The 56,046-nt window shown below is 59.8% G+C and carries 56 protein-coding genes, 1 tRNA gene and 1 pseudogene (2 of these 58 running past the window's edge); 39 read left to right on the top strand and 19 right to left on the bottom strand.

Translation table 11 applies throughout. The annotated features are described in order from the left end of the window. Positions 1 to 777: the 5' portion of a LysR family transcriptional regulator gene (locus tag ACR3EN_RS06805; RefSeq protein WP_480870824.1), read on the bottom strand. 111 nt of this gene lie to the left of the window's left edge; the window shows 777 of its 888 coding nt (coding positions 1-777); it begins with the start codon at positions 775 to 777; the stop codon falls past the left edge of the window. A gap of 112 nt (positions 778 to 889) precedes the next feature. On the opposite strand from ACR3EN_RS06805, the gene ACR3EN_RS06810 reads away from it, so the two are divergent. Further along, positions 890 to 1,594, top strand: a complete 705-nt coding sequence (locus ACR3EN_RS06810) for a pirin family protein (RefSeq protein ID WP_480918405.1) — start codon at positions 890 to 892, stop codon at positions 1,592 to 1,594. Positions 1,595 to 1,697: 103 nt separating this feature from the next. Here the strand turns inward: ACR3EN_RS06810 and ACR3EN_RS06815 are convergent, their stop codons facing one another. Next, positions 1,698 to 2,603: a helix-turn-helix domain-containing protein gene (locus ACR3EN_RS06815; RefSeq protein ID WP_480870820.1), complete on the bottom strand. Its 906-nt coding sequence runs from the start codon at positions 2,601 to 2,603 to the stop codon at positions 1,698 to 1,700. A gap of 197 nt (positions 2,604 to 2,800) precedes the next feature. Here ACR3EN_RS06815 and ACR3EN_RS06820 point away from each other — a divergent pair, with 197 nt between their 5' ends. Beyond that, entirely contained in the window at positions 2,801 to 3,535 is a 735-nt protein-coding gene (locus ACR3EN_RS06820) for a pirin family protein (protein WP_480870818.1), read from the top strand. Between the two features lies 1 nt (position 3,536). On the opposite strand, the gene ACR3EN_RS06825 is transcribed toward ACR3EN_RS06820, so the two are convergent. Then, on the bottom strand, positions 3,537 to 4,478 hold the full coding sequence (locus ACR3EN_RS06825; RefSeq protein ID WP_480870816.1) for a LysR substrate-binding domain-containing protein: 942 nt from the start codon (positions 4,476 to 4,478) through the stop codon (positions 3,537 to 3,539). A gap of 127 nt (positions 4,479 to 4,605) precedes the next feature. Between ACR3EN_RS06825 and ACR3EN_RS06830 the strand changes: the two genes are divergently transcribed. The 7 genes and pseudogenes from ACR3EN_RS06830 to ACR3EN_RS06860 all read left to right on the top strand — a co-directional run bounded on the left by ACR3EN_RS06830 (position 4,606) and on the right by ACR3EN_RS06860 (position 12,076). Then, positions 4,606 to 5,301 carry a hydrolase gene (locus ACR3EN_RS06830; RefSeq protein WP_480870814.1) on the top strand — a complete coding sequence of 232 codons (696 nt, stop codon included), beginning with the start codon at positions 4,606 to 4,608 and terminating at the stop codon, positions 5,299 to 5,301. A 244-nt stretch (positions 5,302 to 5,545) separates the two neighbouring features. Further along, positions 5,546 to 7,215, top strand: a pseudogene (locus ACR3EN_RS06835) (amidohydrolase). Between the two features lie 29 nt (positions 7,216 to 7,244). Beyond that, positions 7,245 to 9,095 (top strand): amidohydrolase, encoded by a 1,851-nt coding sequence (locus tag ACR3EN_RS06840; protein WP_480870810.1) that lies wholly within the window; start codon positions 7,245 to 7,247, stop codon positions 9,093 to 9,095. Between the two features lie 18 nt (positions 9,096 to 9,113). Beyond that, positions 9,114 to 9,371 (top strand): DUF1427 family protein, encoded by a 258-nt coding sequence (locus ACR3EN_RS06845; protein ID WP_480870808.1) that lies wholly within the window; start codon positions 9,114 to 9,116, stop codon positions 9,369 to 9,371. 56 nt (positions 9,372 to 9,427) lie between these two features. Further along, complete coding sequence (locus tag ACR3EN_RS06850; RefSeq protein WP_480918406.1) at positions 9,428 to 10,189, top strand: efflux RND transporter periplasmic adaptor subunit; 762 nt, start codon at positions 9,428 to 9,430, stop codon at positions 10,187 to 10,189. Further along, positions 10,186 to 10,488 carry a GNAT family N-acetyltransferase gene (locus ACR3EN_RS06855; protein WP_480870804.1) on the top strand — a complete coding sequence of 101 codons (303 nt, stop codon included), beginning with the start codon at positions 10,186 to 10,188 and terminating at the stop codon, positions 10,486 to 10,488. Before ACR3EN_RS06850 ends, ACR3EN_RS06855 begins: the two co-directional genes overlap by 4 nt. Next, positions 10,472 to 12,076, top strand: a complete 1,605-nt coding sequence (locus ACR3EN_RS06860; protein ID WP_480870802.1) for an MFS transporter — start codon at positions 10,472 to 10,474, stop codon at positions 12,074 to 12,076. Before ACR3EN_RS06855 ends, ACR3EN_RS06860 begins: the two co-directional genes overlap by 17 nt. Positions 12,077 to 12,841: 765 nt before the next feature. Here ACR3EN_RS06860 and ACR3EN_RS06865 read toward each other — a convergent pair. Beyond that, positions 12,842 to 12,931 (bottom strand) — tRNA-Ser (locus tag ACR3EN_RS06865). Between the two features lie 387 nt (positions 12,932 to 13,318). Between ACR3EN_RS06865 and ACR3EN_RS06870 the strand changes: the two genes are divergently transcribed. Next, on the top strand, positions 13,319 to 14,182 hold the full coding sequence (locus ACR3EN_RS06870) for a FecR family protein (protein ID WP_480823367.1): 864 nt from the start codon (positions 13,319 to 13,321) through the stop codon (positions 14,180 to 14,182). A 40-nt stretch (positions 14,183 to 14,222) separates the two neighbouring features. Continuing rightward, the gene (locus ACR3EN_RS06875) at positions 14,223 to 16,457 is read left to right on the top strand and encodes a CHASE2 domain-containing protein (RefSeq protein ID WP_480843518.1); all 2,235 of its coding nucleotides are present in this window, start codon (positions 14,223 to 14,225) and stop codon (positions 16,455 to 16,457) included. Positions 16,458 to 16,668: 211 nt separating this feature from the next. Here ACR3EN_RS06875 and hemC read toward each other — a convergent pair whose 3' ends face one another. Further along, positions 16,669 to 17,625, bottom strand: coding sequence for a hydroxymethylbilane synthase (gene hemC / locus ACR3EN_RS06880; RefSeq protein WP_480823371.1), 957 nt, complete (start codon positions 17,623 to 17,625; stop codon positions 16,669 to 16,671). A 107-nt stretch (positions 17,626 to 17,732) separates the two neighbouring features. Between hemC and hemE the strand changes: the two genes are divergently transcribed. Continuing rightward, complete coding sequence (gene hemE / locus ACR3EN_RS06885) at positions 17,733 to 18,767, top strand: uroporphyrinogen decarboxylase (RefSeq protein WP_480823373.1); 1,035 nt, start codon at positions 17,733 to 17,735, stop codon at positions 18,765 to 18,767. Positions 18,768 to 18,825: 58 nt separating this feature from the next. On the opposite strand, the gene ACR3EN_RS06890 is transcribed toward hemE, so the two are convergent. Further along, a complete protein-coding gene (locus ACR3EN_RS06890; RefSeq protein WP_480823375.1) occupies positions 18,826 to 19,920 on the bottom strand; it encodes a CaiB/BaiF CoA transferase family protein in 1,095 nt (364 codons plus the stop codon). A 154-nt stretch (positions 19,921 to 20,074) separates the two neighbouring features. Between ACR3EN_RS06890 and ACR3EN_RS06895 the strand changes: the two genes are divergently transcribed. The 7 genes from ACR3EN_RS06895 (at position 20,075) to uvrC (ending at position 26,761) form a co-directional block, all read left to right on the top strand. Next, entirely contained in the window at positions 20,075 to 21,004 is a 930-nt protein-coding gene (locus tag ACR3EN_RS06895) for an ABC transporter ATP-binding protein (RefSeq protein ID WP_480531736.1), read from the top strand. Continuing rightward, a complete protein-coding gene (locus ACR3EN_RS06900) occupies positions 21,001 to 21,762 on the top strand; it encodes an ABC transporter permease (protein ID WP_480531738.1) in 762 nt (253 codons plus the stop codon). Before ACR3EN_RS06895 ends, ACR3EN_RS06900 begins: the two co-directional genes overlap by 4 nt. A 104-nt stretch (positions 21,763 to 21,866) precedes the next feature. After that, positions 21,867 to 22,664 (top strand): S49 family peptidase, encoded by a 798-nt coding sequence (locus ACR3EN_RS06905; protein ID WP_480823380.1) that lies wholly within the window; start codon positions 21,867 to 21,869, stop codon positions 22,662 to 22,664. A gap of 1 nt (position 22,665) precedes the next feature. Next, on the top strand, positions 22,666 to 22,836 hold the full coding sequence (locus ACR3EN_RS06910) for a hypothetical protein (RefSeq protein ID WP_480823382.1): 171 nt from the start codon (positions 22,666 to 22,668) through the stop codon (positions 22,834 to 22,836). Next, entirely contained in the window at positions 22,833 to 23,795 is a 963-nt protein-coding gene (locus tag ACR3EN_RS06915; protein ID WP_480823384.1) for a calcium/sodium antiporter, read from the top strand. The genes ACR3EN_RS06910 and ACR3EN_RS06915 overlap by 4 nt, the downstream gene beginning before the upstream one ends. 21 nt (positions 23,796 to 23,816) lie before the next feature. Beyond that, positions 23,817 to 24,596, top strand: coding sequence for an SDR family oxidoreductase (locus ACR3EN_RS06920; RefSeq protein ID WP_480823386.1), 780 nt, complete (start codon positions 23,817 to 23,819; stop codon positions 24,594 to 24,596). A 290-nt stretch (positions 24,597 to 24,886) separates the two neighbouring features. Beyond that, a complete protein-coding gene (gene uvrC / locus ACR3EN_RS06925) occupies positions 24,887 to 26,761 on the top strand; it encodes an excinuclease ABC subunit UvrC (protein ID WP_480823388.1) in 1,875 nt (624 codons plus the stop codon). On the opposite strand, the gene ACR3EN_RS06930 is transcribed toward uvrC, so the two are convergent. Beyond that, positions 26,758 to 27,642: a DMT family transporter gene (locus ACR3EN_RS06930; RefSeq protein WP_480823390.1), complete on the bottom strand. Its 885-nt coding sequence runs from the start codon at positions 27,640 to 27,642 to the stop codon at positions 26,758 to 26,760. The genes uvrC and ACR3EN_RS06930 overlap by 4 nt on opposite strands. 146 nt (positions 27,643 to 27,788) lie before the next feature. Here ACR3EN_RS06930 and pgsA point away from each other — a divergent pair, with 146 nt between their 5' ends. The 3 genes from pgsA to ACR3EN_RS06945 are packed head-to-tail and all read left to right on the top strand — an operon-like array spanning position 27,789 to position 29,151. Next, complete coding sequence (pgsA, locus tag ACR3EN_RS06935) at positions 27,789 to 28,457, top strand: CDP-diacylglycerol--glycerol-3-phosphate 3-phosphatidyltransferase (protein WP_480823392.1); 669 nt, start codon at positions 27,789 to 27,791, stop codon at positions 28,455 to 28,457. Positions 28,458 to 28,460: 3 nt separating this feature from the next. Then, complete coding sequence (moaD, locus tag ACR3EN_RS06940) at positions 28,461 to 28,706, top strand: molybdopterin converting factor subunit 1 (RefSeq protein ID WP_480823394.1); 246 nt, start codon at positions 28,461 to 28,463, stop codon at positions 28,704 to 28,706. Position 28,707: 1 nt separating this feature from the next. Beyond that, the gene (locus ACR3EN_RS06945; protein ID WP_480823396.1) at positions 28,708 to 29,151 is read left to right on the top strand and encodes a molybdenum cofactor biosynthesis protein MoaE; all 444 of its coding nucleotides are present in this window, start codon (positions 28,708 to 28,710) and stop codon (positions 29,149 to 29,151) included. Positions 29,152 to 29,164: 13 nt separating this feature from the next. Here the strand turns inward: ACR3EN_RS06945 and ACR3EN_RS06950 are convergent, their stop codons facing one another. The 3 genes from ACR3EN_RS06950 to ubiA form a co-directional block, all read right to left on the bottom strand. Next, entirely contained in the window at positions 29,165 to 29,485 is a 321-nt protein-coding gene (locus ACR3EN_RS06950) for a hypothetical protein (protein WP_480531758.1), read from the bottom strand. Between the two features lies 1 nt (position 29,486). Beyond that, positions 29,487 to 31,391, bottom strand: coding sequence for an OmpA family protein (locus ACR3EN_RS06955; RefSeq protein ID WP_480823678.1), 1,905 nt, complete (start codon positions 31,389 to 31,391; stop codon positions 29,487 to 29,489). A 66-nt stretch (positions 31,392 to 31,457) separates the two neighbouring features. After that, complete coding sequence (gene ubiA, locus ACR3EN_RS06960) at positions 31,458 to 32,420, bottom strand: 4-hydroxybenzoate octaprenyltransferase (protein WP_480823398.1); 963 nt, start codon at positions 32,418 to 32,420, stop codon at positions 31,458 to 31,460. 12 nt (positions 32,421 to 32,432) lie between these two features. Here ubiA and ACR3EN_RS06965 point away from each other — a divergent pair, with 12 nt between their 5' ends. The 11 genes from ACR3EN_RS06965 (at position 32,433) to ACR3EN_RS07015 (ending at position 42,943) form a co-directional block, all read left to right on the top strand. Next, a complete protein-coding gene (locus ACR3EN_RS06965; protein WP_480823400.1) occupies positions 32,433 to 33,158 on the top strand; it encodes a 16S rRNA (uracil(1498)-N(3))-methyltransferase in 726 nt (241 codons plus the stop codon). Further along, positions 33,155 to 34,003 (top strand): GNAT family N-acetyltransferase, encoded by an 849-nt coding sequence (locus tag ACR3EN_RS06970; RefSeq protein ID WP_480870799.1) that lies wholly within the window; start codon positions 33,155 to 33,157, stop codon positions 34,001 to 34,003. The genes ACR3EN_RS06965 and ACR3EN_RS06970 overlap by 4 nt, the downstream gene beginning before the upstream one ends. Further along, on the top strand, positions 34,000 to 34,527 hold the full coding sequence (locus ACR3EN_RS06975; RefSeq protein ID WP_480823404.1) for a hypothetical protein: 528 nt from the start codon (positions 34,000 to 34,002) through the stop codon (positions 34,525 to 34,527). Before ACR3EN_RS06970 ends, ACR3EN_RS06975 begins: the two co-directional genes overlap by 4 nt. 64 nt (positions 34,528 to 34,591) lie before the next feature. After that, positions 34,592 to 35,962 (top strand): glutamate--cysteine ligase, encoded by a 1,371-nt coding sequence (locus ACR3EN_RS06980; protein WP_480823406.1) that lies wholly within the window; start codon positions 34,592 to 34,594, stop codon positions 35,960 to 35,962. Positions 35,963 to 36,088: 126 nt separating this feature from the next. Further along, on the top strand, positions 36,089 to 36,676 hold the full coding sequence (locus tag ACR3EN_RS06985) for a PTS sugar transporter subunit IIA (RefSeq protein WP_480918407.1): 588 nt from the start codon (positions 36,089 to 36,091) through the stop codon (positions 36,674 to 36,676). Further along, a complete protein-coding gene (locus ACR3EN_RS06990; RefSeq protein ID WP_480918408.1) occupies positions 36,619 to 37,155 on the top strand; it encodes a Hint domain-containing protein in 537 nt (178 codons plus the stop codon). The genes ACR3EN_RS06985 and ACR3EN_RS06990 overlap by 58 nt, the downstream gene beginning before the upstream one ends. 84 nt (positions 37,156 to 37,239) lie before the next feature. After that, positions 37,240 to 38,313, top strand: coding sequence for a phenylalanine--tRNA ligase subunit alpha (pheS, locus tag ACR3EN_RS06995; RefSeq protein WP_480823410.1), 1,074 nt, complete (start codon positions 37,240 to 37,242; stop codon positions 38,311 to 38,313). Next, positions 38,314 to 38,892 (top strand): hypothetical protein, encoded by a 579-nt coding sequence (locus ACR3EN_RS07000; RefSeq protein WP_480823412.1) that lies wholly within the window; start codon positions 38,314 to 38,316, stop codon positions 38,890 to 38,892. It begins immediately after the preceding gene. Between the two features lie 244 nt (positions 38,893 to 39,136). Beyond that, complete coding sequence (locus ACR3EN_RS07005; RefSeq protein WP_480823414.1) at positions 39,137 to 39,940, top strand: CE1 family esterase; 804 nt, start codon at positions 39,137 to 39,139, stop codon at positions 39,938 to 39,940. Positions 39,941 to 40,018: 78 nt separating this feature from the next. Beyond that, positions 40,019 to 42,415, top strand: a complete 2,397-nt coding sequence (pheT, locus tag ACR3EN_RS07010; RefSeq protein WP_480823416.1) for a phenylalanine--tRNA ligase subunit beta — start codon at positions 40,019 to 40,021, stop codon at positions 42,413 to 42,415. Positions 42,416 to 42,496: 81 nt separating this feature from the next. Then, positions 42,497 to 42,943: a YtoQ family protein gene (locus ACR3EN_RS07015; RefSeq protein ID WP_480823418.1), complete on the top strand. Its 447-nt coding sequence runs from the start codon at positions 42,497 to 42,499 to the stop codon at positions 42,941 to 42,943. Positions 42,944 to 42,988: 45 nt separating this feature from the next. On the opposite strand, the gene ACR3EN_RS07020 is transcribed toward ACR3EN_RS07015, so the two are convergent. Then, the gene (locus ACR3EN_RS07020; protein ID WP_480823420.1) at positions 42,989 to 43,687 is read right to left on the bottom strand and encodes a glutathione S-transferase family protein; all 699 of its coding nucleotides are present in this window, start codon (positions 43,685 to 43,687) and stop codon (positions 42,989 to 42,991) included. A 267-nt stretch (positions 43,688 to 43,954) separates the two neighbouring features. Between ACR3EN_RS07020 and ACR3EN_RS07025 the strand changes: the two genes are divergently transcribed. Beyond that, positions 43,955 to 44,716 (top strand): mechanosensitive ion channel family protein, encoded by a 762-nt coding sequence (locus ACR3EN_RS07025; RefSeq protein ID WP_480823680.1) that lies wholly within the window; start codon positions 43,955 to 43,957, stop codon positions 44,714 to 44,716. Positions 44,717 to 44,905: 189 nt separating this feature from the next. Here ACR3EN_RS07025 and ald read toward each other — a convergent pair whose 3' ends face one another. Further along, entirely contained in the window at positions 44,906 to 46,024 is a 1,119-nt protein-coding gene (gene ald / locus ACR3EN_RS07030; protein ID WP_480823422.1) for an alanine dehydrogenase, read from the bottom strand. Between the two features lie 137 nt (positions 46,025 to 46,161). On the opposite strand from ald, the gene ACR3EN_RS07035 reads away from it, so the two are divergent. Further along, entirely contained in the window at positions 46,162 to 46,620 is a 459-nt protein-coding gene (locus ACR3EN_RS07035) for an Lrp/AsnC family transcriptional regulator (protein ID WP_480531788.1), read from the top strand. 454 nt (positions 46,621 to 47,074) lie between these two features. Then, positions 47,075 to 47,992 carry a polyphosphate kinase 2 gene (ppk2, locus tag ACR3EN_RS07040; RefSeq protein WP_480823424.1) on the top strand — a complete coding sequence of 306 codons (918 nt, stop codon included), beginning with the start codon at positions 47,075 to 47,077 and terminating at the stop codon, positions 47,990 to 47,992. 53 nt (positions 47,993 to 48,045) lie between these two features. On the opposite strand, the gene ACR3EN_RS07045 is transcribed toward ppk2, so the two are convergent. Continuing rightward, the gene (locus tag ACR3EN_RS07045; RefSeq protein WP_480823426.1) at positions 48,046 to 49,275 is read right to left on the bottom strand and encodes a CAP domain-containing protein; all 1,230 of its coding nucleotides are present in this window, start codon (positions 49,273 to 49,275) and stop codon (positions 48,046 to 48,048) included. Between the two features lie 290 nt (positions 49,276 to 49,565). Further along, complete coding sequence (gene rpsU, locus ACR3EN_RS07050; RefSeq protein WP_005614280.1) at positions 49,566 to 49,772, bottom strand: 30S ribosomal protein S21; 207 nt, start codon at positions 49,770 to 49,772, stop codon at positions 49,566 to 49,568. Positions 49,773 to 49,883: 111 nt separating this feature from the next. Here rpsU and ACR3EN_RS07055 point away from each other — a divergent pair, with 111 nt between their 5' ends. Further along, positions 49,884 to 50,576, top strand: coding sequence for a COQ9 family protein (locus ACR3EN_RS07055; RefSeq protein WP_480823428.1), 693 nt, complete (start codon positions 49,884 to 49,886; stop codon positions 50,574 to 50,576). Between the two features lie 72 nt (positions 50,577 to 50,648). Then, a complete protein-coding gene (locus tag ACR3EN_RS07060) occupies positions 50,649 to 51,635 on the top strand; it encodes an NAD(P)H-quinone oxidoreductase (protein WP_480823430.1) in 987 nt (328 codons plus the stop codon). 16 nt (positions 51,636 to 51,651) lie between these two features. On the opposite strand, the gene ACR3EN_RS07065 is transcribed toward ACR3EN_RS07060, so the two are convergent. After that, the gene (locus ACR3EN_RS07065; RefSeq protein WP_480823682.1) at positions 51,652 to 52,509 is read right to left on the bottom strand and encodes a DUF2189 domain-containing protein; all 858 of its coding nucleotides are present in this window, start codon (positions 52,507 to 52,509) and stop codon (positions 51,652 to 51,654) included. Positions 52,510 to 52,704: 195 nt separating this feature from the next. Here ACR3EN_RS07065 and ACR3EN_RS07070 point away from each other — a divergent pair, with 195 nt between their 5' ends. Then, the gene (locus ACR3EN_RS07070) at positions 52,705 to 53,688 is read left to right on the top strand and encodes a quinone oxidoreductase family protein (protein WP_480870797.1); all 984 of its coding nucleotides are present in this window, start codon (positions 52,705 to 52,707) and stop codon (positions 53,686 to 53,688) included. Positions 53,689 to 53,727: 39 nt separating this feature from the next. On the opposite strand, the gene ACR3EN_RS07075 is transcribed toward ACR3EN_RS07070, so the two are convergent. From ACR3EN_RS07075 to plsY, 4 genes are all read right to left on the bottom strand, one after another. Next, positions 53,728 to 54,261 (bottom strand): outer membrane protein, encoded by a 534-nt coding sequence (locus tag ACR3EN_RS07075; protein ID WP_480823434.1) that lies wholly within the window; start codon positions 54,259 to 54,261, stop codon positions 53,728 to 53,730. A 259-nt stretch (positions 54,262 to 54,520) separates the two neighbouring features. Next, complete coding sequence (locus ACR3EN_RS07080; protein WP_480823436.1) at positions 54,521 to 54,997, bottom strand: YHS domain-containing (seleno)protein; 477 nt, start codon at positions 54,995 to 54,997, stop codon at positions 54,521 to 54,523. 172 nt (positions 54,998 to 55,169) lie between these two features. Beyond that, on the bottom strand, positions 55,170 to 55,445 hold the full coding sequence (locus ACR3EN_RS07085) for a hypothetical protein (protein ID WP_480823438.1): 276 nt from the start codon (positions 55,443 to 55,445) through the stop codon (positions 55,170 to 55,172). Beyond that, positions 55,442 to 56,046, bottom strand: partial view of a glycerol-3-phosphate 1-O-acyltransferase PlsY gene (gene plsY, locus ACR3EN_RS07090; RefSeq protein WP_480823440.1) — the 3' portion only. Its footprint extends 1 nt past the window's final position; the window shows 605 of its 606 coding nt (coding positions 2-606); its start codon straddles the right edge of the window (only 2 of its three bases are visible, at positions 56,045 to 56,046); its stop codon occupies positions 55,442 to 55,444. Before plsY ends, ACR3EN_RS07085 begins: the two co-directional genes overlap by 4 nt.

A 56,046-nucleotide genomic window follows, 5' to 3' on the forward strand; every position in this document is an offset into this window, starting at 1 on the left:
TGAAAGAATTTGCCTCAAGGCACCGGATTCGAGTTCTGTTCGGATCGCATATCCTGGCAAGATGGCTAGGCCCACTCCATAGCATGTGGCAGTAAGCAAGGCGTCAAGGCTGTTCGCGCTTAGCACAGGCTTAATTGGAACATTGACATGCCCCGCTGGTCCGGCAAGTACCCATCGATCACTATGGCCAGATTGGCTTAGAGCCAGAACTTGGTGAGCTGCTATATCTCTCGGTGTTTCGGGCTCGCCGAAGTTCTCGAGGTAGTCTGGAGAAGCACAAATCAGGTATTCAAGTTCAACGATCCTATGGTCCACAAGGTCGGTTTGCTCGTCCGGTTCTGCAACCCGGATTACAAGATCATAGCCTTCTGACACGGGGTCGACAAAACGGTTTTCGAAGGTCAGATCAATTTCAACCTTTGTATAGGTTCTCAAAAACGCGGCGACGATTTCTGAGAAGTCGAGTTCTCCAAACGAATGCGGTGCACTAACGCGCAGCCTTCCCATCGGCTCAGCACGCGTCGAGCTGACGGCCATTTCGATTTCTTCAAGGTCATCCAGCAATTGTTTGGCACGGTCATACAGCGCGCGGCCGTTGCTGTTGGCAGATACGGATCTTGTTGTCCTGTGAAGTAGCTGGACGCCAAGACGTTCTTCAAGGGCGATAACAAGCCTGTTCACTGACGACCGGGACTGCCCGGTTGCCCGGCCTGCCGCCGAAAAGCTTCCAGCCTCAACGACATCCACGAAGGCTTTGAGTTCGGAAAATCTATCCATTCTACACCTGTTCGTTTTGTAGGACAGTGTGTCAAATATTCATCTGATTGTCTCAATAGAAAAGGTAACCAAATTTCGGAGCAGCAGTAGTCAACATTAGATGGAGGCAGAGATGCTTCGGACGAGACCGTCTTCTGAAAGGGGTAAGGCAAACTTTGGGTGGCTGGATTCCCGGCATTCTTTCTCATTTGGGCAGTATTTGGACCCAAACCATATGGGATTTGGACCTTTGCGCGTCATCAACGAAGACCGGGTTGCACCCGGGGCCGGGTTCGGCACCCACGGGCATGCGGACATGGAGATCCTGTCCATAGTTTTGGATGGCGCGCTTGAGCACAAGGACTCGATGGGCGAAGCCGCGACCATCCGACCGGGCGATGTGCAGCGCATGTCCGCAGGAACCGGGGTGCGGCATTCGGAATACAACGCCTCAAGCTCCGAGCCGGTGCACTTTCTGCAGATTTGGATTGTGCCAGAGCGGGAAGGACTGAACCCAAGTTACGAGCAAAAAGAGTTTCCAGTTGAAAATCGGCAAAACAGACTGGCCTTGCTTGGGTCTCGTGAAGGGCGCGAGGGGTCAGTGGTGATCCACCGGGATGTCGATCTGTATGGCTCTAGCCTGCAGAAAAACCGGTCACTGGAACACAGCATCGGATTTGGTCGAGGTGCGTGGGTGCAAATAATCCGCGGATCGATTTCGATAAACGGATCAACCTTGGAGGCAGGCGACGGTGCTGCCATAAAAGATGAAGACTCGATCCAGATAAGCGCACTGGACGATGCCGAATTTCTGTTATTCGACATGGCATTGTCTTGAACTTGGTCGCAGTGTCGTTAAAGCAAGTCTTAACGGTACTGCGGCATGCTTTTCTAATCATTGGGATGGATTGGCGCCATCCGAGGTAAGCTTTTCGCTTTGATCACATGCGTATTTGGGCGCGGTATTTTCCGGGTGTTACCCCGACTTTGCTTTTGAACACATCCGTCATGTGGCTCTGCGATGAAAACCCACACTGATAGGCTATTGCCGCCAGGTTTGAATCACTACGCTCCAGCAGATCGCAGGCTTTATCGATCCTCAGTTGCAAGATGTACTGATAGGGACTCTGACCCGAGGACGTCCGAAATTCTCGCGCGAACTGACCCGCAGGCAGTCCTATAACCTTTGCCAGATCGGCAACGTTCAAGCCGCCTGCAAGGTTTTCAACGGTAAAGTCTGCAACTCGTCCCAGCTGGCGTTTGGTCAAACCATAGGTTTTTGCGTGAACTTTCGTTCGACCAAGTTGCAAAAGGCGCGCAACGAGGCATTGCCACAAACCGTCCAACAACAAAGCAGACTCGTTTGGTCGGCGGCCGCTTTCGCGCCAAATTCCGACCATCAGCCTGCGGACCTGTTCATCATGCAGATTTGACCGATTTGCCAATTGATTAAACACTTCAGTGTCCTGAATACCATAGGCCTCAAGCAGGTCGTTCAGCCGCGATGCGGTTGTATTCACTACCAGAAGGTCATGAGGTGAAAAGGTTTCGATATCCAGGCCCGTTTCGACAGGATTGATGATCAGCGAGCCCGGCCGGGCAGATTCAGTGTTTTTCCAGCCATCGCCGATATTCCATCTGGCAGATACCTTTGGGCTCAAACTTACGCCAAGTCCGAAACCGGGTCCGGGGGGAATGTAGGTTCTGTACGCGTCCATCTTGAATCGAAAACTGGATACCTGGAACGAACCGCCGGTGCGAATACCCAAAAGCTTGTCACCATACGCTTCGTTCGAGCGAAAAAACTGCTCCGAGACAGATGTGGGATTTGCGTGCGACTGCGCCATGCGGAAATAGCCCGTGCAAATGGGTTTGCATACTAAACAGGAAAACATCTGTGGAAATCAATATCGGAGCGTGTTTCGTGAAGGCGCAACCCTAACCCGGTTTTCCTCTGATCCAGCGACGCAAAACTCGCCGACGGCGCGGGAATCTGGAATCCCGTCAAATCCGGAAGACCGTCAAATCTGAACATCTTACTTCCATGCCCGATGAAACAGACGGCTGGATAGAGATGAGGGTGATAAGACGTTCTGAGGAAAGAGGGAAAACGCAATCAGAGTGGTTGAACTCAAGGCACACATTCTCATTTGGGCAGTATCTGGATCCCAACCACATGGGTTTTGGCCCCCTGCGCGTCATCAATGAAGATCGCATCGCACCCGGTGCCGGATTTGATACGCACGGGCATGCGGACATGGAAATCCTCTCCATCGTTCTGGACGGTGCGCTTATGCATACGGATTCAATGGGTGAAACCACACTTATCCGTCCGGATGATGTTCAAAGAATGAGTGCCGGAACTGGCTTAAAACACTCAGAAATTAATGCCTCGCAAACCAACCCTGTTCATTTTATCCAAATTTGGATTGTGCCTGAACAGGAAGGGCTCATCCCAAGCTACGAACTGCGAAACTTTCCTAGAGAGGAACGCCTCAACACGCTGCGTTTGATGGGGTCAAGGGACGGGCGGACAGGATCAGTTATGATCCATCGTGATGTGGACCTATATGGCTCAATACTTGATCGGGATGAAAGCATCACCCATAGAACAAGACCCAATCGCGGAGTATGGGTGCAGGTGATCCGCGGCCCTGTCGCGGTCGATGGTGCAACTTTGAAAACCGGAGACGGCATTGCGATGACTGATGCTGAGAAGGTCGTATTGAACGCGGAACAAGATTGTGAATTTCTGCTGCTCGACCTCGCCTTGACCTGATTCAGCTAACAGTGCTGCTGAATCCAGCGTTGTTTTCCAGTACAGCAGCTTCTTCGCGCGACCAGTTGATGAAACTTGCGATTTCCGGTCTTGTCTCATCCCCTTTCTGGCAAACGACAAAATAACTCACATGCATCGGGATCACCGGGCCAAAAGGCATCACGAGACGACCATCCAGCATCTCTTTTCGGGCTAAAAAGCGCCTTGCAAGCACCACGCCCGCTCCGTTGACCGCTGCGTCAATAGCGTGATCTGCAGCTTGTCGTTCAAATCTCATTCCTCGCTGGGCGCCCGCTGTATCCAGACCCGCACGCGAAAACCATCCGGACCAGTTCAGGTTCTTGGCAAAAGGTGCAGTGCTGGTGTCGTGCAGCAAGGGGGCACGGACGATATCGGATGCTTGGTGCAGATCAAGTTGAGCCACAAGATCGGGGCTTGCCAATGGCAACAGAAAGTCTTCGCACAGCTTGACCGCGAAAAGCCCTTCGCCCGGTGCCCTTGTAAATCGGATCACCACGTCAGGCCCGTCTTTTCCGAAAGCGGAAATCTCACTACTGGTTTCAAAGCTAACCGGCAGTTCCGGATTTCGCTCGGCGAACCTATGCAGTCGCGGCAACAACCATTTGCGTATGATTGGTCCACTGGATTCCACGCGCAACGGGCGAACCGCTTTTGGCCGCACCTGATCCACCGCATCGCGCAGTTGCAAGAACGCAGATGAAACCGCAGGCTGCAAGGATTGCCCGGCTTCGGTCAGCGTCACTGAACGTACCGCTCGGGTAAAAAGTTTCACACCCAAATCGTCTTCGAGTGCCCGTATTTGCTGACTAACGGCACCGGGCGTCACCGCCAGTTCCGCGGCTGCGTCCTTGAAGGACGATAGGCGCGCGGCAGCTTCGAAAGCGCGCAGCGAGGACAAAGCTGGAAGGCGGCGAAATGGCATAAGCATACGTTAGCAGAACTAAACTATAGGGCAAGAATCCATCGTTTGTCGGTCTCAGAGATCGACCCCATTTCACTGCGTATCTGACACAGCAGCCAGATGGCCAAACCCACGAAGGAGCCCAGATATGAGCACAGAAAAACTGCAAGTTCTCACCCCTCAGAACAGCCAGCTGATCTTTATCGACCACCAGCCCCAAATGGCGTTTGGTGTCCAGTCCATCGATCGGCAAGCTCTGAAAAACAATACGGTTGGTCTGGCCAAGGCAGCCAAGATTTTCGACATTCCAACCACGATCACCACCGTCGAAACCGAAAGCTTTTCAGGCCACACATATCCCGAATTACTGAGTGTCTTCCCTGAGCATCCGCTGCTGGAGCGCACCTCGATGAATTCGTGGGATGATCAGAAGGTCCGCGATGCGCTGGCACAGAACGGCCGCAAGAAAGTGATCGTTTCAGGGCTTTGGACCGAGGTTTGCAACACCACCTTTGCCCTAAGCGCAATGCTCGAGGGTGGGTACGAAATCTACATGGTCGCAGATGCCTCGGGTGGCACTTCGGCAGATGCGCATAACTACGCGATGGATCGCATGGTTCAGGCGGGCGTTGTTCCGGTGACCTGGCAGCAGGTCTTGTTGGAATGGCAGCGCGATTGGGCGCACCGCGATACCTACGACGCGGTTATCGGCCTCGTTCAGGAACATTCGGGTGCCTATGGCATGGGTGTCGATTACGCCTACACCATGGTTCACAAGGCGCCCGAGCGGGTCACCCACGGTCCGACCATCGATCCGGTACCAGCCCCCATCGCCGCTGAATAAGCCGGCGCATCCTGTCCAAGGCCCCTCCTCTCCTTGGACAGGATTTCCACGCACAAAACGCTGACCGGCCTGTCTGGCCGGGCCGATCCCCTTTTGTCCAGAAACAAGGTGACCGACCATGCCACTCCAGATTGACCGCCGCCAGCTTTTGGCGGGAACCGCCACGCTGATTGCTGCCCCTTTATCTGCGGCCGCACAGACACGAACTGCTGACTTGGTGCTGGTGAACGGGAAAATCACGACCATGGATCCGGCCCAGCCCGAAGCCTCGGCTTTGGCCGTCAAAGACGGACGGTTCATCGCTGTAGGTAGTGACGCCGAGATCCGGCCTTTGATCGGCCCGTTCACGCAAGTGATCGATGCGCGCAAGCAACGCGTCATCCCCGGCCTCAATGACAGCCACACACATGCGATCCGCGGCGCGGTGAACTATAATCTTGAGGTGCGCTGGGACGGTGTCGACAGTCTGGAAGAGGCCTTGCACCTGCTGCGCATGCAAGCCGAACGCACCCCCGAAGGCCAGTTCATTCGCGTGGCCGGTGGATTTAGCGAGTTCCAATTCAAGGAAAAGCGCTTGCCGACCGTGGCTGAACTGGATGCGGTCGCGCCCAATCACCCCGTGTTGATCCATCACCTTTACAAGCTGACGCTGCTGAACACCAAGGCCGTCGAATGGTATGGTTACGACAAACCCGGTCACCCCGAATATCCCGGGGGATTATCGAAAAGGATGTTGAGGGGACCGCGACGGGCCGCTTGCTTGCAGCGCCGTCCGGGCTGGTCATGTACCGTACCCTTGCTGCCGCGCCGAAGCTTTCGATCCGGGATCAGATCAACAGCTCACAACAGTATTTCGATGCGTTGAACGGCCTTGGCATAACCTCGGTTTCGGACGCTGGTGGCGGCGGCATGGAATTCCCCGACGCCGATCCCTATCGCGTCATTGGCTGGATGCATGATGCGGGGCTGCAGACCGTCCGCATCGGGTATCATTCCTTCCCGCAGCATAAAGGGCAGGAATTGTCGGACTACCAGAAATGGACAGCCAGCACACGGGCGGGTTCAGGCGACGATCTGCTGAAATTCGTAGGTGCAGGCGAAAACCTTGCTTGGGCTTCCTATGACTATGAGATCTTTGCAGATGCCCGCCCTGATATTGACGCGGATGCCGAGGATTATCAGCGCCAGATCATGACCGTTCTGGGCGAAGAGGGCTGGCCGTTCCGCCAGCATATCACCTATGATGAAACCGGGGATCGTCTGCTACCGGTTTACGAGGATGTCGCCAAAGGTGCGGGCCTGACACCCGGATGGTTCATCGATCATGTCGAAACGTTCAGCCAGCGCAATTTAGAGCGTATCGCGGCCTTGGGTGGTGGTATTGCCCTACAAAACCGTATCCAGTTTCAGGCCGAGGATTTCGTTGCCAACTACGGCGTTGAAAAGCTCAAAACCACGCCGAATTTCCGCGCAATTCTGGATCTTGGCGTGCCTGTGGGCGGGGGCACGGATGCGACACGCGTCACCTCGTTCAATCCTTGGTTTTCAATCCAGTGGATGAGCACCGGCCTGTCGCGCGGTGGCATGCCGATGTACGACGATGCCAACCTGTTGAGCCGCGAAGAAGCCCTGCGTGTCTGGACCACAGGCTCTGCCTGGTTCACAGGCGATGCAGGTCGCAAAGGGGCAATCACACCGGGTCAACTGGCGGATTTCGCCGTGCTTGACCGGGACTATTTCACCGTGACCGACGCCGAGATCGCCAAGCTGCAATCGGAACTCACCGTTATGGGCGGAGAGGTTGTGTATGGCGCCGGGCCCTTTGCACATCAGGACTTGCGTCACATCCCACCCATCAGCCCCGACTGGTCCCCCGTGATATTGCAGCAAACGCAACCGTTGACGGTGTTCTGAGACATACACCCTTTTTTTGGAGACGCAGAATGGCGGATCTTATTCTTCGCAACGGGCGCATCACGACGCTCGACCCCGACCGGCCCGAGGTCGAGGCAATCGCCATTTCCGATGGTCTTGTGGCGGCGACCGGATCACAGGACGAGATCATGCGCCTCGCCGACCCGAATACCCAGATCATTGATCTTCAGGGCCGGCGCGTCATCCCGGGCCTCAATGACAGCCACACCCACCTGATCCGCGGCGGGCTGAACTTCAATATGGAATTGCGTTGGGAAAACGTACCCTCGCTGTCGGATGCCTTGCGGATGCTCAAAGAGCAGGCCGATCGCACCCCGGCGCCACAATGGGTGCGCGTCGTCGGCGGCTGGTCCGAGTTCCAATTTGCTGAGCGTCGGATGCCGACGCTGGACGAAATCAATGCCGCTGCGCCCGAAACACCGGTATTCATCCTGCACCTTTATGGTCAGGCACTGATCAATCGCGCTGCAATCAAGGTGTTGGGGTTTGACAAAAACACCCCCAACCCGCCCGGTGGGGAAATCCAGCGCGATGCGCACGGAAACCCGACCGGACTGCTGATCGCCAAACCTTCGGCGCTGATCCTGTATTCAACACTGGCGCGCGGTCCCAGCCTGCCTTTGGAAGATCAAATCAACTCAACCCGTCACTATATGCGTGAGATGAACCGCCTTGGTATCACATCGGTCATCGATGCAGGCGGCGGCGGGCAGAACTATCCCGAAGATTACGACGTCATCCAGCGCCTACACGACGATCAGCAACTGACAGTGCGCGTGGCCTATAACCTGTTTGCGCAGGGCGCGGGATCTGAGCTGGACGACTATGAACGCTGGGTCTCGATCACTGAGCCAGGTGCGGGTTCTGATATGTTGCGCATGAACGGTGCAGGCGAGAACCTGACGTGGTCGGCGGCAGATTTCGAAAACTTTCTCGAGCCGCGCCCCGACTTGTCGCCCATCATGGAAAGCGAGTTGGAGCCGATTGTCGAATTACTGGCGACGAACGAGTGGCCCTTTCGCATCCATGCCACCTATGACGAAAGCATCGACCGGTTTCTGAACGTCTTTGAACGCGTGAATGGCCGTCAGCCCTTCAAGACCCGATTTATCATAGACCACGCCGAAACCATAAGCGCGCGTAACATCGACCGGATCAATGCGTTGGGCGGCGGAATCGCAATTCAGCATCGGATGGCGTTTCAAGGCGAGTATTTCGTGCAACGCTACGGTGAAGAGGCCGCGATGATGACGCCGCCGGTTCGCCGGATGATTGACAGCGGTGTACCTGTCGGAGGCGGAACGGATGCGACACGGGTGGCCAGTTATGACCCCTGGGTCGGGCTGCACTGGTTGACAACTGGCAAGACGCTGGGTGGCCTGCCGCTTTACGAAGACGATAATCTGCTGTCACGGGAAGAGGCATTGCGCCTATGGACCAACGGCTCGGCTTGGTTCTCGGGTGAGGCCGACGTCAAGGGCACTCTGGCCCCAGGTATGTATGCCGATCTTGCGGTGCTGACTGATGACTACATGACTGTCCCGGACACAGAGATCAGAGGTATCCGCAGTGTCCTGACGCTCGTCGGAGGTCGGGTTGTGCACGGAACGGGGGACTATGCTCCGTTGGCACCGGAGATGCCCCCGGCCGCGCCCTCATGGTCGCCCGTTCTGACCCAGCCTACCCCCGCCGAACGCCCCGGTCTGGACATTCGCACGCAGGTATCCTGCCACGATGGCTGCGCGAACAGTTGCAACATGCATGGCCATTCACATGGGATCGCGTGGTCCACGCCTTTGCCTGTTTCCAATTTGTCCAAGTTCTGGGGCGTTTTGGGCTGTTCCTGTTTTGCAGTTTAATGCCGAGGAGGCCCAGACATGAGTTTGCAACCCTACCTTATCTCTCTGGCAATCGGTGTTGGGGTCGGCGTGGTCTACGGCTTGCTGGACACGCGATCACCCGCGCCTCCAATCATCGCGCTACTTGGCCTGCTGGGGATGCTGGCGGGTGAAAGCCTGACGGGCTGGGCAAAGAAACATCTGACCGCAGAGGAAGCCGCCGCACAGTGTCTGCACAATAAAAGTTTCGCTCACAACCAAAGCAACACGGCAGCGTCAAAGAGTGAAAAGACATGAGGTGGGTCTATGCTGCCGTCGCGGCGTCAACTTTTGCAACGGCAGTCGTCGGAGACGTGCTGCAGTTTGAAGGCCGCGTTCTACCATCGGAGCGTGGCATTATTACCAGCAAGATCGATGGCGTTGTCGAAGCCGTTTTTTATGAGAACGGCGCACATGTAAAGGAAGGCGACCCGCTCATCCAACTGGATGACACAGATGCCGCTCTTGCCCTGGAAATGGCAATGGCGCGACTTCAACAAGCCGAGGCGACATTGGCGGCATCAGCGGCACAGGCCAATCGACAGCGGGAATTGCTCAGCCGTGGTCTCACTTCACAGGCATCAGCGGACCCCATTCTTGCAAATCAAAAAATCGCCCAGGCCAATGTTAAACTGGCCCGCGCCGAGGTTACGGCTGCCCAGATCGGCCTGGAACGTACCTTTATTCGTTCACCGATAACCGGCTTGGTATCAAACGCGACTGCCGAAAAAGGTATGTTTGTTGAAGCTGAAGCAAATCAGGGGCTGGGGCAGGTCATCGTTATCGAACCTGTTCTGGTGGCATATGAGGTCAACTACGAAACCCGCCTGAACACCATGGCCCAAGCAGGTGCAGCCTCGCTTGATACCCTATTTGAACGCCTGAGTGTTGCGATCTCACTAACAAACGGGATCGTTGTCCAAGACAGGCTGGCACCAGAACGCGCCAGTCTTGAGCTTAACGACAACGGAACGCTGACCGTATTTTTGCGCGTCCCAAACCCGGACCAACTGTTGCGCCCAGGACTGACTGTGCGTGTCTCCTCCACCCTTTTACCTTCAGGAGTGCAGAATTGACCCTTGAGGCTACAATCACCCGCCAAGATTCTTCGGGAAAAGCTGTCTACTTGGGCACTTTGCCCGGTTTGGAAGGAATTGCGCAGCTGACGTTGTCAAAAACAAGCGACACGCTGGTCATTGCTGACGGTACCCTCGTACCAGACAGTTTGCGCGGTATGGGTGTCGGTCAACAGTTGGTGGAGCGTTTGGTTGTTGACGCCCGAGCCGCAGGCCAGCGCGTCGTACCGTTATGTCCATTCGTTCGGGCGCAAGCGATGCGGCACAAAAAGGACTGGGCCGATGTCATCCAGTTCTGAAACTATCGCACCCGTATCAGCCTGGTCGCCGTTCCGCTATCGGGCCTTTACTCTGTTATGGTGCGCCACCCTGATCTCGAATGTCGGCACCTGGATGCACGAGGTCGGAGCTGGATGGCTGATGACCGAACTCAGCCCGTCACCGGCTGTTGTGTCATTGGTTCAGGCTGCAACCACTCTGCCGGTTTTTTTGTTTGCTTTGTTCGCCGGCACGCTGGCTGATCGCCTCGACAAGCGGCGGATGTTGATCACGATTAACATTTTGATGGTGGCTGTTGTCGGGGTTCTTGCTGTTCTTGTTCAACTGCAGGCGATGACGCCCGCAATCCTGATCTTGTTCACGCTGGCTGTCGGCACAGGCGCCGCCTTCATGGCGCCCGCGTGGCAGGCGGTGGTGCCCTCACTGATACCCCGCGACAACTTACAGCCCGCGATTGCGTTGAATTCGATGGGCATCAATATCAGCCGTGCGATCGGTCCCGCCCTGGCCGGGGTTCTGATCGTAAGCGTGGGTCTGTCCACCCCGTTTGTTGTCAATGCAGTCAGCCATCTGGTGATTATCGCTGCATTGTTGGCCTGGAAACCCGAAACACCGCTGCAAAAGCAAAGGCATCAGCCGATACTGTCCGAAATGGCAACAGGGTTGCGCCACGCGCGTTACAACCACGCCTTGCTGGCAACGCTCATCAGGGCGGCTGCATTCTTCCTGTTCGCATCCGCATATTGGGCGATGCTACCTTTGATAGCGCGCAGCATTCCTGACGGAGGAGCCGAGCTATACGGCCTGCTACTGACCCTTGTCGGCGCTGGCGCAGTCACAGGGGCACTCGCGCTGCCACGACTTCGCGGAGATGCATCCGCCGACAAAGTGGTCGCCGCCGGTACAATTGGAACCTCTGCCGCTTTGGTTTTGTTGGCTCTGGCTAGTGTGCCCGTCGTGGCAATGTTGGCAGCTTTCTTGGGCGGTTTCGCCTGGATTGGTGTCCTGACAACATTTCACGTGTCTGCCCAACTGGCTTTGCCAAATTGGGTTCGGGCCCGCGGCATGGCCATCTTCCTGATGGTCTTTTTTGGATCAATGGCGCTTGGGGCCACGGTTTGGGGTCAGGTCGCGCAAGCCTTTGGCTTGCCTGTGGCCTTGATCTTGGCAGCGACCGGGTTGGTTCTTGCCTTGTTTGTCACGAGGAAATCGCAACTCGGACAAGGTGAGCAGTTAGACCTGAGCCCTGCGATGATGTGGCCTGCGGCACCAGACCTTGATTTGGAAACAGGGCAATCCGCGGATCGCGCCGCACGGGTGCAGATCGAGTATCGTATTCGACCGGAGGATCGAGAGGATTTTGTGCGCGAATTGACACTGTGGTCTGCCCAGAGATACCGGGACGGGGCGTTCGAGTGGTCTCTTGTCCAAAGTGTTGAAGAACCCGAAACATGGGTCGAAAGCTTCGAGGTAGCCAGTTGGAACGAGCATCTGGCTCAACATGAACGGCTCACTGTTTCAGACAGCCACCGTCAAGCAAATATCAAGAGGTTCGACACCCGCAGCACAGGACCAGTCGTCAGGCATTTTCTGCATTACGCCGTGTAGAGCTGTTTTCTAAACACTCCGGATTTGGTGCGCAAACGTTCAAAGGCAATAATGTTCAAGTTTTTCTCAGATGAGGAATGCTGCCTAAATTCACCGTAATGTGGCGGATCTGTATGCTGCGTCCACAGCTCGCTGCATAGGCATGCGCTGCGGTTGTTGATCACTTAGGTTACGCCTGCACAGCCCGTGGGCGCAACGGCAGCATTGACGGGGGCGGATCAATGACAGCATCTTGCCGTGCTGCCGATGCCAATTTCAGCTTCCTGCGGTTCTCGATCTTTTGTGCCTAGTGCAACATTTTGCATCTTGGTCTCCCTGCCGTCTATAGGTCGACCGCAGTATCTCGTAATCACTGCTGGACTCCCTTGGCGAAGACGGCTCGGCGCCACAACGCGCCATATTTCAGTAGTAATGGACTGCTGACTTTACAAATGTAACGTCAGATGAAGCCGCGCCAACGGCTGCATTCGGCTGAGCAAAGTGAGGCCGCACGGTTTTCGCTGTCGACGAATAGGTAAGAGTTTCACGCTGCTCTTTACATTGAGCACAAATGGGTCGTGAGCAGCACAATCACGCTGTTCTAGGGCTTTCACAATTCGGACTTCAGCGATTTAGATAAGATGCTTGAAGCGGCCAATGGATTGCAGTTGGACATAACTGATTCATCCGTCGCATGGGGTGGCAACCAAGCGCATCTGGGATGGCGGGTTTTTCGGCGGGTATCGCCATTAGAGTCTAAAAATATCATTTATATTCAATGGCGTATGGCGGAGACGAAGGGATTCGAACCCTCGAGACGGTTTCCCGCCTACTCCCTTAGCAGGGGAGCGCCTTCGACCACTCGGCCACGTCTCCGTTGGCGGGTATATCCTTGCCGGTCGGCGGGATACAAGGCGATTTTCGATGCAAGGTGAAATTTTATGGCGACCGGTTCGTAAATTCAGCACGCGCGCTTCGCCGTTGTCGCGGCTTGAAAGGCTCGGCGCAGTCGGCGGTGATCTTCAAAAAAGGGAATGCTTGCAAAACACCCCTGTTTCAGCGCATATTTGTGCAGATTTAATACATTGCAAGACTATTCAGATTTAGCATTCTGAGGCGACAGATATCGGGCGCGGGGGAAGTTTAGACCCTCGATGGGAACCTTTGGGGGAAGGGGACTTGGTTTTGGCCTGGTTGAAGTTGTTTATTGTTTTCATATCCTTGTCCGTGCTGCCAGCGTCGGCTTTTGCATCGATCGGAAAAGTGTTGAGCGCCAAACCCGGCGCCGATGTGGTGCGGGACGGCAAGAAGATTCGTCTGCGCGAAGGAATGGACGTGGTCTCGGGCGATATGATCACGACAAACCGGACAGGTGTCGTTCAGCTGTTGTTTGTCGATGAGACCAAAATTGCCGTTGGACCGAACGCGCAGATGGTTTTGGATGTGTCCATGTTACGGGGCAACCGAAAGGCCAAGAGCTTTACGGTACAGGCGCTGGGCGGCAGTTTTCGGTTCATCTCGGGCAAAAGCCGCAAGCGGGCCTATTCGATCAAAACACCGTCTGCCACGATGGCGGTGCGGGGCACCACTTTTGATATGTGGATCACATCGCAGCGACAAAGCGCGATGCTGGTTCTTGAAGGCACGGTCCAGATGTGCGGTCGGCGCGGATCGTGTCGGTCCGCAAGCCGTCAGTGCAGCATGTTTGCAACCAACGCCGGAGGGCAGGTCGGGCGACCTGCCGATCAGGCCCAGTATGACAAGGCGCTGGAAGGGGGCTTTCCGTTTGTCCTGTCTCAGAATGCTTTGCTGCCCCCGCTTCGGTTCAATGCGGGGGGATGCTCGGAACGTGCGGCCAGTGCGCCTTCGACCGAATCTGAACGACCTGACCGCAGCTCGGGTACATCCCGGGATGTGGCGCGGGCCGAGACGCGGTCCGGATCGGAAGGACCATCTGGTGAAAGGGCTGATAACCCAGGTGCGCGGTCGGAAGCTGGAAACTCTTCCTCAAGGTCGGGCGTTCGCTCTGGAGGCGGCCTGAATGTGTCGGCCAGCCCGTCCGGCGGTGGCTCTGGCGCCCGGGCGACAGCGACGGCAGGCAATGTGACCGCAACGGCAGGACGATAAGCCCAGAGCATCGACTGTTCCCAACGCCGGAGAGGCGACCGTGGTTGGCAGGATAAAAGAGAGAATTGGGCGAAGACTGATTTTCCGGCTGGTAGGTCTGGGATTGATTCTGCTGGGTTGTTTTGTCCGGGTGGCCGACCCGTACCCCATCCAGATGTCGCGTCTGATCTATTTCGATGCTCTGCAGCGCCTATCCCCACGCGCCTACGACCCGGATTTGCCCGTGCGTGTGGTCGATATCGATGAACGGTCTCTGACTGAGTGGGGTCAATGGCCGTGGCCGCGGACTCAGCTGGCGCAGATGGTCGAACGTTTGGGGCAGTATGGCGCGGCGGCGATTGCATTTGATGTGCTGTTCGCCGAACCCGACCGATATTCGCCATCCCGGTTGCTGAAGGATCCTCAGTTGTCGGGAATCCTTCGGGTGGACCGGTCAGCAACGAATCTGGACAACGATGTGGTGTTTGGCAACGAGATCGCCAATTGGCCGGTGGTTCTGGGGGTGGCTGCCCGGCAAACCGCCAGCGGCGCCACGGTCGTTCCCAAAGCGGGACTGGTCGAGATTGGAGAGAACCCGGCAGCCGGACTTGTGCATGTAGGTCACTGGACAGGGCTGGCCCCGCCTCTGGCCGAGGATGCCGCCGGGATTGGTGGAGTAAATGTCTCACCCTTTGGCGGTTTGGGTGTGGTGCGGCGCGTGCCGATACTGTGGGCCGGGCCGGATGGTGTTCTACCGGCACTCGGGATCGAAGCCCTGAGGGTTGCAATGGGCGCACCCGTTCTTTTCGCCGAAGGCGCGCAGGATGAGGCGGGCATCATGCTGGGTGTCGGCATCGGTGATCTGCTGTTGCCTACCACGGAAAACGGTGAGATCTGGGTGCGCTACAGGCGCGACGATCCCCGGCTTTACCTGTCTGCCGATGATGTGATGCAACGTGGCGATGATCCGGCATTGCGGGCTGAGATCGAGGGGAGGATCATTCTGGTAGGCACCTCTGCCGCCGGTCTGTTCGATATGCGAGAGACCGCTTTGGGCGAATCCGTTCCCGGTGTCTCGATCCACGCCCAGATCATCGAACAGGTCATCCTTGGCGATATGCTCAGCCGTTCGGATGTGACCGCCGCTTTGGAGCTGCTGGCCTTTGTCATCCTCGGAGTCGTTGTCACGGTGGTTATGTCCAGCTTTGGCGCGGTGGCTTCATTCGTTGCGGGCGGTGCTGCCGCTGGCGTCGTGATCGCGATCAGCTGGCTGGCGTTTCAGAACCAGTCGGTGCTGTTCGATGCCACCTTCCCGCTGGCCGGGGGCATGGCCAATTTCGGATTGCTTGCAGGCTACCTGTTCGTCTCGACCGAACGCGAAAAGCGGGTGATCCGGCAGACCTTCTCGCATTACGTTGCGCCCGAGATACTGGACGAGATGGAGGCCAACGGCCACCAGCTGCAACTGGGCGGGGAATCGCAGGAAATCACCGTGATGTTCTCGGATATCCGGGGCTTTACGCCTCTGTCCGAGTCGGTCTCGGCCACGGATCTGGTGGCCCTTCTGAACGAGCTGTTCTCGGAAATCGGCGATCAGATTCTGATCGAGAGGGGAACGATCGACAAATTTATCGGCGATGCGGTCATGGCGTTCTGGAACGCGCCGCTGCCGGTCGAGGATCATCCCTGTCGCGCCGCCTGGGCTGCGCTGAAGATGCGCGATGCGCTGCGGGCCTTCAACGCCTCGCCGATCATGCGGGGGCATCCTCAGATCGCGCTGGCGACCGGCTGTGCGACCGGGTCGGCTTGTGTGGGCAATATCGGATCGCGTAGCCGGTTCAACTATACGGTGATCGGTGACGTGGTGAATGTGGCGGCGAGAATCGAGCAGAATTGCCGCCATGTGGATTACGATATCCTTGTCTCGCAGGGGGTGCGGCAGGCCGCAGGGGCGGACCTGGCGTTGCTTGAGGCCGGGTTTGTCGATCTGAAGGGCAAAAGTGAACCCGAGCCGGTATTCATTCTGGTTGGCGACCGAGCGCTGGCCGAGACGGCCGCGTTCCGGGCCCTGAAGGCCACGCACGAGCTGCTGCTGCAGACCATTCGCGACCGGTCTCCGCAGCACGTGGTCACGGCCTTGTGCAACGAATGTCTGACCCAGGCGCCGCAGGTCGAGCACGGCCTTGCCAGCTTTTATCAGGCGCTTCACGGGCGCACCGTGGATTTCCGGTCCGAGGCGCGATCCGGTCCCGTGATCTTCAGCCATCACAATGGCGTCGAAAAGGCTGCAGAGTAAAAAAGAGAGCGGGACGCGATCGTTAAACCGCGCCCCGCCTCAATCGGACAGAAAGATCAATCTCGCCCCCTCGAATACTATCTAAAACAAAACGGGCTAAAACTTTCGATATATTCGAGACTGATCTCTATCCTCATCGGAATAAAGCCATACTGCACCATCATCTGATGGGCGACAGTGAAGCAGTTCACATTAACGAGAAATTAGTAAATTAACGCCAGTCGAAGAAACCCGGACCGGCCTGTTTCAACAGGGATTCGGCCATGGCGTGGCCCAGTTCGCGCCCGTCTTCGGCGGGGCCTGTCGCTTCTTCGCTGATCGCCTCGGACCCATCGGGGCGCAGAACCTCGCCGCGCAAATGCAACTGTCCGTCGCGAATCTCGGCCAGCCCGGCAATCGGGGTTTCGCAGGACCCGTCGAGCCCGGCCAGAAGGCTGCGTTCGGCCGCAAGGCGCTGGCTGGTTTCCACATGATGAATCGCCGCAAGCATATCGGCGGCGCGGCTGTCATCGCTGCGCCGTTCGATCCCGATGGTGCCTTGCGCGATGGCGGGCAGCATATCTTCGGGTGCTATGGCAGTGGCGGGGACGTCTTTCATATCCAGCCTGCGCAGCCCGGCCATGGCCAGAAAGGTGCAATCGGCCACGCCATCGGCCAGTTTTTTCAGGCGGGTTTGCACGTTGCCGCGAAATTCGACCACGTTCAGATCGGGCCTGCGGTTCAGCAATTGCGCCCGACGCCGCAGCGACGAGGTGCCGACCACAGCGCCCTGCTGCAGATCGTGAATGGAGTTCAGGCTGGGAGAGATAAACGCATCGCGCACATCCTCGCGCGGCAGGAACGTGTCCAGCACCAGCCCCTCGGGCTGTTCCACCGGCATGTCCTTGGTCGAATGTACGGCGATGTCGATCTCGCCCTTCAGCATTGCCTCTTCAATTTCCTTGGTAAACAGGCCCTTGTTGCCGATCTCTTTCAGCGGGCGATCCGCATCGATCATGGCGCGGTTGTCGCCGGTGGTCTTGATCACCACGATCTCGAACGCGTCTTCGGGCAGGCCGAACGCCTTGCCCAGACGCGCGCGGGTTTCATGTGCCTGTGCCAGCGCCAGCGGCGATCCACGGGTACCGATTTTGAGAGGCGAGGCGGGGGTGGGCAATGTGAGACTCATGCGCACAGCTTTAGTCGCGTCACATTGCCCTGACAATGGGGGCAGAGCTTGACAAATTGCCACTGAAGGCCGACGCGTGACGCCAGACCGGAAGATTGGGGGCAGGTATGGCCGAAACAAAGACATTGCTGCGGGCGCTGGCGGGCGAGGTTCAGGACGTTCCGCCGATCTGGATGATGCGTCAAGCAGGGCGCTATCTGCCCGAATATCGCGCCACCCGTGCGCAGGCGGGGGATTTCCTGTCGCTGTGTTACAACCCCGAGCTGGCGGCCGAGGTCACCTTGCAGCCCATTCGCCGCTATGGCTTTGATGCGGCGATCCTGTTTGCCGACATCCTGTTGGTGCCGCAAGCGCTGGGCGCTGATCTATGGTTTGTCACCGGTGAAGGACCCCGTCTTTCGACGATCACGCAGCAATCGGATTTCGATGCGCTGAAACCGGTTGAGCATATCCACGAGACGCTCTCGCCCGTCTATGAGACCGTGCGCATCCTGTCGCGAGAATTACCGTCTGAGACCACTCTGATCGGTTTCGCGGGTGCCCCGTGGACAGTGGCCACCTATATGATCGCTGGGCGTGGTACGCCGGATCAGGGGGCAGCCCATGCGTTGCGGGAAGAGAACACCGCCTTGTTCGAGGCTCTGCTGGATCGGATTACTCTGGCAACGATCGAATATCTGTCTGCGCAGATCGAGGCCGGGGCTGAGGTGGTTAAGATTTTCGACAGTTGGGCTGGATCTTTGAAGGGCGAGGCGTTCCAGAAATACGCTGTTGAGCCCTGCCGGGTGATCACACAAGCGATCAAGGCGCGGCATCCGGGTATTCCGGTGATCGGCTTCCCGCGCGAGGCGGGTGAGGGATATGTCGGCTTTGCCAAGGCCACGGGTGTCGATTGCGTGGCGCTGGACAATTCCGTGTCGCCGGACTGGGCGGCTGCGAATGTGCAGGTGGATGGTTGTGTGCAAGGCAATCTGGCCTCGTCTCATATGGTGACCGGTGGGCAGGCGCTGGTGGATGAGACGCGCGCGATTGTCGAGGCGTTCTCGAAGGGGCCGCATATCTTCAATCTGGGGCATGGGATCACGCCGGATGCAGACCCTGAGAATGTTCAGTTGATGATCGATACGGTGCGCGGGCGGTGAGCCAGGTGAGGGGGCCAGCCCCCTCTTGGCCTGTGGCCAATTCACCCCCGGGATATTTTTAGCCAGATGAAGCGGGCGGGAGTTCGTTCAGGATTTCGTACGTGTGCTCTCCGCGTTTGGGGCTGGGTTTGGGGTGCCAATCGTGGGTTGAGAAGCGCGGGGCGGCTGCCGCTTGTCTGGTGCGGTTGGAGTCGATCCATGTTTGGCGGGCGGTATTCATCGGATGCGCTTGCGCTTCGTTCGGGGACAGGACAGGGGCGACGCAAGCGTCGGTGCCGTGGAAGAGGGCTGTCCAGTGGTCGCGGGGCTGTCTGGCGAACAGGGACTTGAGTCGGTCTGTCAGCCGGGGCCAGTAAGCGGGGTCGTATTGTTGGGCGAAGTCGGGGTCTTCTGAGAGGCCCAGCAGGTCCAGAAAGCAGGCGTAGAACTTGGGTTCCAGGCACTGAACCGAGATATGGCCGCCATCGGCGCAGGTGTAGGTGCGGCTCCAATGCGGGCCGTCCAGCAGGCTTTGGCCTCGGGTGTCTGACAGATTGCCGGTTTGGCGCAGGCTCATCAGCAGGTTCATCATATGGGCCGAACCGTCATAGATCGCGGCGTCGACCACCGTGCCTGTACCGGTGCGTTGCGCGTTGAGGAGCCCGGCCAGAAGACCGGCGACCAGATACATCGCGCCGCCGCCGATATCGCCGACCAGTGTGGCCGGTGTCTGCGGTGGCTGATCCGGTTGCGAGGCGTACCATAGGGCGCCCGACAGGGCGATATAGTTGAGATCATGGCCAGCGGTTTCCGACAGAGGGCTGTGCTGCCCCCAGCCGGTCATGCGGCCATAGACCAGTCTGGGGTTGATCTGGTGGCAGGGCTTGGGGCCGAGGCCCAGCTTCTCCATCACGCCGGGGCGGAAGCCTTCGATCAGCGCGTCGGCGGTGGAGATCAGGCGTTTGGCGATGCTCAGATCTTCGTGATCTTTCAGGTCCAGCGCGATCGAGCGTTTGCCGCGATCCAGCAGCGAGCGTTCGGGCATACCGGGCGTGATCGCGCCGCCTTTGCGGTGGATGGTAATGACGTCGGCCCCCATATCGGCCAGCATCATCGCGGCAAACGGGGCGGGGCCGAGGCCTTCGAATTCGATGATACGCAAACCTGCCAGCATGGGATCCTCCTGATATGTAGGGTTTCGCGATGAACGTTTGAATGCAAGTGCAGACTGGTCGGATCCCTGCGTCAGCGCGTAGCGTGCTGTGCGCAAAAGGGCTGTTCCCGGCCTGCCCGGCGCGATAGGTTGCGAGGTCAGAACGAGGGGCCACATGACAACCATTCTATCGATCCGGGATTTGCGCAAATCTTATGCCGATGGCTTTGAGGCGCTCAAAGGCGTGACTCTGGACATTGAAGAAGGTGAGATTCTGGCGCTGCTGGGGCCGAATGGCGCGGGCAAGACGACGCTGATCTCGACCGTATGCGGGATTACCACGCCGACCTCGGGGTCGGTGACTGTGGGTGGACATGATATCCAGACCGAGTTCCGCGCCGCCCGCAAGATGATCGGGCTGGTGCCGCAGGAAATCGCGCTGGAGCCGTTCGAGAAGGTCTGGAACACCGTCCGTTTCTCGCGCGGTCTATTTGGCCACGGGCGCGACAATGCCCGGATCGAGGAAATCCTGCGCAAGCTGTCGCTGTGGGACAAGCGGCGCAATGCGATCAAGGAACTGTCGGGTGGGATGAAACGCCGGGTGCTGATCGCCAAGGCGCTGGCGCATGAGCCGCGCGTGCTGTTTCTGGACGAACCCACCGCCGGGGTCGATGTCGAGCTGCGCAAGGATATGTGGGAGATCGTGGCCGAGCTGAAACAGGCGGGCGTGACCATCATCCTGACCACCCACTACATCGAAGAGGCCGAGGCCATCGCCGACCGCGTTGGCGTCATCGACAAGGGTGAGCTGCTGCTGGTGCAGGACAAGGACACCCTGATGGCGCAGATGGGCAAGAAGCAGATCGAGGTGATGCTGACCGACCCGATCCCAGCCATTCCCGACAGCCTTTCGGAACACCAGCTGACACTGAATGGCGAGGGGGACGTGCTGATCTATACCTACGACACCAATGCCGAACGCACGGGTATCACCACGCTGCTGAACGATGTCGCGCAGGCCGGGTTGGTGCTGCGCGATGTACAGACACGGCAGTCGAGCCTTGAAGAGATCTTCGTCAATCTTGTCTCGGGAGAGCCTGCATGAACTGGTCCGCCATCGCCGCCATCTACCGGTTCGAAATGGCCCGGTTCTTCCGCACTCTGGCGCAGAGCTTTCTGTCGCCGGTCCTGTCCACGTCGCTCTATTTCGTGGTCTTCGGCACCGCCATTGGCAGCCGGATTCAAGAGGTCGAGGGTGTGTCTTACGGGGCGTTCATCGTGCCGGGGCTGATCATGTTGTCGGTGGTGATGCTGGCGATCTCGAACGCGTCGTTCGGCATCTATTTCCCCAAGTTTCTGGGTACGATCTATGAGCTGCTCTCGGCCCCGGTCAATTTCATTGAGATCGTGATCGGCTATGTCGGGGCAGCGGCGACCAAGGCCCTGTTCGTAGGGGTGGTGATTCTGATTACTGCTACATTCTTCGTGGATATACGGGTCGAGCACCCATTGGCGATGGTGGCCTTTCTGGTGCTGACCTGCCTCAGCTTTTCGCTGCTGGGTTTCATCGTCGGCATCTGGGCTAGCAATTTCGAACAGATGTCGCTGATCCCGCAACTGATCGTCACGCCGCTGATCTTTCTGGGGGGCACGTTCTATTCCATCTCGATGCTGCCGCCCGTGTGGCAAACGATCACCCTGTTCAACCCGGTCGTATATCTGATTTCCGGCTTCCGCTGGTCTTTCTACGGCATCGCAGATGTGCCGATTTTCTGGAGCCTTCTGGCCATCCTGGGCTTCACTGGTCTGTGCCTTGCGGTCATTGGCTGGATCTTCAAAACCGGCTGGCGCATCCGCAGCTAGGGCGTTGCATTTTTGCCCATCGGGTGTGGGAAATTGGTTCACGTCGCGTTTATGGCAATGTCGGTCCCTTGTTAACGGCTCGGGCGCGCTCTACATCGGCATCCATGAAACTAAGCCTGCCGTTCCTGAAAAAGCAGCCCTTTGTGGCCGTTGTCCGTCTGTCTGGCGCCATCGGAATGGCCGGGCGTGGGTCGATGAATGCCACCGCGCTGGCACCGGTGCTTGAGAAAGCCTTTCGCAAAGGCAAGCCTGTGGCCGTCGCGCTTGAGGTCAACTCGCCCGGCGGCTCTCCTGTGCAAAGTTCCCTGATAGGCGCGCGGATCCGGCGGCTGGCGGATGAGTTGAACATCCCCGTTTATGCCTTTGTCGAGGATGTCGCCGCCTCGGGCGGGTACTGGCTGGCGGCTGCGGCGGATGAGATTTATGCCGATGACAGCTCGGTTCTGGGCTCGATCGGGGTGATCTCGTCGGGTTTTGGCGCGCATGTTTTTCTGGCCCGGCAGGGGTTCGAGCGGCGCGTGCATACGGCAGGCACGTCGAAATCGATGCTGGACCCCTTTGCGCCCGAGAAGAAAGAGGACGTCGCACGGCTCAAGGTGCTGCTGGGCGATATCCATGAGAATTTCATCACCCATGTCAAAACCCGGCGCGAGGGCAAGCTGGACGCCAATACCGATCTGTTCAATGGCGAGGTCTGGCTGGCGCGCCGCGCACAGGAACTGGGTCTGATCGACGGGATCGCGCATCTGAAACCGAAGATGCAAGAGCGGTTCGGCGACAAGATCAAATTCCGCCGTTACGGGATGCGCAAACCCATCTGGTCGCGGTTTGGCGCTTCGTTCGCCGAAGACGCCATCGCCGGGCTTGAGGAACGCGCGGCCTTTGCGCGGTTCGGGTTGTAACGTGATCATCAAAGCCGTCACTCTGTTCCTGATTGCCATGGGCGTACTGGCCATGTTCGGAAAGCTGCGCTTTCCGGGGCAGAAACGGCTGAGCTCGGCCAAATGTCCACGCTGCGGGCGGTTCCGCATCGGCAAGGGGCCATGCCCCTGTGACAAGAGGGGACGTGGATGACCGCGTGGCTGTTTTCAGGTCTGGGCCTGCTGATCCTTCTGCTGGCCGGGGATGCACTGGTCCGTGGGGCAGTGAACCTGAGCCTGCGGCTGGGCGTGCCGGCGCTGATCGTCAGTCTGACCATCGTGGCCTTTGGCACCTCGGCCCCCGAGCTGCTGATCGCGATCAGCGCGATTCAGGAAAACGCTCCGGGCATTGCGCTGGGCAATGTGGTGGGATCGAACACTGCGAATATCCTGCTGGTGCTGGGGCTGCCTGCGCTACTGGCGACGCTGCACACAAGCGAATGCGACAGCCGCAAGAACTATGTCTTCATGCTGATGGCCTCGGTCCTGTTTATCGCACTGGCCTTCTTCGGCGTGTTCAATCTGCTCAGCGGTGCAATATTGCTGGCCGGGCTGGCGCTGGTTCTGATGAACGCCTTCCGTGAGGCCAACGCACACCGCAAAGCCTGTGGCGAGGCCTGCGCGGACGAGGATGAGCTTGACGGGCTGGAAGAAGCCGATCCCGATATGCCCTATTGGAAGGTCGGGATGTATCTGGTGCTGGGCCTGATCGGTCTGCCCACCGGTGCGCATCTTCTGGTCGACAATGCGACAATCATTGCGCGCGATTATGGGATCAGTGAAACGGTGATCGGGCTGACCTTGGTCGCGGTGGGGACCTCTTTGCCTGAGCTGGCCACCACCGTGATGGCGGCGCTGCGCCGGCAGGCGGATGTGGCCTTGGGCAATGTCATCGGGTCGAATATGTTCAACCTGCTCGCCATTATCGGGATCGCGACCTTGTTCGGACGTATTCCGGTGGATCCCGAATTCCTGCGGTTTGATCTTTGGGTTATGCTGGGCGCATCCTTGCTGCTGATCCCGTTCGTGTTTTTCAAGAAAGACATAACACGCGTCTGGGGAATGATCCTGACCTTGCTCTACGTCGTATACATAGTCAGTTTGCTGGCGTGATTTGACGGAAGGATGCGACCTATGACCCGAGCTCTGGTAACCGGCGCTGGAATACGGCTTGGGCGCGCAATGGCCGTTTACCTGGCCCGGCGCGGCATGGATGTGGCGGTACACTACGCGACCTCAGGCGACGCCGCCCAGCAGACCGTTTCCGAGATTGAGGCTCTGGGCCGCAAGGCAATCGCACTGCCCGCCGACCTGTTGGATGAGGCGCAAGTCACCACCCTTTTGCCGCGCGCTGCCGAAGGCTTGGGTGGTCCGATCACCTGTCTGGTCAACAATGCCTCGATCTTCGAATACGACAACATCCATACAGCGACCCGCCAAAGCTGGGATCGTCACCTTGATAGCAACTTGCGCGCTCCATTTGTTTTGACGCAGGCGATGGCCGAACAGGGGCTGACTGCGGAAACGGACCTGATGGGAGAGCCCCAGGCCACGGGACTGATCGTCAACATGGTCGATATGCGTGTGCGCAAGCTGACGCCTGAGTTCATGTCATACACCATCGCCAAGATGGGGTTATGGGCGCTGACCCGAACCGCCGCGCAGGCCCTGACACCGGCCATCCGTGTTAATGCAATCGGGCCGGGTCCGACCCTGCAGGGCCATCGTCAAAGCGAGCAGCATTTCATGGCACAGCGCCAGAACACGGTATTAGAGCGCGGGGCGAACCCGTCGGATATCACCGCTGCGCTCGGTTATTTTCTGGATGCGCACGCCGTCACTGGCCAGCTTCTGTGCGTCGATGGGGGGCAGCATCTGGGCTGGCAAACGCCGGATGTGTTGGGCGTAGAATAAGTATATTCAGTGTAAGTTTTGCACCGCTCTCATTTCTGTTACCAAGCCGTTACAAAATTGTATTGTTTTTCATACACTTGTCTCAGATCACAAAAAATATAATTACAAATCAAATACTTAGTTTGCTGCCTATTTTTTACGCAAATCAAGGAATGCTTAATGATTTAAGGGAAAATCACGATGATGGGAAAGTTATCTGCACACTTATCCACAGAAGTCGTGGATTTGTTTCCTCTTGATCTGGGTCGCGCAAGATTGCAGCCATAGTCAGAGAATCATATCTGAAAGCCATGACCGCCAGCAGCGCACCAGACCCCACCCCGCAACAGACCGGCTATACGTGTATCCAGCGCTATGTGAAAACGCTGGACAGCTCGCCCGGCGTGTATCGGATGCTGGATGCGGACAGCCGGGTTCTGTACGTCGGTAAGGCGCGGAACCTGAAGGCGCGGGTGTCGAATTACACGCGGCCGGGGCATTCGGGGCGGATCGAGAAGATGATTGCCGCGACCGCCTCGATGATGTTTCTGACCACACGGACCGAGACCGAGGCGCTGCTGCTGGAGCAGAACCTGATCAAGCAGCTCAAGCCGAAATACAACGTGTTGCTGCGCGACGACAAAAGCTTTCCCAATATTCTGGTTGCCAAGGATCACGCCTTTCCGCAGATCAAGAAACACCGCGGCGCGAAAAAGGAAAAGGGCGCCTATTTCGGCCCCTTCGCCAGCGCGGGCGCGGTGAACCGGACGCTGAACCAGTTGCAGAAGGCGTTCTTGCTGCGCAATTGCTCGGATTCCATGTTCGACAGTCGCACGCGACCCTGTCTGCTCTATCAGATCAAGCGGTGCTCGGGGCCGTGTGTGGGGCTGATCTCGGAAGAGGGGTATCGCGAAAGCGTGCGCGATGCGGAACGGTTCCTGTCGGGCCGCTCGACCAAGGTGCAGGAAGATCTGGCCGAACAGATGATGGCCGCGTCCGAGGCGATGGAGTTCGAACGTGCCGCCGGTTTGCGCGACCGCATCCGGGCGCTGACGCAGGTGCAGACCAGCCAAGGCATCAACCCGCGCGGCGTGGCCGAGGCGGATGTGATCGGTCTGTATATGGATAGTGGGCAGGCCTGTGTTCAGGTGTTTTTCATCCGCGCCAACCAGAACTGGGGAAATAAGGACTTCTACCCTCGGGTCGGGGCCGACGTATCGCCTGCCGAGGTGATGGAGGCCTTTCTGGGCCAGTTCTATGACAACAAGGAACCGCCCCGGCAGTTGATCCTGTCGGACGCAATCGAAAACGCCGATTTGATGCAAGAGGCGTTGTCCGAGAGGGCGGGCCGCAAGGTTGAAATCCTTGTCCCTCAACGCGGCGAAAAGCAGGAACTGGTCGCCGGAGCGTTGCGGAACGCGCGCGAGTCGCTGGCCCGCCGCATGTCCGAAAGCGCGACGCAGGCCAAGCTGCTGCGCGGCGTGGCTGAGGCGTTTGAGCTGGATGCACCGCCCCTGCGGATTGAGGTCTATGATAACAGCCATATTCAGGGCACCAATGCGGTGGGTGGCATGATCGTGGCGGGCCCCGAGGGGTTCATGAAAAACGCCTATCGCAAGTTCAACATCCGGGGCGACGACCTGACACCCGGCGATGACTTTGGGATGATGAAAGAGGTCCTGACCCGCCGTTTCACCCGCCTGCAAAAGGAAGACCCGGATCGTGACAAGGGCCTGTGGCCGGACCTGCTGCTGATCGACGGTGGCGCGGGGCAGGTCAGTGCTGTGCATGAGATCATGGTCGAGCACGGGGTCGAGGACATCCCGATGGTTGGCGTCGCCAAGGGCGTCGACCGCGATCATGGCAAAGAGGAATTCCACCGGACTGGTCAGCGCCCGTTTGCTCTGAAACGCAACGACCCGGTGCTGTACTTCATCCAGCGTCTGCGGGACGAGGCGCACCGGTTCGCAATCGGCACCCACCGGGCCAAACGCGCCAAGGCGGTTGGAGCAACGCCGCTGGATGAAATCCCCGGCGTGGGGGCTGCGCGTAAACGCGCCCTGCTGACCCATTTCGGCAGCGCCAAGGCGGTCAGCCGCGCCAATCTGGCAGATCTGAAAGCGGTCGAGGGGATCTCAGCCGGGTTGGCGCAGAAGGTTTACGATTTCTTCCACGACAAGGGCTAGGCCTGCCGCCCGCGCCACAGGATGTACAGCCCCGAGGCCACGATCAGTGCGCTGCCGATCCACATGGTCTGATCCGGGCGTTCTCCGAAGAACAACACGCCCAGCCCGACCCCGAACAGCAGGCGCGAATACCGGAACGGCGTCACTGACGAGACTTCGCCCGTGCGCATCGCCTTCATCAGCGAGGCATAGGCAACCGCCCCGCAGGACACCGCGCCGAGAACATACAGGCTGTGGCTGGGGCTGAGCGCAACAAAAGTGCCACCTTCGAACAGCCAGAACAGACCCCCGGCGATGATGACGCAGATGAACCCGTAGAACCCCAGAACCTCGGTGCTCAGCGATGCCGGAGCGGCACGGCTGGACAGATCGCGGCCCGCGAACCCGATCATGCCAAGGACTGCAAGAATCGACAGGGCCGAGAAACTGTCGCCCGTGGGCTGCACGATGATCACCACTCCGATCAGACCGATCAGAATGGCGCACCAGCGTCGCCAGCCGACGGTTTCGCCGAAGAACAGCGCTGCCCCGGCGACAACGACCAGAGGCGTGGCCTGCAGGATCACCGTCGCCGAAGAGAGCGGCGTATAGGCGATGGCCAGCACATAGAACATCCGGCCCAGAATCTCGAAAAAGGCGCGCACCTGCATGGGGCGCGAGAGTACGTCCGGATGAAACATACGGGTGCCGCGCAGGGCCGCGACAGTGGCAAAGATCACCGACCCGCCCAGCCCGAACAGGATCAGCACTTGCCAGATCGGCAGACCTGCGGTAGCGGATTTCAGCAGCGCGTCCTCAACCGCAAACACCGCCATCGCCCCCACCATCCAGGCGCTGCCCAGCAGGTTTGATCTTGGGTCGGTGCTGATATGAGTGGTCATGGGCTTTACCTTTGGTCTGCGGCGCAATCTGACCGCAAACCGGGCAAAGGCCAAGGTCTGCGGCGCATTGACCAAGGTGCTGTGATTGGTGATGTTTTTCGACACCCTGTCTTTTCTGTCCTGCGCGCGCGATGTAGGGTCGGGCCATGAAGTGGAACCTGCCCAATATCCTGACCGTGCTGCGCTTGCTGGCTGCCCCCGGTCTGGCCGTGATGTTTCTGTATTTCACCCGGCCCTATGCCGATTGGTTCGCGCTGATCCTGTTCCTGTCTGCGGCGATCACGGACTGGTTCGATGGCTACCTGGCCCGCGCATGGAAGCAGGAAACAAAGATCGGGGCGATGCTGGACCCGATTGCTGACAAGGCGATGGTGGTGATCGCGCTGATGATCCTTGTGGGCTATTCGACCGAACACTGGACCCCTTGGCTGGTGCTGCCCGCCACCGTGATCCTGTTTCGCGAGGTGTTTGTCTCGGGCCTGCGCGAATATCTGGGTGACACCGCCGGAACGCTGAAAGTGACCAAACTGGCCAAGTGGAAAACAACAGCGCAGATGGTGGCGATTGCGATCCTGTTTTCGCAGGGGATTTTCGAGCATTACTTCGTGATGGCCACATTCGGTATGGACCCGACGATTATCGACCAGGTGCTCTCGGGGCAGTCAGAGGACTTGAACCATATCCGTTGGCATCTTGAGGGCATGTTCTGGTCGGGTCGCATCGGTTTGTGGTTGCTGTGGATCGCCGCAACGCTGACATTGATCACCGGCTATGACTACCTACGTAAAGCTATGCCCCACCTGAAGGAGAGCTAAAGGATGGACGTGCTGTATTTCGCCTGGGTGCGCGAACGCATCGGCCTGCCGAAGGAAAAGGTCGAAACGCAGGCCGCAACGGTCAGTGATCTGGTCGCAGAACTCAGCGCGCGCGAAGACCGCTATGCCGCGGCCTTTGCCGATCTGTCCGCCCTGCGCGTGGCACTGGATCAGGAATTGTCGGACTTTGATGCGTCTCTGACCGGCGTCCGCGAAGTGGCGTTTTTTCCGCCTATGACGGGCGGCTGATATGCGGATTGTCGTGCAAGAGGCCCCGTTTGATCTGGGGGCCGAGGCAAATGCGTTTGCCGACGGCGATGCCGCCAACGGGGCCATCGTGACCTTCACCGGCGTGGTGCGCGATCTGGTGACGGGTGACCTGGACGTGATGGAGATCGAGCACTACCCGGGCATGACCGAGCGCGCCCTGACCAAGATCGCAGAAGAAGCACAGACCCGGTGGTCGCTGGGCGATGTGCTGGTGATCCACCGGCATGGACGGCTGGCTCCGGGCGACCGGATCATGATGGTCGCCACTGCCGCGCCCCATCGCAAGGATGCGTTCGAGGCGGCGGAGTATCTGATGGACTACCTCAAATCCCGCGCCCCGTTCTGGAAGAAAGAGCTGACCACCTCGGGGGCCGAATGGGTGGCCGCCAAGGACGAGGACGAAGACGCGCTAACCCGCTGGTAGATACGCGGTCGATTCAATCCGCGTTGTTGATCCGCCCGCGCATTTCCTCAGCCTCTTGCCGCGCCGCGCGCAGGCCTTCCATTGCCGCATCCAGTTCGGCCTCGGTCTGGGTCAGCTGGTTGGTCAATTCGGCCTCGCGCTGCTGCAGATAGGTGATGGCCTGATCGCGGGTTTCTTCGGCCTCGTGCAATTCCTGGCTCATACGGTCCAGATCGGCCACGTCGCTTTGGCGCACGCGGGACAGGCGGTGGGCCAGCCAATTGGCGAACCAGCCCATGCAGAATGCGGCGAACAGGATGACGGCGGTGGCGATGATGAATTCGGTTCTGTTCAACTTACTGGTCCTCTGCGCCCGCATCAGTTGCGTCAGTTTCTGGGGTCTCAGTCTCAGCTTCCATCGCCTCAAGCGCGGTTTCGGTGTTGGCGACCGGCTCGGGGCGGATCAGACGGAATTCGATGCGGCGATTTTCCTCGCGGCCTTCCTCGGTTCCATTGTCGGCGATGGGCTGCGTTTCGCCATAGCCGACCGCCGAGAAGCTCGAGGTCGGCACCCGCCGCCCGCGCAGTTCGTTCAGGATCGACTGCGCGCGCGACTGGCTGAGCTGCTGGTTCATTTCCTCGCGGCCCTGACTGTCGGTGTGACCCTGAATCTCAAGACGGATCGGGCCGCACTCGCGCAGGATGTCGGCGATCTGGTTCAGCGCATCGCGCGAGTCTGCGGCGACGGTGGCCGAGCCCGGCTCGAATGCGATCTTGCTGGCCGCCTGAACGGCAACGATCTGTTCCTCGCAAAGCTCGGGATCGGGCAAGGCGTCCTCGGGTTCGGGCGGTTCCTGATAGGTGATCGACAGGGTGAAATCCTGCGCATCGCCCAGCTTGTCGGAAAACAGCCCCGCGATCCGGGCCTTTGCATCGGGATCATGGCTGAGCCCCGACAGCGTCACCGAATCCGGGGTCACGGTCAGCGCCCCGTTATGCAGTTGCGACAGTCCCTCAAGTCCGGCCAAAACGCGCACAGGCCAGTCCGCAGGCAGATCCGGTGCGATACGGGTCGCCGTGTGTACCTGTAGCGAGCCGAAAGCGGCACGCGCAAAGCTGTCGGTCATGTCGCGCAGGGTCTCGTCGCTGACTCGCCCGCGCAGTTGCACCAGCCCTTCGGGGCTGCGGGTGGCGACGAATTCGACAGGGCCGGTTGGGTCGTCGGGCTCGGGTTCAGGTAGGATGGCGTGCAGAACGAAGACGTCGGGCAGCGTGTTTTCCAACTCGCCCACGACACGGTCGAACAGCAGCGGGCTGGTGTCCTGCGCGGCCACCAGAGTGATATCCGCATCCGACAGCGTGACCGAACCCTGACCCAGTTCCGCCAGCGCCCGGATGCTCAGCTGTGCGGCGTTGGCCCAGCGCGGCGACGGCACGCCCAACCCGATGGTGCAGGACGCAGGTCCGGTCAGCCCGGCCTGTTGAGCGGCTTCGACGATGATGTCGTGCGCATCCTCGTCCTGCGCGGAACAGGCATCAAACTGCCCGCCCTCTGAGTTGATCAGATAACGCAGGGTGAATGGCGTGATCACGGGACGCGGGGCCGAGATCGCCAGACCGATCCGCAGGCCCGGCGGCGCGGCGCGGCTCAGGTCCTGTTCCAGCCGGTCTTTTTCCTGCTGGCTGTCGGCGATGGCGGTGATGCGCACCAGCCCGGGGCTGGCCGAGATTTTGGCGCGCGGCAGATCGGACAGCGCCTGAATCGCATAGGTGAGGGCCGTATCCCAGCCCTCGGGCTTGGGATAATCCGCGCTTTCCATCAGGTCCGAGACCATTGCGTCCCGGTCCAGCCGTTGCAGACGATCCATCAAGTCGTCGCGGTCTTCGCTGGCTGGGACCAGCCCGATGATCGAGATGCCGCTGTCATTGCGCAAGATTTCGGCCGAGAACCGAGGCGGGGTCAGGTCGGCGGTGGGCGCGACCTCCATCTCGTCGATGACGCGTGAGGTGTCGACCTCGGTCCCGGCGGCGGTCAGGGCGTTGAACCGCGTGGCCTCATCCGGGGCCATGCCGGTCAGCACAACGCGCAACCCGTCGGATTCGACCTCGGCCCAGTCATGACCCTGCAGGTTCAGCGCCCGGCGCACGGCCAGTTCCGAGGCGTCCTCAATCTTGCTGACTGAAAATCCGGCAGCCACCAGCGACAGCGCGGCAGACACCGCAAAGATCAACGCAACGGCAAGGGCGTAAGGCAGGCGCATGGGCGGGTTCGAGACCTCTCGGGCGGTTGGTAGCGGACTCATACAGAGCCAGAACCAGAGGTGCAATCAGAGGAAAAGCGCGACGCAGAGGAAGATCAGCGGAATCAGGCCGGTGTCGCGGTTGGCTCGGAACAGCTGCAGCAGCTTGGCGTTGTCCTCGGTATCGAGGCCGCGCAATTGCCACGCCATATGCCAGCCCATCGCCCACGGTCCGCCCAAGGCCACCACCAGCGCCAGAACCGAAGCCTGCGGCATTGCTGCGTCGATTATCGCCAGCCCCATCAGGCTGACCGTGCCGACCAGAAAATACTTGAGCCACCGGGCGGTATCGGTCCCGAACAGCCGGGCGGTGGATTTGATGCCGATCAGTTCGTCATCCTCGGCGTCCTGATGGGCATAGATCGTGTCATAGAACAGGGTCCATGCGATGCCCGACAGATATAGCGTAATTGCAGGCCAGCCGATGGTGCCGGTATGCGCGGCCCAGGCCAGCAAAGCACCCCAGTTGAAGGCCAGCCCCAGAAAGACCTGCGGCCACCACGTAAAGCGTTTTGCGAACGGGTAGATCGTGACGGGCAGCAGCGAGAGCACGCCCATGGCGATGGCCGCCCGGTTGAAGGTCAGCAGAATCACCAGCGCCAGCAGGCATTGCAGCCCCATCCAGATCACCGCCTGCCGCACGCTGACCTGACCCGAAGGGATCGGACGCGAGCGGGTGCGTTCGACCTGCCCGTCAAAGTCGCGGTCGGTGATGTCGTTCCACGTACAGCCCGCACCGCGCATCAGGAACGCCCCGATGGCGCAGCCGATGGCGATCCACAGGTCCTCTAACCGCGGTGACCCGTCGCTCAGGATCGCCAGCGCCAGACCCCACCAGCAGGGAATCAGCAGCAGCCATGTACCGATGGGCCGGTCCGCGCGGCTGAGCCTCAGGTACGGCCGGGCAAAGGCGGGGGCATGGGTGTCGACCCAGTTGCCACTGACCGCATCCGCGACCTGACCGTCTGGTGTTGGGGCATTGCCTTGCATATGTAGGGTCTCATGACTGCGAAGATCAGACTGTATGTAGAGCACCCTTTGGGTCAGGGGCAATCGGTTCCTTTGACGCGCGAACAGGCGCATTACCTGTTCGGCGTCATGCGCCTGTCCGTGGGCGGGCAGGTCGCCCTGTTCAACGGGCGCGATGGCGAATGGCTGGCCGAGGTGGTCGAGGCCGGAAAACGCGGCGGGTCACTGACCTGCGCCCGGCAGACCAAGGTACTGCAGATGCCGCCCGATCTGTGGCTATTGTTCGCGCCCATCAAAAAGGCGCGTACCGATTTCATCGTTGAAAAGGCGGCAGAAATGGGGGCTGCGCGGATCATGCCGGTGCAGACCGAGTTCACCAACTCCGAACGCATCCGGCAGGATCGCCTGCAAGCCCACGCGGTCGAGGCCGCCGAGCAATGCGGTGGCACTTTTGTGCCCGAGGTCACCGACCTGCAACGGCTCGACCGGGTGCTGGACGCATGGCCTGAAGGCCGCCAGCTGATGTTCTGCGACGAGGCTGAGGTGGGCTCGGCCCTGCGTCTGGCGGCGCACGAGAAGGGCCTGCCCTGGGCCATTCTGATTGGCCCCGAGGGCGGATTTTCGGAACGCGAACGCAAGCGGTTGAGCGGTTTGTCATTTGCTCATTTGGTCAGCCTAGGCCCCCGCATCTTGCGCGCGGATACGGCGGCAGTCGCGGCCATGACTATGTGGCAGCAGGCGCTGGGGGATTGGGCATGACATGGCGCGCCGCTGAGGACAGCGATGTGCCGCTGATCGACGGGTTTCTGTCTCAGCACATCCAGACCTCGATGTTTCCGCTGGCAAATTTGCGCGATTACGGCCTGCGCGCGCCCGACTTCCGCGCGCTGAAAGTCTGGGTGCTGGGCGATCCCCTGCGCGCTGTCTTTGCGATCACGAATGAGGGCATGGTGCTGCCGCAATGCCCCGACTGCTCGGAGGATGAGCTGGCCGAGGCGATTGAACTGATCCGGGGGCACCCATTATTCGGCCTTGCTGCCGAGGCTGGGCAGGCGCGGCGGATCATGAAGCTTGCCGGTTGGGAAGACCGGCCCGCAACGCTCAACAGTGATGAGCCGGGGTTTGCGCTGGATCTGGAGCAGCTTGCGCTGCCCGATCTCACCGGTTCGCGGCTGGTGCCGATGGGCGATCTGGGTCGCTCGGTCACCGAAGGCTGGCGGCGGGACTATTTGATCGAGGCGATGGATTTCGATCCCGCGCGCGCCGCCGATCAGGCCGGTAAAGACTTCGAGGCCTACACGGCACGCGATTCCCACCGGGTGCTTCTGATCGATGGCGAACCTGTCGCCATGACCGGGTTCAACGCGCGCCTGCCCGAGATCGTGCAGATCGGCGGCGTCTACACTCCGCCCGAGTTGCGCGGGCGCGGTCATGCCCGCCGCGCCGTTGCCCTGCATCTGCTTGAGGCGCAAAAGGCGGGGGCGTCTCGCGCCGTTCTGTTCGCAGCTTCCGATTCCGCCGCGCGTGCCTATATCGGCATCGGGTTCAAACCTGCGGGGAACTACTCGCTGATCCTGTTCACCAATCCAAAGGACACGGCATGAGTTTCATCCGACCCGAAGCCAAACTGGCCCTGTGGCGCTGGCGCGAAGTGCTGGCGGCTGGGTTTGTCCTGCTGCTGGGCCTCAGCTGGATCAGTGGCCCCGGCGGACTTCTGGGCTGGATGGGCTGGGTTCTGGTTGTCGTCGCGGCGGCGCTGGCGGTGATCGGCGTGCAGCGCGCACGGTTCCGCACCGGCGCGGGTGGACCCGGCGTTGTGACCATTGATGAAGGCCAGATCACCTATCTTGGTCCGCTGGATGGTGGCATCATCGCCACGCGCGAGATCGAGCGGCTGGCGCTCGACCCGACCTCACGCCCGGCGCTGTGGGTGCTGGACCAACCCGGTCAGCCGACCCTTCACATTCCGGTGAACGCCGAAGGGGCCGAGGCTCTGTTTGACGTATTCTCGAACCTGCCGGGGCTGAAAACCGAACAGATGCTGTCGGAACTCAACGGTGGTGCGGCGCATCCCGTGGTGATCTGGGAGAAGACGCCATCGCGCCCGGCGCATCTGCGCCTGCATTGACACTGGCGGCATTTCCCCCCACGACTGACCCAAAGACAGACACAGCAGGATCGGAGACCGGTTCATGTCCATCCCCCAATCCGGCGGCGGGCCGATCGAACGCCATGAGCAACTGGCCGAATATCTGGAATCGGGCTGCAAGCCCAAGGCAGATTGGCGCATCGGCACCGAGCATGAGAAGTTCGGATACTGCAAGGACACGCTGAAACCTCTGCCGTTCGAGGGGACCCGCTCGATCGTCGCCGTGCTTGAGGGCCTGCGCGACCGCCACGGCTGGGCCGAGGTGCGCGAGGCCGACAAGCTGATCGGGCTGGAAAAGGACGGCGCGAATGTCAGCCTTGAACCGGGTGGCGCGCTGGAACTGTCGGGTGCCCCGCTGGAGACCATCCACGAGACCTGCGACGAGGTGAACACCCACCTGCGCGAAGTGAAGGATATCGCCGACGAGATCGGCGTGGGCTTCATCGGTCTGGGCGCCGCTCCGATCTGGACCCATGATCAGATGCCGTTGATGCCCAAGGGGCGTTACCGGCTGATGAACGATTACATGGAAAAAGTCGGCACTATGGGCCGCGCCATGATGCGGCGCACCTGCACGGTGCAGGTCAATATCGACTTCGGCTCCGAGGCCGACATGGTGCAGAAACTGCGCGTGGCGCTGGCCTTGCAGCCCGTGGCGACGGCGTTGTTTGCGAATTCTCCGTTCTTCGAGGGCAAGGTGAACGGCCAGAAAAGCTGGCGCAGCTATATCTGGCGGCATCTGGACGATGCGCGCACCGGCATGCTGCCCTTCGTGTTCGAAGAGGGTTTTGGGTTCGAACGCTACGTGCAATATGCGCTCGATGTGCCGATGTATTTCGTCTATCGCGACGGGCAATATATCGACGCGCTGGGCATGTCCTTCCGCGATTTCCTGCAGGGCAAACTGCCCGCGCTGCCGGGTGAAACGCCAACCCTGTCGGATTGGGCCGATCACCTGACCACCGCCTTCCCCGAGGCCCGCATCAAGAAATACATGGAGATGCGCGGTGCCGACGGCGGCCCATGGCGACGGCTCTGCGCGCTGCCTGCGTTCTGGGTGGGTCTGACCTATGATCAGGGCGCGCTGGATGCGGCCTGGGATCTGGTCAAGGGCTGGGATGCCGAGACGCGTGAGGCGCTGCGGGTCGAGGCCGCAAAAGACGGCCTTCAGGCGCGGGTCGGCGATATCAACATGCATGATCTGGCGCGCGAGGTCGTATCAATTGCCGATGCAGGCCTGAAATCCCGCGCGCGTCCCGGCGCCGGTGGTTTGGTCCCGGACGAAACGCATTTCCTCAATGCGCTGAAAGACAGCATCGAATCCGGTCAGGTCCCGGCGGATGAGTTGCTGGGGCACTACCATGGCGACTGGCAGGGCGATCTGACCCGGATTTATCAGCAATACAGCTATTGAATGTACTGTGCGCAGCGGGCGATTGTTGCAAATAGGTGATCCTAAGCCAGCAATTCCTCACAAGACGGGTTTCATGGGCGGTTTGGCGGATATAATCACGTCAAACCCCTGAGCACCGATGAGCGCATGGCCCGTATCAGCGAACTGCACTACTCGAACGCCTTTGCCGCACAATCAGGCGTGGCCGAGTTTCTTGAGGTCTCGCTCGGGTCAACCGAGAACCCGGCGGATTTCACCGTGTCCTTCTATCAGGCCGACGGTACCGTCGGAATAGAAATCCCGCTGGATGATCCCGCGGTTCAGACCTTTACCGACCCCGACAATAACGAGCAGGTCTTTGTCATCTCGGCAGATGATTTCCCGATCCAGCTGACCGATCCCGACGGTGGCAGCCCCACCAACTTTGAGGCCTTCGCGCTGACGAACACCACGACCGGCGAAGTGATCGACTTCTACGATATCGGCGGCGGGACGCAGAATATCCTGGCCGTTGACGGAGCGGCTGCGGGTGCGACGTCGGTGAACCTGCCGGTGCTGACCAACCCTGGCCAGACCACAAGCTCGATCCAGTTCAATCAGCCAAACCCGGATACGCAGGTCAACGGGCCGCTGTCACCCGGTGACAGCGGGGCCCCTGTTTTGTGGCCGGGACCCTTGTGGACACGCCCGATGGGCCGCGCCGTGTCGAAACGATCAGGCCGGGTGATCTGGTGATGACTGTCGACGATGGGGCCTGCCCGGTGCGTTGGGTGGGCGGCCGCACGGTTCGGGGCATGGGTATTTTCAGCCCTGTCCAGATCAGTGCAGGGGTCCTGGGGGCCACGCGCGACATCTTTGTGTCGCCACAACATCGCTTGTTGATTTCCGGATGGCAGGCGCAGTTGCTGTTCGGCGAGGATGAGGTTCTGGTCTCGGCAAAATCGCTTGTCAACGGAACCACCATCACCCGCGCCCCCTGTGACATCGTGCGTTACATCCACCTGTTCTTCGACCGCCACCAATTGCTGTCGACCTCGGGCTTGATTTCCGAGAGCTTTTTCCCGGGCCAACAAGGTGTCGGGGGTTTGGATGCCGCCGCCGCGTCCGAGCTGTTTGCCCTGTTTCCTGACCTGCGCGAGCGGCCGGACTTGTATGGCCAAACCTCAAGACCGGTCAGAACAGTGTCTGAGGCATCGGTGCTGCACGCGCTTTGATCGCGGGCTTGCCCCTCTTGCTTTCGCGGGCTGCTGTGATAGCAGGTCCAAAGCAAAAGTCAGGGGCCGGTTTCGGTAAGCGTCATGGACGATCTTAAGGCAAAATATCTGGGGCAAATCGCCGAAGCGGGCGACGAAAACGCGCTTGAGGCGATCCGCGTCGCAGCTGTCGGCAAAAAAGGCGAGGTCGCGCTGAAGATGCGCGAGCTGGGCAAGATGACCCCCGAGGAACGTCAGGTCGCAGGCCCCGCGCTGAATGCCCTGAAAGATGAGATCAACTCGGCGCTGGCCGCGAAGAAGGCGGCTTTGGTTGATGCCGCACTTGATGAGCGTCTGCGCACCGAATGGCTGGACGTGACCTTGCCGACCCGCGCGCGCCGTCAGGGCTCGATCCACCCGGTCAGCCAGGCGACCGAAGAATTGACCGCGATCTTTGCTGAACTGGGTTTCTCGGTGGCGGAAGGGCCGCGCATCGAGGACGACTGGTATAATTTCGACGCGTTGAACATTCCCGGCCATCACCCTGCGCGGGCTGAGATGGACACGTTCTACATGCACCGCGCCGAGGGCGACGAGCGCCCGCCGCATGTGCTGCGGACGCATACGTCTCCGGTGCAGATCCGCTCGATGGAGAAACAGGGCGCGCCGATCCGCGTGATCTGCCCGGGCGGTGTGTACCGCGCCGACTACGACCAGACCCACACGCCGATGTTTCATCAGGTCGAAGGGCTGGCCATCGACAAGGACATCTCGATGGCGAACCTGAAATGGGTTCTGGAAGAGTTCGTGAAAGCGTTCTTCGAGGTCGACGATGTCGAACTGCGCTTCCGCGCCTCGCATTTCCCCTTCACCGAGCCGTCGGCCGAGGTCGATATCCGCTGTTCCTGGGACAATGGTCAGCTGAAGATCGGTGAGGGCGACGACTGGATGGAGATTCTGGGCTCTGGCATGGTCCACCCCAAGGTGATCGCCGCCGGTGGGATTGATCCTGAGGTCTATCAGGGCTTCGCGTTCGGGATTGGCATCGACCGTCTGGCGATGCTGAAATACGGCATTCCGGATTTGCGGGCGTTCTTTGATAGCGATCTGCGGTGGCTGCGCCACTACGGGTTTGCAGCGCTGGATATGCCGAACCTGCATGGTGGTTTGAGCCGGTAAATGGAGCTAATAGGCGCGGTTTGGGAGTTTTTGACGTCGCTGGGCGAACAGTTTGTTGCGCTGGCGTTTACGTTGCTCGCCGCTCTAATTTTTTATGGGTTTCGACTGAGGCCTATTTTGGTCTTCGGTCGGGCGCACTCCAGTTTGCACAACCTAAATCTATCCCAAAATCAGGAAGGCGCTCCCGAAAAAGACCACTTCCTAGAGATTTATAACGAGCAATTTTTTGTTCAAAATAAGGGACGGAAGCCTGCCACGGACGTGAGTCTAGTCCTGAGCCATTTTCCAAGGAATATTTCGATTAATCCGGGTCAAAAAGTTAGCTATGAAGCTATTGAAAATGGTCAGTGCCTGATCAAGTTGCCCTATATTGCAGCCGATGAGTTGATTACTCTTGATTGCGTTTATCTCAATCAGCGTGCTGCTTATCTTGACTCGGTAAGGTGTTCGGAGAGTGTTGGGAAAGAAGTCGACTTCTTTACTGTGCAACGTTTCTCGAGCCTTACTTATAGTCTGTTGTGGCTACTGATTCTGTTTGGTCTGGCTTTTCTAGTGCAGTTCGTAGTGGGACTATTCTAAGTGAGTAAACTAGGTGCGCGGAGCAAAGGCCGATAGGCCGCCGCGCTATCGCCAGACCGCCCGGACGGGCTGGCGATTTGTCTCCGTCAGCGCAACGCTCGAACAGCGCTCGGATTTGGCTGGCATAAAGTGCCCAATACAGACCAAGGATCGCCATCCCGCGGTCTGGCGACAGCGCGGCTTGTTACAGGCTCGCACGGGGTTGTGACGTGACAGTTGGCGTCAGGTGGCTAGGCTCCGGCCTATGATATACCGACTGCTTTTCCTGCTGCTAACCGCTACCCCGGCACTCGCCATGGGGCCTTGGAAATCCGACTGCCACGGCGATACGGCCTGTGAGGTGGGCGACCGCTCGTATCATGTGCTGGAGCCCGAGGGGTGGGACGGCGAGACACCTCTGCCTGTGTTGCTGCATTTCCACGGCTGGGCGCGACAGGGGACCGTGGTGGTGAACCATCAGCGCATCGCCGGTGCGACCAAGCTGCGTGGCGTATTGCTGGTGGCCCCGAACGGGTTGGGCAAAAGCTGGGATTTCTGGTCGGCGGACACGCGGGATGTGCCTTTTGCAGATGCGGTTCTGGACGACGTGGCAAAGCGCTATCCGGTTGATCCGGAACGCATCTATGTCTCGGGCTATTCCTTCGGCGGCGCGATGGCGTGGCGTTATGTCTGCCAGTCAGGCAATGACATCGCCGCCCTGCTGGCCGTCGCGGGCAGCATCCGTCAGACCGAGCACTGCCCTGAGGCCCCGCGTGAGGCGCGGCATGTGCATGGGCTGAGCGATACGGTGATGGATTTTCCTTATGGCGAGAATGGCGACACGACCTATCCGGTGTCGCTTTGGCGTTCGACCTATGACTGTCATGACGCCACCCCGCGCGGGGATTGGAGCGTGGTGCCGATCCTGACTCTCAGCCGCGTTGAATGGACCGACTGCGCGCACGGTCAGGTCACGCTGGACACGCATCCCGGCGGGCATTTCATCCCCCATGGCTGGATCGGGCGGCAGTTGGACGAGCTTTTGGGCCGCACCCCGACCTATCCCTGACGCGCGGCGCTTGCACCTTGGCGCAATCTTTGCCATTGCCTGTGCCGACTGGATATCTGCCAAAAAAGGCCCCGAGCAATGAAATTCACTCTGTCCTGGCTGAAAGACCACCTCGATACGGACGCGTCGGTTGACGAGATCGCCGAGGCGCTGACCGACCTTGGCCTTGAGGTCGAAGAGATCGTGAACCCGGCGGATCGGCTGGCGGGCTTTACGCTGGGCCATGTGAAACATGCCGAGAAGCACCCTGATGCCGACAAACTGCGCGTCTGCACGGTGGAAACCGATGAGGGCGATCTGCAGATTATCTGCGGCGCCCCCAACGCGCGAGAAGGCATCACCGTCGTGGTGTGCAAACCGGGCATGTATATCCCCGGTCTGGATATCACCATCAGCGTCGGCAAGATCCGAGGCGTTGAGAGCTTTGGCATGATGGCCTCGGAACGTGAGCTGGAGCTGTCGGACGAGCATGACGGCATTATCGAGCTGCCCTCGGGCGCAGTGGGGGATCGGTTCGTGGACTGGCTGACCGAGAACGAGCCATCCAAGGTCGATCCGATGATCGAGATTGCGATCACGCCGAACCGACCCGACGCACTGGGTGTGGCGGGCATCGCACGCGATCTGGCTGCGCGCGGTGTGGGCACGCTGAAAGAGCGCGCTTATGCGCCGGTGCCGGGTGATTTCGACAGCCCGATCAAGGTGAGCATCGACGAGGATACTCTGGATGGCGCACCGCACTTCACCGGTCGTCTGATCCGAGGTGTCAAGAATGGTCCCAGCCCGCAATGGCTGCAGGATCAGTTGAAAGCGATTGGTCTGCGGCCCATTTCGGCCTTGGTGGATATCACCAACTATATGACCTTCGACCAGAACCGCCCGCTGCATGTGTTCGATGCCGACAAGGTGCAGGGCAACCTGCGGGTGCACCGCGCCAAAGGTGGCGAGAAACTGGTGGCTCTGGACGAGAAAGAATACACCCTGCAGCCCGGCATGATGGTGATTTCAGACGACAAAGGCCCAGAATCGATTGCGGGCATCATGGGCGGGGAAGAGACCGGCTGTACCGCGGACACGGTGAACGTGTTCCTCGAAAGCGCGTTCTGGGATCATGTGCAGATCGCGCTGACCGGGCGGGCGCTGAAGATCAATTCCGATGCGCGCTATCGTTTTGAACGCGGTGTCGACCCCGAATACACCCGCGAAGGGCTGGAACACGCGACGCAGATGATTTTGGATATCTGCGGCGGTGAGGCCTCGAACGTGGTCGAGGCGGGCAAGGCCCCGAACCATGCGCGCGCCTATAAGCTGGACGCGGCGCGGGTGCAGTCTCTAGTCGGGATGGATATTCCGGAAAGCGAGCAGCGCCAGACGCTGACGCGCCTCGGCTTCCGCCTGGATGGCGAGATGGCGCATGTGCCCAGTTGGCGGCCCGATATCATGGGCGAGGCTGATCTGGTGGAAGAGGTTGCGCGGATTGCGTCCCTGACCAAGCTGCAGGGCAAGCCGCTGCCGCGTGTGACGGATGGTATCCCGAAACCGGTGATGACGCCTGCGCAGCGCCGTCAATCGATGGCGCGGCGGACCTGTGCGGCGCTGGGGTATAATGAATGCGTGACCTATACGTTCATCGATCAGGCCTCGGCGGCGCTGTTTGATGGCGGTGACGACAAGACGATGCTGGAAAACCCCATCTCGTCCGAGATGAGCCATATGCGCCCCGATCTGCTGCCCGGTCTGCTGCAGGCTGCGGCCCGCAATCAGGCGCGCGGCTATGCGGATCTGGCTTTGTTCGAGGTCGGCCCGGTGTTCCACGATGGCGAACCCGGGGATCAGCGCACCCAGATCGCGGGGCTGCTGGTGGGCCGTGATGGTCCCAAGGATGTGCATGGCGCGTCGCGGCCTGTGGACCTGTATGATGCCAAGGCCGATGCCGAGGCCGTGCTGGCCGCCATAGGCGCGCCTGCCAAGGTTCAGATCATGCGTGGCGGCGATGGCTGGTGGCATCCGGGACGGCACGGCAAGATCTGTCTGGGTCCGAAGAAGGTTCTGGGTGTATTCGGAGAGCTGCATCCGCGCGTCTTGCAAGCGATGGATATCAAGGGCCCGGCGATGGCCTTCACCATCTGGCCGGATGAAGTGCCGATGCCGCGCAAGTCTGGCGCGACCCGATCCGCGTTAGAGCTGCGCGATCTGCAAGCGGTCGAGCGGGACTTTGCCTTTGTCGTTGACGCGGATGTCGAGGCGCTGACGCTGGTCAACGCCGCAGCTGGTGCGGACAAGGCGCTGATCGAGGATGTACGCGTCTTTGACGAATTCATCGGCGGCAGTCTGGGTGAGGGCAAGAAATCTCTGGCCATCACCGTGCGGCTGCAGCCGTCGGATGCGACGCTGAAAGAGAAAGACATCGAAGTGGTCAGCGCCAAGATCGTCGAAAAGGTGACGAAAGCCACCGGCGGCGTGCTGCGGGGCTGAGGGTGTTTCCGCCTCCGGCGGGAGTATTTTTTGAAAAGATGAAGGGGCGGTCGCGCCCCTTTTTCATGGGAGGAGAAGAAGATGTTGAAGGTTTATCTGTCCGGTGAGATTCACACGTACTGGCGTGAGCAGATCATTGCGGGAGCCGAGGGGCTGGACGTTGTGTTCAGCAGTCCGGTGACCGATCACGCGGCCTCGGACGATTGCGGTGTGGCGATCCTTGGGGCGGAGCCGAACAAGTATTGGCACGATCACAAGGGCGCGATGGTCAATGCGATCCGGACCCGCAAGGGGATCTCGGACGCGGATATTGTCGTTGTGCGTTTTGGCGACAAGTACAAACAGTGGAACGCCGCCTTTGATGCCGGTTATGCGGCGGCATTGGGCAAGTCGATCATCGTGCTGCATGGCCCCGACCATCAGCATGCGCTGAAAGAAGTGGATGCGGCGGCGCTGGCCGTTGCAGAGGAGCCTGCGCAGGTGGTCGAAATTCTGCGCTATGTCCAGACGGGCGTGTTGCCCGGTTGATACGCGGCGGGCGCGGCGTTTCAGCGCCGCGGCCCTTGTCTGGGGTCAGCCTCGCGGTGGAATGGTCAGACCCTTTTGCACTGCCGGTCGTTCAAGGAACCGGTCAAGATAAGCGTTCACATGCGTGTGCTCGTCCCAGCCGATCACCTCTTTGACCCCGTAATAGTCAAGCCCGCGCAACCAGGGCGCGATGGCGATATCGGCGATTGAGTAATCTCCGGCGATCCAGTCCTGCCCGTCCAGCTGAGTGTTCAGCACGTTCAGCAGCCGCTTGGCCTCGGCCACATAGCGTTCGCGGGGGCGGGGGTCTTCGATCTCGCTGCCGGCGAATTTGTGGAAATAGCCCAGCTGACCGAACATCGGCCCCAGCCCGCCCATCTGGAACATCAGCCATTGGGTGACGCGATGTTTGTCCGCCTTGCTCTGCCCCAGCAGCATGCCGCTTTTCTCGGCCAGATACAGCAGGATCGCGCCGCTTTCGAACAGACCCAGAGGTTCTCCGTCAGGCCCGTTGGGGTCGATCAGCGCCGGGATCTTGTTGTTGGGGTTCAGCGACAGAAACTCTGGGCTTTTGACATCGGCATCGGCCAGCGTCACGGTATGTGCTTCGTAGGGCAGGCCGGTTTCTTCCAGCATGATCGAAGCCTTCACGCCGTTGGGTGTGGGGAAGGAATAGAGTTGGATGCGGTCGGGAAACTGAGGCGGCCATTTGGCCATGATCGGGAATGCGGCGGTGTCCAGCATGATGAGCTCCTGAAGCGATGCAGTTTGTGCAAATGTGGTGGCTTTGCACCGGAAAGTCAGGTGTTTCAGTGTGCAGGGCTGGACAGAGGTTGTTTGCTGAAGAACAGCACGGGGGAAAACTCGCGTATCCAGCACCTAGACCTATGGTTTGATTTAAAGCACACTTTCCCGTGATCCCCGCGCTTAACGCGCGGGTTTGTTGTTGCTGCAAAGGAGAGACGCGTGGACGACGTCGTAACACAGGTGGGTGCATTCGCCCCGCTGATCATGAGCGCGATCAAGGCCTTGATCGTTCTGATATTGGGTTGGATCGTGGCCGGAGCGATAAGCGGGCTGGTGCGGCGGCGCATTAACGCGACGCCGCATATTGACCCGACGCTGGGGAACTTTGTCGCAAGCCTTGTGAAATGGGTCCTGCTGGCGATAGTCTTTGTCGCCGTCCTGGGCATATTTGGGATCGAGGCGACCAGTATCGTCGCCATTCTGGGTGCGGCTTCGTTGGCGATTGGTCTGGCCTTGCAGGGCACGCTCAGCGATTTGGCCGCCGGGGTGATGCTGGTGGTGTTCCGGCCCTACAAGCTGGGTCAGTATGTGGATATCGGTGGCACGGCGGGTACGGTGAAGGACCTGAACCTGTTTACTACCGAACTTGTGACGCCGGACAATGTGCAGATCATCGTGCCCAACGGTCAGGCCTGGGGGTCGGTGATCACCAATTACTCGGCCCATGACACCCGTCGGGTCGATCTTGTGTTTGGCATCGACTATGGCGACAGCGCGGACGAGGCGATGGGCATCATTCTGGATGTGGCGAAGGCGGACGCCCGGATTATGGGTGATCCTGAACCATGGGTGCGGGTGACCAATCTGGGCGACAGCTCGGTAGACCTGACGGCGCGCCTGTGGTGTGCGGCGGCGGATTACTGGGATGTGAAGTTTGAACTGACCAAAGCGATCAAAGAGGCCTTTGACGCCAAGGGCGTATCGATCCCCTATCCGCATTCTGTGGAAATTCACAAAGAGGGCTAAAGGCTCCCGCCCGACGGGCGGGCATTGGAAATGCCCTTCTCTGGTTGGGCCCGGCGCCGCGCATTCTGCGCGGCGCCTTTGTTTTTTGATGGCCTGCGTCAGGCGAGACCGCGACGCGCCACAGGCGCGGCGCTTGGCCCAACGCTGTAAAGCGCTCTCGTCAGAGAGCGCTTTCAGGGGCGGGAGGGTTTACGACTTGATCACTACGCTCGGGGCAACCACGTCGATGCCCAGAGCCTTGCCCACCGCGTAATAGGTCAGTTTACCAGCATGGACGTTCAGACCCGCCAGCAGGTGCGGGTCGTCCTGACAGGCCTGTTTCCAGCCCTTGTCCGCCAGCGACAGCATGAACGGCATCGTCGCGTTGCCCAACGCGATGGTCGAAGTGCGCGCGACCGCACCCGGCATGTTGGCGACGCAGTAATGCATGATGCCGTCGACCTCATAGATCGGATCGGCGTGTGTGGTGGCCTTCGATGTCTCGAAACAGCCGCCCTGGTCGATCGCCACGTCCACCAGAACCGCGCCGGGTTTCATGGTCGACAGCTGCTCTCGCGTGATCAGCTTGGGGGCGGCGGCACCGGGGATCAGGACTGCGCCAATAACCATGTCGGCGTCGCGGATGAGCTCGGCAGTTGCACCTGCGGTTGAATACTGGTTCTTGAACTGGCCGCCAAACACATCGTCCAGATAGCGCAGACGTGGCAGCGAGCGGTCCAGAACGGTCACATCCGCACCCATGCCCGCGGCAATCTTGGCCGCGTGGGTGCCAACAACACCGCCGCCGATCACGACCACTTTGGCCGGACCAACGCCCGGAACGCCGCCCATCAGAACGCCGCGCCCGCCGTTGGCTTTTTGCAGGGTCCAAGATCCAACCTGAGGCGCCAGACGGCCCGCAACCTCGGACATCGGGGCCAGCAGGGGCAGGCCGCCGTTGGAGTCCGTCACGGTCTCATAGGCAATCGCGGTGCAGCCGGATGCGATCAGATCATGGGTCTGGTCCGGGTCGGGGGCGAGGTGCAGATAGGTGAACAGCAGCTGGCCTTCGCGCAGCATCTTGCGCTCGACCGCTTGCGGTTCCTTGACCTTGACGATCATGTCAGCGGTGGCAAAGACCTCTTCCGCGGTGTCGACAATGCGGGCACCGGCGGCCAGATAGGCCTCGTTGTCAAAGCCCGAGCCCATACCGGCGCCGGTTTCGATGATCACTTCGTGACCGCGCGCCACCGCTTCCTGCGCGGCGTTCGGGGTCATGCCGACGCGGAACTCCTGAGGTTTGATTTCCTTGGGGCAGCCGATTTTCATGAGAGAGACTCCATTCATAAACTGCTTAAATTATGGGCAGGTTGCGATGCAATTTCTGTGAAACCCCACTTGCCAATTGTCGAAACTGTGGGAAATTATCCGAAGAACCAAGAAAAACATGCAATGGATGTGCGTGAATGACATTAGACGCAACTGATCGAAAGATTCTGGCCGCGCTGCAGCGCAAAGGGCGTATGTCGAATGCTGACCTGTCGGAACAGGCGAACCTGTCGCCTTCGGCCTGCCACCGGCGGGTACAGCGGCTTGAGGCCGAAGGGTACATCAAGGACTACGTCGCCCTGCTGGATGCGCGCAAACTGAACGTGCCGACCACCGTATTTGTCGAGATCACGCTACAGGGGCAAGCCGAGGAGGTTTTGGAGGCGTTCGAGAAAGCCGTGGCGCGGATACCTGACGTGCTGGAGTGCCACCTGATGGCCGGTACGGCAGACTACATCCTGAAGGTTGTGGCCGAAAACACCGAGGATTTCGCCCGTATCCACCGGCAATACCTGTCCCGCTTGCCGGGAGTGGCGCAGATGCAAAGCTCGTTCGCGCTGCGGACCGTTTTCAAGACAACCGCGCTGCCGGTTTGAACGGAGTCAGGTTGGGCCGGGATAGGTGAACAACAGCAGATGCGCCATGTTGAAGCCAAAATGCATCAGCGGCAGGCCCTCCGACGCGCGATTTTAAGCCGACCACTGAGCAGTGTGATCAGGACTGCAACCAGCAACAAGCACGGTCAGAGCGCCGGAATCAGGGGCAAGAAATGGCTTATGGATCCTCTACTGTCGTGCAGGGTATTGATGCGAAGGGTGCTGCCGAAACGGCAAGTGCCGATATTGCAGGCGGCAGAGACCTAAATTCGGGGTGCGCCTGTGTTGCGGCAATTCAGACGCTTGTAACCCGGGCCAGACCGCGCGATTATTCAGGGCCCGGAGACCCCGCAACCGCCTGTTTCGTTTATTGTACGAGCAAAGCGGATCATGACATCCGCCGGTTATACAGCCCCGATATTGTCCGGTCCCGGTAAATGATAAGGAGCAGACCTTGGCCTACGAAAACGACCGCGCCCCCAAAGACTGGCTGGAAGCCGAGCTGGAAGACACGCTGGACGAGGATTTTGAGATTGAGTTCAGCGAACCCATGCTCTCGATGGAAGTGCGCAAGATCTACAAGGATCAGCACCCTGACATGCTGGACCGCAAGGTGTATTTCCGCAATCTGCTGCGCCTCCAGGCCGAACTGATCAAGGTACAGGACTGGGTGCAGCATACCGGGGCAAAGGTTTGCATTCTGTTCGAAGGCCGCGATAGCGCGGGTAAGGGCGGCGTGATCAAGCGCATCACCCAGCGCCTGAATCCGCGCGTGGCCCGCGTGGTCGCGCTGCCTGCGCCCAGCCGTCGCGAACAAAGCCAGTGGTATTTCCAGCGCTACGTGCCGCACCTGCCCGCGGCCGGAGAGATCGTGCTGTTCGACCGCTCGTGGTACAACCGCGCCGGGGTTGAACGGGTGATGGGTTTCGCCAATGAAGATCAGGTTGAACAGTTCTTTCAGGACGTTCCCGAATTTGAGCGGATGCTGGTGCGGTCGGGGATCATCCTGCTGAAATACTGGTTCTCGATCACCGACGAAGAACAGCAGTTGCGATTCCTGATGCGTATCCATGATCCGATGAAACAGTGGAAACTGTCGCCCATGGATCTGGAATCCCGCATCCGGTGGGAGGCTTATACCAAGGCCAAGGAAGATATGTTCTTCCGCACCAATATCTCAGAGGCCCCGTGGTACATTGTCGAGGGCAATGACAAGAAACGCGAACGTTTGAACTGTATCGAACACCTGCTGACCAAGATCCCCTACGATGATGTCCCTCAGGAAAAGGTAGACCTTCCTGACCGGCGCTATAATCCGGAATATGAACGCCGCATCCTGCCTGATGAGCTGTATGTGCCTAAGATTTATTGATCATGTTGTGAGAGGCGGTGCGGGAACGTGATCCCCGCACCTTGGCTGTCTTGTCAGCCGAAGTCGTATCCGCAGTTCATCTCGAAAACAAAGACACCGCAGAAATCGTCGGCCGCCTCTTCGATGGCGACATCAACGGTTTCGATCACATCTTCGGCGATATTGCGGCCCAGCATCAGGTCAAAATCATCCATCTCTGGTGCTGCATCGACCGTTTGAACCGGGGCCCAGTCAAATTGATCAAGCCGGGCCTGAAGCGCTGTCACGAAAGACTGAATCTCGGCCAGAAAGGCCTGAACGTCAAAGCAGGCAAGCTCGGGCATGTCTGGTTCGGCGATTTCGACCTCGGGTGCTTCGGGCTTGGGCGCTTCGACATCCGTGACGTCTGTCTGGGGTTCTTCAACCTTGTCGACAGGTTCTTCGACCTCGGTGATATCGGATTCCGGTTCCTCAACCTCGGCCACATCGGTTTCAGGCACCTCGGGTTCAGGGTCTTCCACCTCGGCGACGGGCGTTTGGGTTTCCGGTTCCTCAACCTCGGTCACATCCGTATCCGGCGCGTCATCCGAGGGCTCCTCGGTCACATCCGCGTCCGGCGTCTCGTCTGACGGGGCCTCGGTTTCGGCCATGTCAGTTTCGGGCGTCTCCTCTTCGACAGGCGCCTCGGTTTCCGTCACGTCTGTTTCAGGGGCTTCGACGACGGGCTCTTCGGGCGCTGGCGCTTCAGCGATGGGTGTTTCCTCTGGCGCGGGTGGTGTGATGACCTCTTCTTCTGGCAAGGCCACATCTTCGGTGGGCGGTGTTACCGGTGCCTCGGCTTGGGCCGTATCCAGCATCACAGGGGCCTGAGTGGTGGCAAAGTTCTGGGTGACCATGACCGCATCGAAACCCTGCATGTCGCCGGTTTCGATCCCGATCCCGATATATTTGAAGTCGGGATTCAGGATATTGGCGCGGTGGCCGGGGCTGTTCATCAGGTTCTGGTGCAGCTGCGCCACATCATCGCTGATCCCCGGAACGCCGCGTTCCGATTGCCAGGCTATGTTTTCCCCGGTGCGCCAGCTGCCCGACAGGTCAAAGCCCGCCGCCTGCATCCGCTGGGTCGCGGATGAGCCACCTTCACCGGTGTGGCTGAACCGGTCGGTTTCCAGCATCCATTCGCTGTGATCCTCGGACGATTCGTTCAATTGAGTCTCAAGTTGCAGGGGGTCTAGCCCGCGGGATGTGCGCTCTTGGTTGATCAGCGCCAGCATTTCCCGCTCGACCGTGCTTGCTGTCGACATCAGTGCCTCCGTTTTGTTGTGTCTGAGTGGACAGCCTCTGATACGAGCGACTTGGCGGCGGTTGATAGAGCGGTGGTCATTCCGGGCATTTTTCGGCGAGGGAATGCAACTGCACCGCGATTCTTTGCGCTGGAACACGCCGATCATGCGGGCCTGACAGGGATCGGCGTATTGCTGCCTTCATGTGGCCACAATTGGCACAGCAATCTGTCCTTTAAACGACAAACCCCCGAGCGATGCTTCGGGGGTCGTCAAATAGTGTCATCCAAAGCTGGACGAGCGTCAGGTGCTTAGAGCAAACCTTCGCGCTGGGCTTTCTTACGTGCCAGTTTACGGGCACGGCGGATCGCTTCAGCCTTCTCGCGCGCTTTTTTCTCGGACGGTTTCTCGAAATGTTGCTTCAGCTTCATTTCACGGAACACGCCTTCGCGCTGCAGCTTTTTCTTCAGGGCACGAAGCGCCTGATCGACGTTATTGTCGCGAACACTAACCTGCATGTGGTTGTCACCACCTTTCTAGATAGAGTTGCAAGGAAATTGCAGGAAGTGGCCGTATAGCAAAGCGCCGCTATCTTGTCTAGTACTGGTGCAAGAACCCGGAGGACCGTCATGACCGCCAATTATGAAGACATCAAAGAGCAATTGCTGAACGCGATTCTGGATCATGTGCCGTTTGACGGCTGGTCGGAAATCAGCTTTCGCGCGGCGATTTCCGATTGCGGTCTGGAGGTGGCGCTGGCTCGTGCCATCTGCCCGCGCGGCGCGGTCGATCTGGCGCTGGCATTTCATGCGCGCGGTGATGCGGCGATGCTGGACCGGATCAAATCCGAAGATCTGAGCGGGCTGAAATTCCGCGACAAGATTGCCGCTGCCGTGCGCTTCCGCCTGCAGGCGGTCGAGGACAAAGAGGCCGTGCGCCGGGGCGTGACCCTGTTTGCGCTGCCGATTTATGCCGCTGATGGGGCCAAGGCGGTCTGGGGCACCTGCGATCTGATCTGGGATGCGCTGGGTGATACCTCGGACGACGTGAATTGGTACACCAAGCGCGCCACGCTATCGGGCGTGTATTCTTCGACGCTGCTATATTGGTTGGGGGATGACAGCCCGGATCACCAAAGCACGTGGGAATTCCTTGATCGTCGGATAGAAGGCGTGATGCAGTTCGAAAAGCTCAAGGCGCAGGTGAATGGCAATCCGTTGCTGAAACCATTCCTTGCCGTACCCAACTGGTTGGCGGGCCAGGTGAAGGCTCCGATGAAGATGCCTGACAACCTGCCGGGTTCGCTGTCATCGGGGAGATAGTCGCACCGCTTCCACTTGCTGCTGGGCCTCTGCGCTACTGCCTGCTAGGCAGGAGGCAAAGGAGATATGCCCATGACCCAGACAATGCGCGCTGTTGAGATCAGCCAACCGGGTGGCCCGGACGTTCTGCAACTGACTGAACGCCCGATGCCGGAACCGGCCGAGGGTCAGGTGGTTCTGAAAGTCGCCTATGCCGGGGTGAACCGCCCCGATGCCTTGCAGCGGGCAGGGGCCTACGACCCGCCTCCGGGCGCGAGCGATCTGCCGGGGCTTGAGGCGTCGGGTGAGGTTGTGGCCATCGGCTCGGGCGTCGAGGGACTGGCCGTTGGTGATCAGGTCTGCGCTCTGCTGCCGGGCGGAGGCTATGCCGAATACGTCGCCACGCCCGCCGCGCATTGCCTGCCGGTGCCTGCAGGGATGGGGATGAAAGAGGCCGCCTGCCTGCCTGAGACCTTCTTTACCGTCTGGTCCAACGTCTTCACCCGTGGTGGCCTGAAAGCGGGCGAGCGGTTTCTGGTGCATGGTGGCTCCAGCGGTATCGGAACGACCGCGATCCAGCTGGCCAATGCCTTTGGCGCGCGGGTGTTCGCCACCGCCGGGTCGGCAGAGAAATGCGAGGCTTGTGTCAAGTTGGGGGCCGAGAAGGCGATCAACTATCGCGACGAGGATTTCGTGGCCGCGATGCGCGCCGAGGGGGGGGCGAACCTGATCCTCGATATGGTGGGCGGCGATTACATCCCGCGCAACGTCAAGGCGCTGGCGGAGGATGGGCGGCTGGTTCAGATCGCCTTTCTGCAAGGCCCTGTGGTCGAACTGAACTTTGCCCTGATGATGGTCAAACGCCTGACCCTGACCGGCAGCACTCTGCGTCCGCAAAGCGATCTGGCCAAGGCGTGCATTGCGCAGGACCTGCGCGAAGCGGTCTGGCCGCTGCTCGCGGCGGGGAAGGTTGCGCCGGTGATGGATTCCGAGTTCGATCTGGCCGATGCCGCCGCAGCCCATGCGCGGATGGAAAGCTCGGGCCATATCGGCAAGATCGTTCTCAAGGTCGCCGGGTAAGCGGATGCCTGGGGGGTCAGGCGACCGCCCGGCGATACAGGTGCCACGTGGCGTGGCCAAGGATCGGCATCACCACGATCAGCCCCAGCAGCATCGGGATCGCGCCCAGCACCAGCAGCGCTGCGACGATGGCACCCCATGTCAGGATCACGCGCGGATTGTGCCGCAGCACCCGGACCGAGGTCACAACGGCCACCGGCACACCAACCTTCCTGTCCAACAGCAGCGGAAAACTGACCACGCTCAGCGCCAGTGCAACCAGCGCAAAGACAAACCCCGTGGCGGTTCCGGTCAAAATCATCGTCCAGCCTGCGCTGGTGGTGAACACCTCGGTCACAAACCCCATGGCCGAGGCAGGCGGTTCCGGCCCGAGGGTCTGCGCATAGATGCTCTGCGCCACCATCAACCAGACCAGCAGCAGCATGACCAGATAGAACCCCAGCGCCAGAATGGCTCCGAATGAGGGTGAGCGGAACACGCCGAACGCGTCCAGCCAATGCACCTCGCCGCCCTGTTCGCGCTTGCGGCTGATCTCATACAACCCGACCGCTGCAACCGGCCCGACCAGCGCAAAGCCCGCGATCAGCGGGGCCAGCAGGGGCACCATGTCCTTGTTCAGCCCGATCCCGAACATCAAAAGCCCGGCGATCGGATAGATCAGCACCACAAACACCGCATCTGCGCGGGTCTCCAGAAAGTCGTTATACCCCGCCCGCAGACAGGCGCGCAGGTCCTGCAGGGTCAGCGTATGCACCACCGGCATCGCTCCGGTATCGGCGCTGCCGATCTCGCTGACCGACTCTGCCACATGATCGCCGGTCGCCCGCATCTGGCGGGCGGCCCAGCTGATTGGGTTACCGATTGTCTTGTCCATCATCATCCCCCCTTTGGCATGGATATGCTGCGGGATGCATCCGGTGCGGGCATTGCCTGTGACCGGATCAACCGGCAACGTCCCCATCAGTATAGCACATTTTGCAGAAACCTGCCCGATCACCCTTATGCGACCACAACCATTGCCCTGCTGCACAGGCATGTTAGCTTTGTTTCAAAGGCAAGGGAGGCAGCCATGCAGCAAACCGCTCGCACCGTCGTTATCCGTGAAACCGGCGGCCCCGAGGCCCTGCGGATCGAGGATCGCCCGCTGGGTGACCCGGGCCCGGGCGAGGTTCGAATTCGTCATCACGCCTGCGGGTTGAATTTCATCGATGTTTACCAGCGCAGCGGGCTCTATCCGCTGGATTTGCCCCACGCGCTGGGGATGGAAGCCGCTGGCGTGATCGAAGCGGTGGGGGAAGGCGTCACCCATCTGGAACCCGGCCAGCGCGCCGCATATGCTGCTGGACCTCCTGGTGCCTACACCGAGGCGCGCGTGATGCCCGCCGCGCAGGTCTGCCCGTTGCCCGAGGGCATCTCGTTTCGAGCGGCGGCTGCAATGATGTTGAAAGGTATGACGGTGGAGTATCTGTTTCACCGCACCACACCTTTGAAGCGCGGCGACACAGTTCTGTTTCACGCCGCCGCCGGGGGTGTCGGCCTGATCGCTTGTCAATGGGCGAAATCCGAAGGCATTACCTTGATCGGAACCGCCGGAACGGATGAGAAATGCAGCCTCGCACAGTTCAACGGGGCTGCGCATTGCATCAACTATCGAACCGAGAATTTCGTGGAGCGCGTGGCCGAGATCACGGACGGCAAGGGTGTTGATGTGGTCATGGATTCGATAGGAGCGGATACGTTCGAAGGCTCTTTGGACTGCCTCAAACCGTTGGGTATGATGATATCCTTCGGCAATGCTTCGGGGCCGGTGCCACCGGTTGATCTGGGGATGCTGGCGCAGCGCGGATCGCTCAAGATGACGCGGCCCACCCTGTTTACGCATATCGCTGATCATGCCGTGTGCCAGGCGATGGCGCGACGGCTGTTCGGCAAGGTCGAGGGGCGTGAGGTCAAAATCCACGTTGATCAGCAATTCCCGCTGGATCAGGTCGCCGATGCCCACCGCGCCCTTGAGGCGCGGCAGACCACAGGTAGCACGGTTCTGGAACCCTGAGCGGTTGGGCCCGGCAGATGCGCCGGGCCCAGTCTGCAATCAGAACCGATAGGTGGCCCGGATCTGGAGTGTCGTGGCATCCACGTCCACCCCGGTGGAATTGAAATTGTCGAACTCGTGATAGAGTAGCTCGCCCCCGATACTGACACTCGGCGCCACGATCTGTTCATAGCCCGCGCCAATGAACCAGCCATCGTCACTGCCGAGGTTATCTGTATCGGCATCGGCATAGCCAGCGGTGCCGTAAAACAGCCCCTGCGGGTTCACCTTGTACCCAGCGCGCGCTTTGATGCGCCAGACCTGCTCGACCGTGGCGGCACCAGAAAGATCCACATCGGTCCAGTCATAGTCAAAGCCGCCGCCAACGACCCAGTCGCCCAGATCGTAGTCATATCCCAGAGTAATACCGCCGATCACACTGTCGCCGTCCACGCCGGACAGGTTGGTGTCAACATCGGCGTACCCCAATTGGGCGCCGCCGTAGAACCCTGTCCAATTGCCCGAAGACTGTGCCATTGCAGTGCCTGCCGCCAAAGTCGCGACAGTCGTGAACATCACCAGTTTTGCTGTCATCTTTTTTCCTTCAACTCATAGAACGGCCGCAGGGTGTTAACGCACGGCCTCGTATCGACAAAATGATCCGGTCTCTGCACCGGATCATCACGTTTTCAACTGTCCCGAACGATGTGCGTCTGACCTGAGAGGGCAGCACGCGCGGGCCCGGTCGACCGGGCGCTTATCTGATGCACAGATAGGTCTGAGTCAGAGGCCTTCAAACGACAAACGGCGGCGGATACGATCCGCCGCCGATGCACTGAATGTCTTCAGCGGATTATTGCTCTTGCAGCTCCGCAGGGGTCTTGTCTGCGATGTCTTTCCAGTTGGCGTCGGCGCGCTCGTTAAAGCCCGGGATATCGCCTTCCCAGCGTTCCTGAATGTCAGCCGACAGGTTCAGGTACAGCTTGTTGTCAACGATCTTCCAGTAGTTCGGGTCGCCATCGAACTTGAAGCCCATCGCGGTGCCGAAGGCGCAGTAGCCGCCATATGCGGGCAGGTAAGCCTCGGGGTTTTCTTCAAAGGCTGCTTTGTTTTCTTCCGAAGCAAAGCGGTACAGCGCATCGTTGTGCAGTGTGGTGATGCGGTAATCGCCTTTGGTGGCTTCGCCAACAGTGAAGTAGGCAACCGGGTCATAGCCCTGCAGCGCCAGGCCGGTCGAGCTTGCGTTCAGTTCTACGCCGGCGGCCAGAGCCGTGCTTGCAACTGCAACAGACAGTGCGACACCGCCGATGAGGGATTTGAACTTGTTCATTGTGTTCACCTTTCGTGAAAAGGCCCGCGTTCGAGCACCTGAATTTTGCTCCGGCGAACCGGATTTGTTGTTGCGGCACCGGTAATTGGCTGCCACGCAATCACAGTTGGGAAGGCCGTCGCTCACATTCAAAACAATCAATTGTGAATGTGTATTGACGAAGGGCACCTGTTCATTCGCGCACGTCAGGGACCAAAGCCAGCACGAAGCGTATGACCTTTTCGGCAGGCATTTCACAGGGGCGCAACAGCGCTCCGCTGGCTTGTGTCAGATAGAGGTTCAGGCTGATATAGTCCGTCCCGCCAAGCTGATGCGCGACCAGCTTGTGAGATCGTCCTGCGGCCATGATCTGGTGCGACACCACATAGCGGCGCTGATCGGCGGTTGCGGTAAATGTACCTGTTGGCAGATCGGCAAGGGCGCGTGCAACGCGGTCTGCGGCGCTCACGATTTGCCGATTTTGGGCTCGGTCCCGGCCTTGATGCGCGCCACGTTGGCGCTGTGGCGCCAATAGACCAGCAGGGTCAGCACAATGCCCAGTATGAACGTGCTGCCGTCGGTCAGCAACATGATCCATGTGGTCGACAGCGCCGCTGCTGCCAGCGCGCCCACCGACGAGATGCGCCAGATCGCTGCGCTCACCAGCCAGGTCAGGCAGCAGGCAAGCCCCACGCGCCAGTCCAGCGCCAACCACAGACCCAGAAACGTCGCAACCCCCTTGCCGCCCCTGAAGCCCAGCCAGACCGGAAAGCAATGACCAAGGAAGGCCATAAGGGCCGCAACCTGCGCCGCGTCCTCTCCGGCCATGGCCCGCGCCAGCAGCACGGCCACCGCGCCCTTGGCCCCGTCCAGCAACAACGTCAGTGCCGCCGCGCCCTTGTTACCGGTCCGCAGCACATTGGTCGCACCGATATTGCCCGAGCCGATATTGCGCAGATTGCCCAGCCCCATGACCTTGGCAAGGATCATCCCGAACGGGACCGATCCCATCAGGTACCCCAGACCCGCCCACAGGATCAGCTGGGTCATTGTGCTGTCAAAAAAGGGCA

The sequence above is a fragment of the Ruegeria sp. G7 genome, from assembly GCF_056535465.1.

Excerpts from the sequence above, each read along its gene's own strand:
- ACR3EN_RS06810 (WP_480918405.1), top strand. The coding sequence starts at position 890 with ATGCTTCGGACGAGACCGTCTTCTGAAAGGGGTAAGGCAAACTTTGGG.
- ACR3EN_RS06815 (WP_480870820.1), bottom strand. The coding sequence starts at position 2,603 with ATGGCGCAGTCGCACGCAAATCCCACATCTGTCTCGGAGCAGTTTTTT.
- ACR3EN_RS06820 (WP_480870818.1), top strand. The coding sequence starts at position 2,801 with ATGCCCGATGAAACAGACGGCTGGATAGAGATGAGGGTGATAAGACGT.
- ACR3EN_RS06825 (WP_480870816.1), bottom strand. The coding sequence starts at position 4,478 with ATGCCATTTCGCCGCCTTCCAGCTTTGTCCTCGCTGCGCGCTTTCGAA.
- ACR3EN_RS06830 (WP_480870814.1), top strand. The coding sequence starts at position 4,606 with ATGAGCACAGAAAAACTGCAAGTTCTCACCCCTCAGAACAGCCAGCTG.
- ACR3EN_RS06840 (WP_480870810.1), top strand. The coding sequence starts at position 7,245 with ATGGCGGATCTTATTCTTCGCAACGGGCGCATCACGACGCTCGACCCC.
- ACR3EN_RS06845 (WP_480870808.1), top strand. The coding sequence starts at position 9,114 with ATGAGTTTGCAACCCTACCTTATCTCTCTGGCAATCGGTGTTGGGGTC.
- ACR3EN_RS06860 (WP_480870802.1), top strand. The coding sequence starts at position 10,472 with ATGTCATCCAGTTCTGAAACTATCGCACCCGTATCAGCCTGGTCGCCG.
- hemC (WP_480823371.1), bottom strand. The coding sequence starts at position 17,625 with ATGAGTCTCACATTGCCCACCCCCGCCTCGCCTCTCAAAATCGGTACC.
- hemE (WP_480823373.1), top strand. The coding sequence starts at position 17,733 with ATGGCCGAAACAAAGACATTGCTGCGGGCGCTGGCGGGCGAGGTTCAG.
- ACR3EN_RS06890 (WP_480823375.1), bottom strand. The coding sequence starts at position 19,920 with ATGCTGGCAGGTTTGCGTATCATCGAATTCGAAGGCCTCGGCCCCGCC.
- ACR3EN_RS06895 (WP_480531736.1), top strand. The coding sequence starts at position 20,075 with ATGACAACCATTCTATCGATCCGGGATTTGCGCAAATCTTATGCCGAT.
- ACR3EN_RS06900 (WP_480531738.1), top strand. The coding sequence starts at position 21,001 with ATGAACTGGTCCGCCATCGCCGCCATCTACCGGTTCGAAATGGCCCGG.
- ACR3EN_RS06905 (WP_480823380.1), top strand. The coding sequence starts at position 21,867 with ATGAAACTAAGCCTGCCGTTCCTGAAAAAGCAGCCCTTTGTGGCCGTT.
- ACR3EN_RS06915 (WP_480823384.1), top strand. The coding sequence starts at position 22,833 with ATGACCGCGTGGCTGTTTTCAGGTCTGGGCCTGCTGATCCTTCTGCTG.
- ACR3EN_RS06920 (WP_480823386.1), top strand. The coding sequence starts at position 23,817 with ATGACCCGAGCTCTGGTAACCGGCGCTGGAATACGGCTTGGGCGCGCA.
- uvrC (WP_480823388.1), top strand. The coding sequence starts at position 24,887 with ATGACCGCCAGCAGCGCACCAGACCCCACCCCGCAACAGACCGGCTAT.
- ACR3EN_RS06930 (WP_480823390.1), bottom strand. The coding sequence starts at position 27,642 with ATGACCACTCATATCAGCACCGACCCAAGATCAAACCTGCTGGGCAGC.
- pgsA (WP_480823392.1), top strand. The coding sequence starts at position 27,789 with ATGAAGTGGAACCTGCCCAATATCCTGACCGTGCTGCGCTTGCTGGCT.
- moaD (WP_480823394.1), top strand. The coding sequence starts at position 28,461 with ATGGACGTGCTGTATTTCGCCTGGGTGCGCGAACGCATCGGCCTGCCG.
- ACR3EN_RS06945 (WP_480823396.1), top strand. The coding sequence starts at position 28,708 with ATGCGGATTGTCGTGCAAGAGGCCCCGTTTGATCTGGGGGCCGAGGCA.
- ACR3EN_RS06955 (WP_480823678.1), bottom strand. The coding sequence starts at position 31,391 with ATGCGCCTGCCTTACGCCCTTGCCGTTGCGTTGATCTTTGCGGTGTCT.
- ubiA (WP_480823398.1), bottom strand. The coding sequence starts at position 32,420 with ATGCAAGGCAATGCCCCAACACCAGACGGTCAGGTCGCGGATGCGGTC.
- ACR3EN_RS06965 (WP_480823400.1), top strand. The coding sequence starts at position 32,433 with ATGACTGCGAAGATCAGACTGTATGTAGAGCACCCTTTGGGTCAGGGG.
- ACR3EN_RS06970 (WP_480870799.1), top strand. The coding sequence starts at position 33,155 with ATGACATGGCGCGCCGCTGAGGACAGCGATGTGCCGCTGATCGACGGG.
- ACR3EN_RS06975 (WP_480823404.1), top strand. The coding sequence starts at position 34,000 with ATGAGTTTCATCCGACCCGAAGCCAAACTGGCCCTGTGGCGCTGGCGC.
- ACR3EN_RS06980 (WP_480823406.1), top strand. The coding sequence starts at position 34,592 with ATGTCCATCCCCCAATCCGGCGGCGGGCCGATCGAACGCCATGAGCAA.
- ACR3EN_RS06985 (WP_480918407.1), top strand. The coding sequence starts at position 36,089 with ATGGCCCGTATCAGCGAACTGCACTACTCGAACGCCTTTGCCGCACAA.
- pheS (WP_480823410.1), top strand. The coding sequence starts at position 37,240 with ATGGACGATCTTAAGGCAAAATATCTGGGGCAAATCGCCGAAGCGGGC.
- ACR3EN_RS07000 (WP_480823412.1), top strand. The coding sequence starts at position 38,314 with ATGGAGCTAATAGGCGCGGTTTGGGAGTTTTTGACGTCGCTGGGCGAA.
- ACR3EN_RS07005 (WP_480823414.1), top strand. The coding sequence starts at position 39,137 with ATGATATACCGACTGCTTTTCCTGCTGCTAACCGCTACCCCGGCACTC.
- pheT (WP_480823416.1), top strand. The coding sequence starts at position 40,019 with ATGAAATTCACTCTGTCCTGGCTGAAAGACCACCTCGATACGGACGCG.
- ACR3EN_RS07015 (WP_480823418.1), top strand. The coding sequence starts at position 42,497 with ATGTTGAAGGTTTATCTGTCCGGTGAGATTCACACGTACTGGCGTGAG.
- ACR3EN_RS07020 (WP_480823420.1), bottom strand. The coding sequence starts at position 43,687 with ATGCTGGACACCGCCGCATTCCCGATCATGGCCAAATGGCCGCCTCAG.
- ACR3EN_RS07025 (WP_480823680.1), top strand. The coding sequence starts at position 43,955 with ATGAGCGCGATCAAGGCCTTGATCGTTCTGATATTGGGTTGGATCGTG.
- ald (WP_480823422.1), bottom strand. The coding sequence starts at position 46,024 with ATGAAAATCGGCTGCCCCAAGGAAATCAAACCTCAGGAGTTCCGCGTC.
- ACR3EN_RS07035 (WP_480531788.1), top strand. The coding sequence starts at position 46,162 with ATGACATTAGACGCAACTGATCGAAAGATTCTGGCCGCGCTGCAGCGC.
- ACR3EN_RS07045 (WP_480823426.1), bottom strand. The coding sequence starts at position 49,275 with ATGTCGACAGCAAGCACGGTCGAGCGGGAAATGCTGGCGCTGATCAAC.
- rpsU (WP_005614280.1), bottom strand. The coding sequence starts at position 49,772 with ATGCAGGTTAGTGTTCGCGACAATAACGTCGATCAGGCGCTTCGTGCC.
- ACR3EN_RS07055 (WP_480823428.1), top strand. The coding sequence starts at position 49,884 with ATGACCGCCAATTATGAAGACATCAAAGAGCAATTGCTGAACGCGATT.
- ACR3EN_RS07060 (WP_480823430.1), top strand. The coding sequence starts at position 50,649 with ATGACCCAGACAATGCGCGCTGTTGAGATCAGCCAACCGGGTGGCCCG.
- ACR3EN_RS07065 (WP_480823682.1), bottom strand. The coding sequence starts at position 52,509 with ATGGACAAGACAATCGGTAACCCAATCAGCTGGGCCGCCCGCCAGATG.
- ACR3EN_RS07070 (WP_480870797.1), top strand. The coding sequence starts at position 52,705 with ATGCAGCAAACCGCTCGCACCGTCGTTATCCGTGAAACCGGCGGCCCC.
- ACR3EN_RS07075 (WP_480823434.1), bottom strand. The coding sequence starts at position 54,261 with ATGACAGCAAAACTGGTGATGTTCACGACTGTCGCGACTTTGGCGGCA.
- ACR3EN_RS07080 (WP_480823436.1), bottom strand. The coding sequence starts at position 54,997 with ATGAACAAGTTCAAATCCCTCATCGGCGGTGTCGCACTGTCTGTTGCA.